The organism is Armatimonadota bacterium (genome assembly GCA_016223145.1).
Classification (GTDB): domain Bacteria; phylum Armatimonadota; class Fimbriimonadia; order Fimbriimonadales; family Fimbriimonadaceae; genus Nitrosymbiomonas.
This window is the reverse complement of sequence record JACRPN010000015.1, coordinates 1-57,671: the sequence shown is the minus strand read 5'-3', so window position 1 is coordinate 57,671 and position 57,671 is coordinate 1. Positions and strand designations below refer to the sequence as shown.

Below are 57,671 nucleotides of genomic sequence, written 5' to 3'. Positions count from 1 at the left end.
TCAACCTGCTTGTTCGCCAAGATGATTTGGTCAAAGGGGTCCACGAGCAGCACCGCATCGGGGATCGCCTCGATCACACCCAGCAACAATCGGTGGGCTGCTTCGGCAGGGGCGTCGTCGGTAGCGTGAACAAAGCCGTGGTCGGGAACTTCTTCTAGCTGGCGCTGAAGGTGAAGGAACGTGCTGCGGAGTCTCATGCTGGGTCCTGGATCGCCAGAGGGCGCGAAGCCTGCCGGTAAGGACGTTCGTACTCTGGAATTGGTGTCCAAGCTCCAGAAGTCCTTCAAGTAGGGTGGAACTCCGCCTACGACAATCCGTTAGTCCTTCCCGGACTGGGGCGAGAGCTGCCATGCCATAATCTGGGTTCGCATGACGGCCGCGCCGACTCAAGACACACGCTTTCGAGTGACCGAGGAACAAGCCAGACAATTGGCCTCTGAGTTCGGAACACCCCTCTACGTGCTTTCTGAGTCTGGGTTCGAAAAGCGCATCGAACGATTTCAGTCTTCGCTGAAGAAGCTGTGGCCCAACGGCGAAGTGTCCTTTGCAACCAAGGCGAATTCGACCTATGCGCTGCTGGCCATCGCTGCAAACCAGGGATGTCGGCTCGACGGTGCATCGGAAGGCGAGGTCAGGGCGGCGCTAGCGGCGGGGGCCGACCCCAGAAGGGTCTATCTGCACGGCAACAACAAGTCGCGCGCCGAGATCGAACTGGCCGTCACCCTGGGCCTGGGCCAGATCGTCGCGGACAACTTTCGAGAGCTGGAAGCGATCGCGGACGTCTTCGCCAAGTCGCCTTCCGGCTACCGTCCGGGTATCGCCATCCGCTTGGCGCCCGGTGTTGACCCCCAGACCCACGAAAAGATCTCGACAGGACAGGCCGACACCAAGTTTGGATTCAATATCGGCGACGGCTCGGCAGAACGCGCCACGGTCCGCGCCCTCGAACTGGGTCTTCACGTAATCGGCTACCACTGCCACGTCGGCTCGCAGCTTCTGGATGCGGACGCCCAGCGTGGCGGCGCTGAGCTCATCGCGGAGTTTGCAGCCCGAATGAAGGCCCAACACGGCGTCGAGACCACCTGGCTCAACGTCGGAGGTGGACTCGGAATCCAATATCTCGATTCCGACGAAGTCATGCCGATCGAGCAATACGTCGGTGAGATCGTCGCAGGAGTTCAGGCGGGGCTCGCCGGTTCGGGCCTCGATCCATTGCTCATCTTGGAACCGGGCCGGGCGCTCGTCGGCGAGGAAGGCCTAACGCTCTATGAGGTCGGCGTCATCAAGGACGTGCCCCTGAAGGACGGCTCGACCCGCACCTATGTTTGCGTAGACGGCGGCCTGGCCGATAACCCGCGCCCGACGATGTACGGAGCGCGCTACACGGTGCGGCGTGCGGCCAGGGGGAGCGAGACCAGGACGGCCAATCCGGGCGAGAGGCTCTACACGGTCAGCGGGCGGCATTGTGAGACCGACAAGCTTTTTGCAGACGTCTCCTTGCCCGCCGACCTTGCCGAGGGCGATCTGCTCCAGGTGCTCTGCACCGGCGCCTACAGTTCCTCGATGGCGAGCAACTACAACCGCTACCCAAGACCCGCGACGGTGCTGGTTCGGAAGGACGGATCGTTCGCGCTGGTTCAAAAGCGCGAGTCGTTCGAGGAGATGGGCGCAAGGGAAGTGATCCCCTCGGATCTTGGGGCCAAACGATGAACGTAGACCCTGTTTTCTTCTTCGTCACGATCCTCGTGCTGATTTTCGCGATAAGCATCCACGAGTTCGCCCATGCGAAAATGGCCGATGCCGCCGGCGACCCCACTCCCCGGCTGCAAGGGCGCGTGACCCTGAACCCGCTCGCGCACCTCGACCCGATGGGCACCATGATGATGGTGTTCACCACGCTCACCGGGTTTGGCATCGGGTGGGGAAGACCTGTGCAGGTGAACCCTACGAAGATGCGAAACCCCAGGTGGGACCATTTCGCATCTGTGGCTGCGGGGCCTGCGTCGAACCTGCTTCAGGCGGTGGTCTACGCGATCGCGCTCCGGCTGGTGAACCAGATGGACGGGGTACGCGAGGGTGCGGCGATGCACGCCGCAAGCGGCGGGCTGCCCGTGGTCTATTTGCTGCTGGTGATGGGCGTGCTGATCAACGTCAGCCTATGCCTGTTCAACCTGATTCCCCTTGGTCCGCTGGACGGGCACTGGCTGGTCGGGGCTTTCATGCCCGAGCCCATGCGCATCCGGTGGTACATGTGGAACCGCCAGGTTGGGGGCTTTCTGTTTATCGGCCTGGTGTTGATTGGGCAGTTCAACCGTGAACTCAACTTTTTGCGCTTGGTGCTCTTCCCGATGACGGAACGGATCTTCTCCTTCCTTGTAGGCATCCCATGAGCGAAAAACGGCGGATCCTCAGCGGCATGCAGCCCACCAACTCGCGGCTGCACCTGGGCAACTATGAGGGCGCCCTTCGCAACTGGGTGGAGCTTCAGCAGGACAACAAGCTCTATTGCTGTGTGGTGGACTGGCACTCCCTGACGACGATGTTCGAGAACCCGAGCGAGATCGCCGGCAACGCCCGCGAGGTCGCCAAAGACTATGTGGCCGCCGGGATCGACCCGGATCGCTCCTCCATCTTCATCCAGTCGCACGTCAAGGAGCACGCCGAGCTTCACCTTCTGCTCAGCATGGTCACCCCGCTGGGTTGGCTGGAGCGGGTGCCGACGTTCAAGGAGAAGCGCCAGCAGCTTCAAGCCGAGACGGAGCCCTACGGCCTCTTGGGCTATCCCGTGCTCCAGGCCGCCGACATCCTGCTCTATAAGCCCTATGGTGTGCCTGTCGGAAAGGACCAGGCGCCGCATCTTGAAATCTCCCGAGAGATCGGGCGAAGGTTCAACCACCTGTACGGCGAGGTGTTCCCGGAGTTCGTGAACATCATCCCGAAGGATGAACTTAGGGCCAAGGTGCCCGGTCTGGACGCGGACGAGAACGGGCAGCTCAGGAAGATGTCCAAGTCCTACAACAACTGCATCTATTTGAACGACACCCCGGAGGAGACCGCCAAAAAGATCCAAAGCGCCTTCACGACCCCGACGAAGATGCGAAAGACCGACCCGGGAGTGCCCGAGGGCTGCGCGGTGTGCCAGTACCTGCGGCTGTATTCCAAGGATTGGCAGGTTCAGTGGGAGGAGGATCGTGAAGGGGTCCGCGGGTGTGTGCAAAACAAGCGTGAGCTGACCGAGGCGATCAACGAGTACCTGCGGCCCATCCGCGAGCGCCGAAACTCTATCACCGACAGCGACATCGAGGCCATCCTGACGAAGGGCGCCGCCGAAGCGCGCGAATTCGCGGCGAAGACGATGGATGAAGTCAGGGCGGCCATGGGGAGCAGGTGAAGTGCACGCTCTCGAACTCCTGGGCCAGTCCCGTGGTGAACAGCTTGGGAAGGAGGGGGCTTTCACACAGAGAACGCAGAGAGAACGCAGAGACGCAAAGGGTGATAGTCCATTGACCGAGAACGAGATAACCCGCGAGATCATCGACGCGGCGATCACGGTTCATTCAGCCGTTGGGCCCGGACTTTATGAAAGCGTCTACGAAGCGCTGCTGGCGTTTGAGCTTGACAGGCGGGGTTTTGACGTTGAGACCCAGCGAGGGATTCCCGTGGTCTATGAGGACGTCAAGCTTGCAGAGGGCTTTCGGTGCGATCTGATCGTGGAAGGAAAGGTGATTGTCGAGATCAAGTCGGTCGAGGCTCTCGCCCACATCCACTTTTGCCAGCTCCTCACCTATCTTCGGCTGGCAGACAAGCGAGTAGGGCTCTTGATCAACTTCAACGTGCCAAAGCTCACGGACGGGATCAAACGCATCGTCAACAAACTGCCCGAGCCGCCAATAGCACAATCGACACCCACCGCGTCCTCTGCGAATCCTCTGCGTCCTCAGCGTGAGAGCACGGAACGGGAGGGCAGAGAAGTGAACGAGGAAAGAAGGTCACATCGGTGAGCTCGAAGATGCGAGAGATCAAAGCCGTCTTCTTCGACCTTGATGACACACTGTGCGCCTATTGGGAGGCCGCCAAACAGGCGCTGGGGATCACCTTTGAGCGCTTTGCCCCCGAGGGCCATTCCGCCGAAAGCATGATCGCCCTTTGGTCGCGCGAGTTCGACGGCTATTGCCACGGGATCAAGAAGACCCCCTGGTACGAGCCCTATTTGAAATCCGGGGAACCCACAAGAACGGAGCTCATGCGGCTCACCTACCTCGCGGCCGGCATTGACGATCCAAAGCTCGCGCGCGAAGTCGGTGACTTCTACGCTGTCCAGCGCCGATCGGCTCTCCAACTCTTCGACGATGCCCTCCCCGCTCTCGACAAGCTCGAAGGGCGCTTCTATCTCGGGATGATCACCAACGGCCCGGCCGACGTTCAGCGCGAGGAGGTCGTCGACCTTGGCCTCGAACCCAGGTTCCAGAGCATCCTGATCGAGGGTGAGCTCGGCTTCGGCAAGCCCCTTGAGGAGATTTTCCGTCTGGCCGAGCGCGAGTCGGGATGTTCCTCCCGCGAGTGCCTTTTCATCGGCAACAGCTTCGCCCACGACATCCTTCCCGCCATCAGGGCGGGGTGGAAGACCGTCTGGGTCCGTAGGGAGTCCGACGTTCCTCCCAGCCGCAACGGTGAGGGCGCACGGCTGGAAGACCTCCCGCCAGGCACACCCGAACCCGATATGATCGTCGAGTCGCTCGATCCGGTCGTTGAGGCGCTCTTAGGGCAGAAATAGCCGGCCCAACGGTCCGAAAGTCCTGTGCCAAAAGGAATCTTTGGGCCCAGATTCGAAGTAGTTAGGGCTATGCGTCTTGTCCGCGCCCCCTTAGTCGTCGGCTTCAGCCTGTGCCTCTCCGCCACGCTGCTTGCCCAGTACCCTGGCTCGCAGCCCGTTCCGGATAAGTTCAAGAAGGGGTTTGACGCCATCACTATGGACGCAGGCAAGGCGATTCTGAGCTATCTCGCGGGACCCGAGTGCCAAGGGCGCGGCTCGGGCCAGGACGGCTATCAGAAGGCTGCGAACTTCTCCGCGGCGCGCTTCAAAGAGTACGGCCTGAAGCCGATGGGCGACAACGGAACCTACTTCCAGAATGTGCCCTTTTCGAGGTCAAGGGTGGATCCGCTGCAAAGTGGCATCGACGCGGGAGCCACCAGGATCCAGGGGCTGAGGGTCACCGGTAGCGTAGCCGACTTCGATAAGTCGGCAGACGTTGTCTTCGTTCAAGTGACCGGCTCGAAGAAGACGATGGACTCGACCGACGCCCTGAAGGACAAGATCGTCGTGGTCGCGGCATCCTCCGACAACACCGGGCTCCGAAGCCAGCTTCGCATCAGCGACGCCATCGCCGTTTTCACCATCAACCCGAAAGCCGGGCCGGCTGGTGCATGGAGCAACGCCAGACCTCTTCAGGGCGGACGCACTGGAGGCTCCTCGGCCAACCGGCCGAGCAACAGCCCCTTCGCCAGCCAGCTTCGCGCCGACCTAACCCCGGCAGAAGCCAAGGCGCTGGCCCAGGCGGTCGGGGTGGACCCTCTAATGACCGTCATCGATGAGGCTGCGGCTGAGGGCGAGAAGTCGTCAAGCGGCAACAAGCAGATTCATGTCTTGGCCAAGTCTGAGACGCAAGAGTTTGGGGTGCCAAACGTGGTCGGGATGATCGAGGGCTCTGATCCGACGCTGAAGGCCGAATTCGTGGGTATCGGCGGGCATCTGGACCACATGGGGGTCAACGCCCAGGGCGTCGTCTATCCGGGCGCAGATGACGACGGGTCCGGTTCGACGGCGGTCATGCTGGTCGCCAAGGCCTATCGCGACAGCGGCATCAAGCCCAAGCGAAGCATTCTGTTCATGCTGTTTTGCGCTGAGGAAATGGGCTTGATCGGGTCGCGCTACCTGGCGAACAACCCGATGGTCCCGCTGGACAAGATGATCGCCGAGTTCCAGATGGACATGGTGGGGCGCGACTCCGAGGGCGTCCAGAATGGCGATCGCAACCGAGTGGACAAGCTTGAGGAGAACCACGACACGATTCGGCTGGTCGGCAGCAAGCGCATCTCCACCGAGCTCGATGCGATGATCCAGGATCTGAACACCAAGTACGTCAACTTCAAGTTCAAGTACGACGCCGAGGACGTCTACACCCGGAGCGACCACTACAACTTCGCGGCCAAAGGCATTCCGATCGCGTTCCTCTTCGACGGATTCCACCCGGACTACCACCGCCCGACCGACACCGTGGACAAGATCAACTTTGAGAAGCTGACCAACGCGGCCAAGCTTTTCTTTCTGGCGACTTCGTTCGCGGCAGACCGCGAGAAACCGTTCGCGAAGGATGTGGCTCAGGGTGGCGGTTTGGAGCCGGCGGGCAAACCCCTATGACCGCCCCGAACTCAAAGCCCTGAGCTCGAGCCGGGCTCGCACCTTCGCGATTTCTGGGGTGAGGTTCTTGCCTGGGCAAGTCGTTTGGGCGAAGTCCTTGTGGGCCCCAACCTTCGACGGCGGCACGTGATACTTGGCCGCGAGGTGGACCACCATCGCATCCAGGGAGCGGATTTGCGCTCCACTCGGCTCTTCCTCTTCCAGATTTCCCTCCAAACAGATCAGCAGGTGGCCTGTGGGGTCATATTCGGTGTTGGTGTCACCTGCCAGCTTGGGATCGCGGCACTCGGCGATCGTCCCATCGCGCCCGATGTACCAGTGGTAGGGGATATCCGGCCAGGGCGGCTTGTCCTTTCCGCCCGCAAGCTTATCTTGCCGCTGGCTGAACGCCTGCAAGGCTCGCAGCTTCTGCGGTAGCGTCCGGGTTAGGTCGGTGGGCACTCCGGCGTGGTGAATGGTGATGCGAGAAGGGATGTGCTCCCGCCACGGCGCGATGGGAGGCTTGGCGCCCCACTCTGCTCTCGCCAGGATAGAAGGCGCCTTTTGAGGGGGCGAACTGAGCAGAGCATCTCCCAACGCCACGGTCAGAATCAACGTCGCAAGCATGGCCAAGAGGAGCATACCGGAGGGTACGCGCTTACAGGGGCTGAGTACGGCGGCTTCGCAGCGGGTCGCAGGATTGGGATACGCCTTGGCCTTAGGAGTCGTGCGTGACCGCTGACATGGCGGCGGCAGCACCGGAATTGCCGTTTGTTACGGCCCTATCTGGCGGCCGACATCAGGCGCAACTCCCGATCGCGGCGCTCCATTTTCACTCCCGGAGCCTCCCAAGCACTCCGGGTCTGCGCAGATGGCCCATCGGGCTGCCTAACGCCAAAGTATCCCAGTACATAAGCTGGGAAACGTCCTTTGTCAGGCAATTGTCAAATGGAACAACGATATTTGCTTGTGACAAGTAATTGTTCCAGTATTGACTTGAATACAGGTACTCCTACCTGTATTGGAATTTGGCAATGGCACAAGTAGCGTCGTATCCTGTCATCGTTTCCTGCTAAGGGCGCAAGTCCAAAGCCGGGAGGGTGATTGGATATGAAATTGAAAACTCTTGCTTTTTCGATGTTGCTTGGCGCGACGGCTTTGGCCTCCGCTGACGTGTTGACCGTTGGCTTAACCATCTCGGGCGACATGCCCAGCATGGATGGCTATGGCGATTCGGACAACATGGTGTTCGGCATCGACATGAACGCCGTGTTCTCGGGCTATGGCAACTACCAGAACTTCGTGCTCACGGGCCTTGGCTGGGACGTTACCCTGACGGCGACGGCCCCTAGCTGGCTGTCGGAACTGGCTGCAGCTTTCGAGAGCTCGTCCCAAGCGGACGGTGTGTATCTCCGTCCGGGTGCCGGAAACAACTTCGGCGGAACGGGCAGCTACTCGTCTGGTGGAATCGTCGACCTCGTTGGCCCCGGCCTGACCGTAGTCCTGGATGCCGACAACATCCTGCGCCTGGAGTTCTATGAGTCGTTCAACGACTTCGCTGACGCTCAGGACGGCTTTTGGCATGACGGTAGCAGGCTGGACCTGCAGTTCAATGCCGACCTCGTGCCGGAGCCCGCTTCGATGGCTGTGCTCGGCCTCGGTGCGCTCGCTCTGATCCGACGCCGCAAGTAAGCGGATAGACGGTACTCCAAAAAGACATAAAGACTGAGCCCCCATCGGCATACTGCCGATGGGGGCTCAGTCGTTTGCATTGCCTCACAATCTGCACCGAGATGCAGGAGCGGACTTCGTTACTTCTCTTCCTTGAACTCCGCGTCGATCACGTCGCCTTCGGACGAGCCTTTTTCGGCGCCAACGCCGGCGGTAGGTGGCGTGCCTGCTGAATCGTCCGACCCGTCGGACTCATCAGACTCCGATCCAGCTGAGGCGCTAGCGTGCTCATAGAGCTTTGCGGCCAATTGGTGGCTCTCCGCCTCCAGGACCTTGAACGCCGCTTCGATGTCGTCGTCGCTGCCGCTTGCGATCGCCTTGCGTAGCTCGGCGATCTTCTCCTCGACACTCTGCCGTTCTGCCTCGGTGACCTTATCGCCAAGGTCCTTGATCGACTTCTCGGTGTTGTAGCAGAGGTGCTCGGCCTTGTTACGAAGCTCCGCCGCGTCCTGTGCCTTGCGATCCGCTTCGGCGTTCATCTCGGCTTCCTTCACCATGCGGTCGATCTCGTCGCGGTTCAGGTTGCCCGAGCCCGTGATCGTGATCCGTTGCTGGTTGCCTGTGCCCTGATCTTTGGCGCTCACGTTCAGGATGCCGTTGGCGTCGATGTCGAAGGTGACCTCAATCTGCGGCACGCGCGCCGGCGCCGGCGGAATCCCTCCCAGGTGGAACCGACCCAGGCTCTTGTTGTCGCGCGCCAAGGGCCTCTCGCCCTGAAGGATGTGGATCTCGACCTCCGGCTGGTTGTCGACCGCCGTGGTGTACGTGCGGCTCTTGCGGCAGGGGATCGTCACGTTGCGCTCGATGATCTTGTCGTAGATGCCGCCCTGGGTTTCAACGCCCAGCGAGAGCGGAGTGACGTCCAGGAGGACGATGTCCTTGCCAAACTCACCGGCGAGGATTCCGCCCTGGATGGCCGCGCCGATCGCAACCACCTCGTCCGGATTCACCGTTCGATTGGGCTCCTTGCCGGTCAGCTTCTTGACGAGCTCCTGAACCATCGGCATGCGCGTCGCGCCACCGACCAGCACGATCTCGTCGATCTCGGCGGTCTTCATCTTGGCGTCCTCGAGCGCGGCCTGGAAGGGTTTCTTGATGCGGTCCATGAGGCCGGCGCACATCTCTTCGAACTTGGCGCGCGTCAGCGTGGTGCTGATGTGCTTGGGCTCGTTGTCGATCGCCGTGATGTAGGGAATCTCGATCTGGGCCGTGACCTGGGAGCTTAGCTCGACCTTCGCCTTTTCGGCGGCCTCCCGGAGGCGCTGCAAGGCGGGGCGATCCTTCAGCAGATCGACGCCCTGGTCCTTTTTGAACTCCGAGGCAAGCCAGTCCACGACCTTCTGGTCGAAGTCGTCGCCACCCAAATGGCTGTCGCCGGCGGTGGATTTGACTTCAAAAACGCCTTCGCCAACGTCGAGGACCGAGACGTCGAAGGTGCCACCGCCCAGGTCGAAGACGAGGATGGTCTCGTTGGCCTTCTTGTCGAGCCCGTAGGCAAGGGATGCGGCCGTGGGCTCGTTGATGATGCGGAGCACCTCGAGGCCCGCGATCTCCCCGGCGTTCTTGGTGGCGGTGCGCTGGGCGTCGTTGAAATAGGCGGGTACGGTGATGACGGCCTTGGTGACGGTATCGCCGAGATAGGCTTCTGCGTCGGCTTTCAGCTTCTGCAAGATCATGGCGCTGATCTCTTCGGGCGTGAAGTCCTTGTCGAGCGCGGGGATGTTGGCGATGGCCATGCCCTTGCGGTCGGCCTTGATCCTGTAGGGGATGCGGCCCGCCTCTTCCTTCACTTCGTCGATCTTGTGCCCCATGAAGCGCTTGATCGAGAATACGGTGTTCTCGGGGTTGACCACGGCCTGGCGTTTGGCGGTGACGCCGACCAGGCGCTCGCCATTTGCTTTGAATCCGACGACGCTCGGGACGGTGCGCCCGCCCTCCGCGCTGGGGATGACGACGGGCTCTCCGCCTTCCATGACCGCGACGACGGAGTTCGTGGTTCCAAGGTCGATACCAACAGTTTTTGCCATTTTGAACCTGCTTCTTAGTCTTCTATACTAAAATATCTTGAGTCTTATAGACTCATGTACATGAACTAACGCCTATTGTACCAAATCCGTTCCGCGGATGGTCTGGAAATGGGACCATGGGATCAGCGGGAGGGGTGATGGGGGAAAGGGATGATGGGATGGAGGGATGAGGGGGTGAAGAGATGAAGGGATGGCGGGGCGAACTGAATGGAGGACGGGATAAACCCCGCCTTCTATTGGCCCCGCCCTCCTTTCTTCCCACAGCACCCACAACCCATCCTTCACAGACTTCTCCCTTGCTGCGACATCCGGCGAAGGGAGCTTTCCGCCACGGGGCCGCTCTCTACCCAAGCCCACCCTCAATCCCCGTGTGCCTCCGGATTCCGGGTCGAAGAAGCGAGTTCACAGAGACCTGAACAGGGCCTAAGGTCCCCCAAAGGTCCCGATCTCCGAACACGATGCCGATACTTGCAGTAAATTAGGTTACAGAGTCCCGAGGACGGAGAAATATCGATCCCATAATTCGTCCTTAGGGTTCGTGGAGCGTGTCCTATGTCCGGAAGCCTGAAACTTGGTGTCATGTTGATCCTCGGCGTGATCGCCGTCGGTTTGGCGATCAGCATCATCAAGAGCGTGATGGCGCTCATCACCCCGCTCGCCATCGTTCTCGGCATCGGCTTGGTGATCTACGGGTTGATCAACCGCAGCGCCCTTGGCGGTGGCCGCCGGCGATACCTCCCGTAAGGCGTTTGTGCGATTTGAACGGGCCGTGGACTAAAGTCCACGGCCCGTTTTTTGTACCCGTCCAGGGAAATGGCGCGAACATGAATCCATGCGCGCTTTAGCGATTCCGTACGATTTCGTCCGGTCACATTCCCAGGCGCCGAATCGGATTACCCAGTGGAGGCCGAACGCTGGGGCTTTCAATAACTGGTCCCTCGGCTTCCCAAAAAGGAGCTAACAATGAACACCAGGATGGCGCTGATTGGCGCAGCCGGGCTGGCAATACTCTCTTCTGGCTCGGCATCCGCCTCCATTGTCATCACCACGGGCGGGGGCAACTTCGCCGGAGACGAGAACGTGCAGTTCAACCACAGTGGGCTGCCCAACAACGACTTCTTCGTTCAGGGCGTGACCAACGACAGCGCCCTGTACGTCGACTTCTACGATCCGGTCGAGGCCCTGCATGCCGACGGCGGCCAATCGCGAATCGAGCCACTCTCGGCGCCGGCACTCACCGACGTCACGATCTCCATGGCGAGCGAAGGGCTCAACTTCCTCACGCTCATCATCAATCTGGAGGTGGATCAGGACGGCAGCGTGACCTTCACGACCCACCGAAAGGCCGGCGCGGACGACGTGCAGACCTTTGCCGTGTCTGATCACGGCAACAACAAGTTCCGTGTCGAGGCGGTGGCGGATGAAATGATCTGGGTGCGGCTGACATCCTCAGACGCAGACATTCAGGACGTCCAGCAAGTGCGAATCGGCGGATTCGTTCCTGAGCCGGCAAGCCTGGCGTGCCTTGGGATTGGTCTGCTGATGTTGCGGCGTCGCGGTCTGAAGTGAGCGAGCGGCCCTGGCCGGCCCCGAATGCCGGAGGGCCCTAATTGCTGGAGGTTGGCGAGAACCTGTTCGTGTCCCTCCGCCATCGGCAGACTGTCGGGTGGCGGGGGGCCGAACTGGTTTTCAGGATGTCCGCCGACGCAAAGCAAAGAGGACGAGCCATCCAAGCGCGAGCGCCGCTGCTCCGGAGGGTTCCGGCACGATCCCTTGGCGCCAGTCCACGCCGGACTCCGACCAAAACGAGGGGTTGACCCGGTTGCCTTGAGCGTCGAAGATGCCGCCCATGCCGTTCCAATAGGCCGTGTGCGAGAAGTCCAGGGTGCCCTCTACGGTCCCCTCCAACAGACTCGAGTTCTGCGCGTCGAAATAGGCCTCGAGGTTCATTCGCAGGAGAAACGGCTGGCCATAGATGAACTCGAGCTGCACTTCGGTCAGCGGTTGGTTTAGCTCATCGCCGGAATACCAAACGTCGCCAAACTCATCACTGTGCCAGTCGCCGAACCACCCGCCGACCAAAAAGCTGCCGCCCCCGTCCGTGCTCGTCCCGATCCAAGAATCCCAGAACCCGTACACGTACGCGTCGCTGTAGATGTCTCCCGAAGCGTAGCCGCCTGTCAGGTTGAAAGCGGCGTTCCCAAAAACGCGGAGGCTCGCGGTAAAGTGGCCGACCGTGCCATCGAGATTGGGATCCGAAATCACGACGGTGTCGGTCCAGTGCGTCCATGAATCGGCCATTAGGGTCGCGGCTGGACTTGTCGAGTTGAGCGAGTCCCAATGCGCATAGGCCGAATTGATGCCTGGGGCGATTCGTGCCCTCGCAACCGCGTTGCCCGTCGTACCGGCAACGGACGCTTCCTTGAGGTCGGGGTCGTTTTCGACGTAGATTTCGTCATACCCCTCGTCCACCATCGCGCGGACGTTGGTGACGTAGGTCAGGCCCTGGGCGCCCACAGAGCAGGCGGCAACGAGAGCAGCAAGCAAATACAAACACTTTTTCACGAATTCACTCCTCCAAAACACAGAGGCTACATGCCTCCAAACTTGATACAAAGATTATAGGGAGAACTTTCATCACTGAAAATGGACAAAGAAGTGTTCTTTGGCGTGTCCCTGCGAGAGCGCGTTGACATTCTGGAGAGGTTTCGCTATGCTTCCAACATGGACCCCAAGGATCTGCCCGATCCTGAGGACATCGAGCGCGTCAGGCGTTGGGAACAGGAAGTCCCTCAGCATCGCGAACCTGGATTTGTGGCCGACCAGATTGTCGGCGGCTTGGGGATGCTGGCGTCTTTGTGTGCCGGTGGTGTGTTGCTGACAGCCGCTGCGACGCTCTCTGAGCGACAGAAGTCCATGGACAGCTTTTGGCGTGGCTCGATGCCTGGCGTTGAAACTTCGTTCCCGCGACCGGTCGACGACGGCTCCGTTATCGCGCTTGTCGCTTTCGGGATTTTTCTCTCTGCGCTTCAGTTTGTCGCCTGCATTGGCGTCTATCGCTCAAGGTCTTGGGGCTTGTGGTTCATCTTGTTCGGCACCGTGCTAAGTCTATTGATGTCGGTAGTGTCTCCATCACCCAATCCCGTTGGTGTGGCGCTCACGGTTGCCCTGGGCTTCTATTGCTTCCTTCGAGTGACTGGGGGCGTCGGACCCAAACCGACCTGACCCTGCGGCCGAGGTTCACAGCACCACCCGCCTCGTTCCACACGTCCATAATGCGGTAGGGGCGCGGCGCTCCTTCAAGAGGGCAAGATGGCGGAAGAGCAAGAGTGGCGTGAGAAGGTCGAACAATATGCGGCGCCGGTAGCGCTTGGGGCGGCATTCCTCAGTGGCATCACGCAGTGCATCTCCGCCTCAAACACCCTTCAACCCTGGGTGCTCTATCCCGCGCTCGCGCTCTGGGCTCTGGCTGCAGGCCTCGGTTGGGCGAACACCAACATGCCGATCTTCGTCGTGGGGGCAGCGGGAGGCTATTCCGTGGCGATCCGGCTCTTTCTTCCCCTTTCGTTCTCGGCCACCTTCGGCTGGCCACGGCTGCTGATCTTGCTGCTCGGGCTTGGCGGGCTCTACTGGTTCACCCGGCAGGAGTTTATGGACCGCCTGGTCTATGCAGGAATGCTGGTGGCGGCGGCCATCCCACTGGTCTTGTAGGATCTGCAAGACACCAGTGACTGGTGAACAGGGGTAGTCGACACAATGCAACCGCTGGGGTGAGCGAAGGTGGCGTTGTGATGGTGATTACCTACTTTTTTGTTTGTCACACCGGGTGGCAGATCGATCAATTCTCTATTGAGAGTGATCACTATGCTTTGCACGAAAAGGGCATTCGTTCGACTATCAATCTCTATCGCGGCTACATCCGCCGCTGTGCCGGCGCTGGCCTCTGCGAGCTTCTTCGATGCAGCTAACGCTGCTGCCAACACCTCCGAGCGCAACGCATGGCTTACAGCGTGCGGCGTCACGTCCGGCCAATACTTCGAGGACTTCGAGGCCATTGCCGTCGGTACAAACCTCCATGGACAAACTGGTCTGCTGCCTGGCGGCCTCGTGATCTGGGACACCTCGACGGCGCATGCTGCCTTCGTCCAAAGCTCGAGCTCGTTCTTTGGCGGCAACCTTCCGCTTGATACTCGCGGGGTTGCCCACAACGAGCAAGCCTATCTGGAGCTCGACTTTACTGCCGCACCCGTGGACTACGTTGCCGGATTTGACCTTGACCACACGGGCACAGTGCTGATCGTCACCTTCATTGACGACACGACTGAACAGACGAATCTGGATTCGGCACAGCCCGCTGAGTTCTGGGGAGTCTGGCGTAACGACAAACCGAGAATCAAACGGATTCAACTGGATTCCAGCGGGGACCACGAGTGGGGCATCGACAACCTGGAATATGGGGTGGTTCCCGAGCCTGCAACACTCTGCACGCTGGGCATCGGCGCGTTTGCCATTGCGCGAAGGCGCAGGGTGTGACACAACCCGTTCAAGTCAGCGAATCGGGCCGGAGCGTTCGCCTCGGCCCGATAAGTGTTTGGGTCTTCTTCGCGTCCTTTGCGTGAGATCCGGTGGCCCCCCGCTGGTCTCGTCGTCTTCGGGCGGCTGCGCCCAAACTACCGATGAGGTAGAAGAACCACCCGAAGGAAGATGCGTCGTGTGTTTAGGGCGCCCTGCGACACAATGACGCAGCTTTGAAGGGGTGGCCTGCCCGGCAAATGTACGGGCAATTCTCTTGAGGGGCCCGGGAGCGCTCGGCACTGCCATACTGAACCCATGTTTACATTGAAGTCTATTTTGGCATTGTCCCTCATCACGGTTGCGGCGGCGGCAAACGCCAACCTTGTTTTCAACGGCAGTTTTGAAACGAACACCAACGTGGGCGGAAACGGTGGCGCGGACGACCGGCCCGACGGCTGGCTCAACTTTAACGATTTCAACACGCAGAGCTCGCCCGACGTGTGGGACAACGCCGGAGAGGACGGGCTGGCGCCGGGCTCCTTCGGCTTCTTCACCCACATCCTGGCTTACGACGGCACCAACATGGTGTCCATCGCTTCGGACGGGCCGAACTTTAGCGAAGGGCTCGAGAGCTCCGCCATGGCGCTCAGCTCCAATGCGACCTACCGCCTGACCGTGAGAATGGCGTACGACTCGCACAACGGCAGCGGCTACAACAACCCGGCCCCGCTGACCGTGCGGCTTCGTCAGGGCAACGGGGCGTCGAGCGTCCTGGACGTGTTCGCGGCGCCGACCGCGGATCACGCTTGGGAATTGCGCACGGCGGATTTCGTGGTCGGCAGTACCGACAGCTACACGCTGATCCTGGGCTCGGAGTCTACGACGATCAAAAACTACTTCGTCATCGACGACGTTAGCGTGGTGGATTTGGTGCCCGAGCCGGCGAGCGTTGCCGCCCTCGGATTGGGCACCCTGGCGCTTCTTCGCCGCCGCAGAAAGGCGTAACCTGCGCGCCTTTAGTCGGCGGCAGTGAACGAAGGTCCGGAGCCCATGCTCCGGACCTCCGTTCCATTTGTCGGGCGGCTACGCAAAGCGTGGGCACCGCCGTACTTGTGGTTCGCTCAGTCGGCCCGCCAGAGCTCTGATGGAGACTGACACCCACTATGGGCGATCGGGAGGGAAGGCTCCGTTTCAGCGTCGAATCCTTCATCCATGCGGTTTCTTCAGAAGCTCTTTGGGCACAGGGTTGCCTATGCGAAGCACATGAATGCGATCGACGAGCATTGGAAGCAACAACTGGGCGTGACTGAAGACGCCAATGTTTTTCATGAATTGGTCTCAGAGATCGTCCACCTGGATGTGTTTCGATACACTGCTCCTGAGAAACGCCCCTGGCACTTCTTGGTCACGTGCGGGATGTCTGCCAAGCCCATGCCCAAGGCGCCTTCGAAGGACATGCGCTTCGCCGAGGTAGGAATTGCATTGCCCCAAGACTGGCCGCTAAACACCGAGGAGTGGGAGGATGAATCCAACTACTGGCCAATTCGCGCCCTCAAGATATTCGGCCGGCTCCCGTTTGAGGCGAACCGTCCTCTTGTTCCTGGCATCAGCATCCCAAGCAGTCACCCCGAGCCCTTGCCATACCCAGGGACCCAGTTCTATGGAGCCATGCTTGCAGAACCTGTGATTCTGCCTGAAGAAGCCCGCGTGTTCCGTGGCGATGGGTTCACTGTGAACCTGATGATGGCCGTACCCATCACGAAGTCCGAGCTGGAGTTCAAGGTGAGCCATGGGATCCATGACCTTTGGAATCGCATGGTGGAGTCCGGCAGACCGATGGAGGACTTCTTGGTGGTGAATCCTGGCAGGGAAAGTGTGGTGTGAAACGCGGCGGGCAAACTGAAGACCACGATCTTATCCACTCGCCGCCCTAGCCGGGGTCGGGGCATGTTTCTCAATGGTCTGCGATGATCTGATCTTCGCCCGGGCGAGCCACCCGTGGGGTGGGTCTCCCCAACGGCTGTAGTCATTGGGTGGCTCCACTGCTTGCAGTGGTGTGATGGGAGCGTGGGGCCGGTGGCCCCGACAGCCTCGCATAGAACGTGCCCCGGATAGGAGGCGAGAGTCCGTGCGCCTTTTGTCCGGGGTGCTCGAGTGACCCCTTGCCGGCCCGTCCGGGGTTCAGCGGCTCGATACCCTCCACCCCGACAAACGGCGCTGCCATCGGCCCGCCGCCCCTGCCGCTCATAGCCGGGGTCGGCGACACTCGCACTAGGGTTCCGCGATTGCCCGCTGTAACTCAACAAGAAACACGCGCGTGTCAAGGTAATAGTTCGGGTAGGCCCTCTTTAGCGCTTGGAGCGAGTCCACAGAAACGAGGACGGCGTCCATGTTTGGATCCTCAATATTCTGCCGTTCGATCTCGAGATACCTCGTTGACGCAGCGACCAAATCCCGTTTTCGGTAGCCATGCACCGTGATCCTATGATCTCTCGAATCAAGGACCATTAGAAAGTAATGCGATCCCCGCAAGTTGGGCTGTGCCTTGCTCAGTGTGTGGCCAAAAGCGCTGAGTTTGCCGACCACGTCGAGCTGCTTTGCCAGGTGTCTCAACTCCTCTATAAGATCGTCCGCCCCATTGGGAGTTCCGGGCACAGTAGGCGTGCCTTCTCGGACCGCCATTTCTGAGGACATCAATTGGAAGAATCGTAGCCAATCCCGCTCGCCCTGACTCGACTTTAGGGCCTGCCGCGTAAAGGTGTCGACCGTCTCAACGGCCGTGGCCCATGCATGCTGGAGACGTGAACGAAACTGGATTTCAATCTTCAGGCCGTTGTATTTCTCTGTCTTGTCACTGTAGTAGCTATAGATCAAGTGGATTCCGCGGTAACCCGATTTTTTCGGAGAGCGGATGTAGTCGTCGCTATCTATGAGCTCGTGTTTGAGATCGCTGTCGCCATAGAGCCCTACTAGAGCATCTACGTCGTGCACTGAAGGAAGAACGGCCCTACAACCAGCAATGTCCTGCATCTCCGAGAGTTGCAGCCAACTGAATCTTCGAAGCTTACTGTCAATAGATGAAAGGCGCTTCAGGCGTTGAGCTACAAGGCACTTTGGGTCGACTTGCCTCGCCTTTCGACGCAGCGTCGTTTGAAAGGTGTTCAGTGGGAAGGCGTGTGAGGACCTCCATTCGTTGATTGTTCTGAACGCCCGATCAAGCTCACTTAGCGAGCAATGCCTTCTGAGCAGGGCTGCTCCAGCGTTGTCTACTCTGACCTTTGTCCATTCACGCTTCTTCGCTGGCTTCATCAGCACAATGGTACTACAGTATCGTTTGGCCACCGTTCTGGGGGGGGGGGGGCTGGTGGCCCCGACAACTCCCTAAAGAACGCGTCCCGGACAGGAGGCGAGGGCTCGTACGCCCTTTGTCCGGGATGCTTGGGAGACCCCTTGCCGGCAGCCCTGCAGGTGGCCCCGGCGCGCCACCTGCGGTTCATCCCCTAAGCAACTCGACGGCCGACCGCGCCAACTCCGTGTAATCGTCGTAGTCGTTGTCGTTCCAGGGGCCCTCATCGTCTGCGGACAACTTAAGTAACCTCAGCCGTCCAAACTTCTTGACCCAGTCCGCCTTGAAGAAGCACCCGTTGCCGAACTCCTCCACGACCCCGTTAGACATGAGCTCGCCCCTGAGAAAGGTGTCCTCTATCAGCGACGCCTGTGATTCGACACTGAGTTCAGCCCAGGTGGACTGCCCACCATCTACTACACTTCGCCAATCATACGTGCCTTGTCCTCGCAATGCCTGTCCGACGAGGGAGTCCGTGATGTACCCAGCCCCAACGTGCGCGTACTGCCAGACATGCACAGATTCGTGCACGAGCGTTTCGGGACTCTCCGATGTTTTGACGCCCTCGAGGTAAATCGTATAGCCAATGGTAAATGGACGCAAGCTCGGTCTCCTGAGCTCCGTACCCTCGGGTGTCTCGCTTTCTGTAGCGCCTGTCGGAGTTTCTGGCTGGCGGAACATATGCCTGATGATCATCTTGCCGACTTCCTTCGACCACTCCCAGGCAATCGCAGCCACCTCGATCAGGCATGCATGTTTTGGCACGATCCTGATCTTGTTGATATTTAGCCCGTCGCGGTACACGTTCTTTAGGAGTGCGTGTTCTCGATCGTTAAGCTTCTTTCGCCCTTGGAAGATACGGCATGGTAGGGTTAAGAGCCAGACCAAAAAGATGATGAACGAACCGAAGAGTGTCTTTATCGCGCTCCAAATTGCTTTCCCCATGCCTTTAAGCTTTTCCCAGCCTTTCTTAAGCGCATTCCATCCCCCCTTGAACGCCTTCTTGACCTTCCCCCACATGGTTCGCCTCCCCAACAGCCGACGGCGTGCGGGTCCATACGGTCAATGGGTTCAGACCTACCATCGGCCGGATGCGCCCGGATGTCCTTCGAGCCTGCATAGACCTTCTCCAAGTGGTCCCAAATATCCTTCGAGGAGCCCCCCTTCGGGGGGTACCGGAGGTTGGAGCCACACAAAGAACACTATCCTATCCGCGCGCCGGATCTCCGTCCCCAACCCCTCCCTTCCCGACTCGTCGGGACTCGGAAGGATCAATCGCTGACAAGCTTGACGAGGGAGGTGCTAACACTGCCGTTCCCCCTTCCATCCATACTCTAAACGACCCCACCCGGAGACCAAACCCCATGGGACGTGAACGAGCGCTTAAGGCTTTTCGTCGAGAACCGACCGACCGCATCCCGCACTGCGAGATCCTCTCGTGCCCGGACGCCATCGAGCACCTCACCGGCATCAGCCCGTGGGAGGCGCCCAGGTCCGCCGCGCTGAGGCTCCTCGACCGCTACGACCTCGACATCTACATGCTCCCCAAGGACGACACACCCATCCCCAAGCTCCCCGAGGGCAACGTCTTCACCGACGCCAAGGGTCGCAAGACCGCGCGATGGGGCACCGAGGAGACCTGGCACTGGGATTGGGGCGCGAAATTCCCCGACGTCGAAAGCTGCATCCGGTTCGACCCGCTGGCGGACCTCGACTTTCGGTGGATGGACCCCGTGGACCTGGACCTTCGCATGTCCGACGACGCACTGACGGCGCACCTGCAGGCCGAGCTCGACGACATGCGCGCCCGAAACGGCGAGCGGGCGCTGTACTACATGGGGTTCTACAACACGCTGTTCATGTGGCCGCTGCTGCTGTTCGGCTGGGAGAACCTGCTCGAGCTCGGCACGCTGTACCCCGCCGAGTGGGAGCGGCTGCTGCGCGATTTCGCCGTGCTCTCGCGGCGGGTCTTCACGGCGTGGTCGAGGACGGACCTGGAGGTCGTCTACAGCCACGACGACATCTGCTATCAGCGCGGCGCGGTGTTCTCGCCGGACTGGTACCGCAAGTGGCTGTATCCCTATTACGAGGAGTACTGGTCGCTGCTGAAGGCGCAGGGGAAGACCGTGTTCTTCGTCAGCGACGGCAACATCGACCAGGTCGCGGACGACGTGCTCGCCCGCGGCGCGGACGGTTGCCTGAGCGAGGTGTATACGGACTGGAAGGCTTACAAGAAGAAGCACCCGGACAAGGTGCTGATCAGCGGCGGCGACAACCGGATCGTCAAGACCGCCGACAAGGCCGCGATCGAGAAGATGGTCAAGGAGATGGTGGAGCTTGGGAAAGACATGCCGGGCTACTTCTTCTGCGTGGCGAACCACCTGCCTTGGGACATGCCGCCGCTGGGGGTGCAGTATTACCTGGACGCTTGCGAGAAGTTTGGGGGGAGGTGAGGGCAGCGTCGACGATAAGGAGTTCGTCGAGAAGCGCCCAAGGTGCCGGCCCATTGCGGTGTGGCTTGCCGTGCGATCCCATCGGGCTAGCCGGGCGTGCTTTCCAACTCGATGAGATACCGAAGCTCGCCATCCGCTTCGGCGGGATCGGGGTTCAAGAGCACGCCTCCGTTCCTTTCAATGACCTTGCGAGAGGCGGCGTTGGCCGCGCCGCATGTGGGCATGAGCCGAAAGATGTTCCGCTTCCTCGCCTCATCGAGCAGACATCGAAGGGCCTGGGTCGCGTACCCCCTCCGGCGCCTGCTCGGCCGGACGGCGTAGCCCACGTGATGCCCCACCCTCTCGGGGCTCGGGTAGTAGGAGAGACCGAGGATGATCCTGCCCGCGAAACCGTCTGAATCAACCATCCAGAACTCCTGCGAAGGAACGTAGCCCTCCGGTAGGTTCTTCCCAAGGGCGTTGTTGTGCAGCCTCTGCACGTAGGCTGGAAACTGCTCCGGGGTCAGGCCGGCGGGGATTTGAGGGTCGCCCTCCGCTTCGAATTCGGCCATCGCCTGAAAGAAGCTGTCCACGTACCTTTCAGAGGGCAGTTCAAGTCTCATCGGGGGAAGGCGAGTCTACCTTTGGCAAGATTGCCCATCCTGCGGCCCGCTCCGATCAGCCCCGACAAGACGGCAAGAACCATTCGTCGTGTCGGGGGCACGTCATCGATTAGGTTGTCGGGGCCACTTCCTCTCCCTCAGCAAGACCTCCCGACATCCTTGGTCGCCGGGATGCAATGGGTGACCACCGTTCGCAGGACGAAACGCCTTCTTGGGGTGTATAGTGTTTCCGGGGTGCTACCATCCTATGACACACGCAGAAAAGAGGGCAAAACTAGCAAGCTTGTCTGAAGACGAATTCCGAGACCGAGTGGTTAGGGAGTTGTTCCTAGCACAGGGATTCCGGTGTTACCGCGACGTCTGTGGAGTGGACGAAGAGGGCAAGGATTGCATTCTCTTCAAGGACGTTGAGTTCGGCAAGCGACACGTGTATGTAGTGCAGACCAAGACGACCAAGCTGAACATGAGTCAGAAGGCCAGCCAGAATGTCATCGAGGCGATCACGCAGTTGAAGACAGCGTCGAACACGGAAGTCGTGCTCCTACATAACAACACCAAGGTAAGGCCCGACTATGTCTTTCTTTGCACGAGCGGCTCAGCGAACACGTCGGCGCGCGCCGAGATCGCTAGGCAACTAACAGGGTCGAACGTCACGATACTTGACGCAGATGAGTTGATCGATGCGATAGATCAGCATTACAAAACATTCTGGATAAGCATTAGTAGGCTGAACCGAAAATATGTAGAAGAGCTTCGAGCCAAGCTCCTCTCAATGACCGATGCAGTGCTTCTGTACCCAGGAGACGGGCATGAGCCGGCACTTGCTCCATTCGCCGAAGAGGCATACGTGGGACAGAAGCTTTTCCGTCTCACCACGCACATGGTGGTCAAGCAAGGCGTCGTGAAGTCAGAACCCCTGATAGAGGAGATCGCTGACGAGCGACTCCTTGAGATGGCCAAGCCGGTCGCTTTTGTCGTTGGAGACGGTGGAACCGGAAAGACGACGTTGCTGCGTCGCCTTTGTCTTCTATCTTGTAACCGCTCTCTTTCGGCGACAGGACAGGACGAGTGTATTATCCCTGTTCTGCTCCGTGCAGTCGACCTTATTCAGGCGGACTCGTTGCGCGAAGCTGCAGAGGCTAAGATAGCTCAAGCACTGATGGAACCTGATTCCGGGCTGGAGGAAAACGATTTCACATCAGGCCGTGTCCAAGTGTTCATTGACGCTGTTGATGAAGCTGGGTCAAGCTTGGGGTACGCCCATGTCCTCAATCTGATCGAGTCATTTGCACACTCCTACCCCTCCTGCAAGGTAGTAGTCTCTTCGAGACCCCGGCTCACAGTGAGAAACTACGCAACTGAGAGGCGGATACCTATCTACGAGATATCTGACTTTAGCATTAAGCAGGCAAGCAGTATTGTGAACAGGGCGGTTGCCGGCAAGGATATTCAGCCCGCAGCCGTAACCGAAGTGCTTCGAAAGCTGCAGGACGTTCATGGTATGAAGCTAAACCCGTTGCTTGTTACCGTGTTTGCCGCGACGCCGAACTTCTACACTAAGGACATTCCGCCAAACATTAGCGCGATATTCCGGAAGTTCGCCGCGCTAATGCTTGGTCAATGGGACGACCGGAAGGGAATAAGTGTCCAGTACGAATGGGAGGAGAAGCACGGCGTGCTTGAGCAAATCGCTCTCGGCTGGCATAATAGGCGCCATACGGAAAAGTCGGTTTCTGAGTTCAGATCGGATGTCAAGCGGATTCTTACAAGCTGGGGTAGAGGCGAGAAGGCAGACGCGGTGGCGGATGAAATACTGAGGTCAGGTCTCCTCGTCGAAAGCGAGGAGCGGGTCGCCTTCCGTCATCATCTATTCCAAGAGTACTTTGCGGGAGCGTCGATAGAATCGGTACAGGACATTGAGAGCGTTGTTTCAGACGAGTGGTGGCGAAACGCAATCGTGTTCGCATATGGGGCGAGATCGACGCGGGGCGATGAGCTGGCCGTATTGTGCGCGAATGTTGATGTTGGTGCGGGGATCGCAGCGTATCGGGCACTAGTGACGATCGGGCTAGCGTTGCAGGCCTGCTACAAGACCAATGTGGACGTTAGGCGTGCCGTGCTGGGAGAGGTCATTCTTAAGTTGGCAAACTGCTTTGCGGGCTTCCTCAGGGCTCAAGAGAGCGGCGATTCCTATCCGCTTACTGCGTTTATATTCCACTTTCTCGAAGCCCGTGATTCGGTTTCGTCGGATCAGATACTCAACGTCGAGTTGGGTGTGCCGCCGGAGGAGTCCGCGGAACACGCTGAGTTCCTGAGATTGGCCGGAGCTATCGAGTCAGGTCACATCGACATCGTCAAGAGCGAGGTGCTTGCGTTTTCTCCGAAGGATGACCGTCTGCTGCTCGGTTTGCATCTGCTAGCGTTTTTCGTGATGCACCTCAGGGTCTCTGAGGCTCAAGAGAGAAGTGCTGCGAAGGAGATAGCTGCGGCGATTACGCCGAAGATAGTGCCCCTGGTCAAGCAGGTTCTGCAAGAGTTCAAGGGCATGGTGCTTGAGCTCCAAAAGGGAGGGATACATGTGCTTGACGCACCTTTGGTGACTCCGGAAGGGCAATTCGAAATCGATTTTGATCGGGCATGAACTGGGTTTGTTTTCGAGTTCTCTCGCGGGAAGTGGCCCGAGAGACTTCCTGAATCGTTGAAGCGCGCCCCCGGCCAGGGACGACGGGTCAGGCGCTCGGGGAGGGTCCCTGCCTGGTTTCTCGCGTTCCTTGCAGGCGTCCCGAAAAGCTCTACCAGCCCTACCCGTGCTTCCGGTATTCCTGTCCCCCGGCCCGGATCTCGACCTACAGGTCATTCGCCGCTGTGGCACTCCGTGGCTGCTACTTCGCCCCCGGCGGGCCACCCATTCGGGTGGGGGTACCCAGGATATGATCTTTGGGTGGCTCCACCATTTAGGGTGGTGTCATTGGAATCAGCACGGCTCTTTGGCACAGCAAGTTCGGCGGCCACTCCCTTGCTTGCCTCCCTGCCCAGGATTCACCAACCCCTCCGGCAACCTCAGCGTGAAGTCGCCCAATAGGCTCCAGAAGGTGCTTCGCTTGCGGCCGATGCCGTCCTGCGCCGGCCGGGCGTCCGCCGACTCCACCTGGAAATACCGCTTCCACGCCTCGCCGAACGTGCCGCCCTTGCCCATTATCTTCCAGAACTCGCGCGGCTCGTCGTAGAACACCTTGCCCCGCCCGACCAGCGCCAGCGCTTCGGCGAGCATTTGGTTGCCGTCGGCCATGGAGAGGAGCTTTGCGCGGCGCCAAGTGCCGTCGATCAATTCGGCGAGTAGGCAGGTGGTTTTGACGGCTTCTTGCCAATCGTCGGGAAGTTTCAAAGCGCCGTCAGCATTTTCATTCACCGTGTGCATCCAATCGCGGAAGCACTTTTTGATTCGGAGGAAAACACATCGTGAAACTTTCAAAACTCGCTGCTGCCGCTGCAACCTTGGCGGCTATTCCGCTCGCCGGCGCCGCCAATTTCCAAATCATCTGGGAAAACCACGGCCCCCAGCCGCTCAGCCCCCTTTTCTGGTCGGTCAGCGACGCGTCGTTCGACATCTTCGCCTTCGGGAGCCCTGCCTCTGCGGGCATCAAGAGGATCGCCGAAACCGGCAACGCCACAACCATGCTTGGCATCGCTGCCGCCGCGGGATCCTCGGTGCAAGCCTTTGGCACGCTGAGCGGCGGGCCGCTGCTGCCAGGCCAGACGCGCACGGCGAACATCAGCGCCGACGTCTCTCACGGCTACTTTCAGTTCGCTTCGATGCTTGGCAAGACCAACGACGGATTCATCGGTGAAAGCTTGAGTTCGATGGGCCTCAACTTGTTTGAGGGCTCCACTCCAACGGGCTTCAGCGTCAACATCTATGGGGCTCGCGCTTGGGATGCGGGCACCGAGGAGAACACGCAGAATATGGCCGATCTTGCAGCGTTGGGCGGCTCGGGGAACACACCGGACTCCAACTCAGCTATCCGCGTGCACGAGACCATCGTCTCGGGTTACGGCGACAGTTGGCAGGCCCTGCCCGATTGGTCGAACGACACGCACCTGGCGACCGTGACCGTCCTGCCCGTTCCTGAGCCCTCGAGCATCGCCGCTCTGGCCCTTGGAGCCGGGCTCATCCTTAGGAGGAAGGCGAAAGCCTCCTGATGCCCACTCGAACCTACGCTCCCGCTGCCGCCGACTCCCTTGAGTCGGCGGTTCGGCGGGAACTGCCCATCCTCTACCGCTTTGCGACGCGCCTGACAGGGCCGCGCGGGAATCCTGAGGACCTCGTCGGCCGGGCGCTGCTTCAATGTGCCAAGGGGTGGGACCGGTTCGACGGCCAAAACGCGCGGGCGTGGATGCTCAAGGTGTTGCGGAACGAGCACTTGCAAGAGGTTCGGCGCAAGTCCCTGGTCCTGGAGCCCCCGGAGGCTATGGCAAATGCGGTCTGCCACCACATGCCGGTCTCGGCCCAGGCCATGCGGCGGATTGCGCTGGAACAGATCAACGAAGAGATCGGGAATCTGCCGCTGGAATTCCGGGAGGCGCTGGTCCTATGCGACGTGGAAGAGGTCCCCTACAAGGAAGCCGCCACCATCCTCGACATCCCACTTGGAACCTTGAGTTCAAGACTCCATCGCGCGCGACACATGCTCAGAAACGCGCTCGCTGAGACGATCCCCATCGACACGGAGGCGCCATGAAAAGGCTTTTTCACAAACACGACCACGACCAGCCATGCACGTTCATGGTGAACATGCTCCACGGGCAGGCCGAAGGAAGGCTGAAGGGATTCAAGCGCCTATATGCGATGGCGCACGTCCTGCGTTGCGGTCCATGCCGGCGCTTCCTTGAGAGCCTGGAGGCCATGCTCAAAAGGGTGAAGGAGACGCGCCCCGCCGATCCTCCTCCGGAGGTCATCGAAAAGCTGCTCGAAGGCGATTGGAAGGAGGAGAGCCGGCCGTAGCGCAGACGATCTCCGCTCCCCGACCTCCTTCAGTTCGCTGACCGGCGACGCTTCAAAACCTGGTAATTCGTACTCGTATCCTTGCTGCGTTCTGTCGTAAGATGCCAGATACTCGGCTTCATCAGCCGGAGCAGGGGAGCCATCCCAGTTTTGAGGGGAGGTTCTTAGGGGGTTTTATTGAAATCTTTGCGAAACCTTGCCATTTTGGCCGCGCTTGCCGTGTTTTCTTCGGCAATAGCGACACAGCAGTCCTTCGTTCGAGTGACGACCAACGCCTATTATCAGGGTCTGAACGGAGGCGTGAACACAGGCTATGAAGCCTCGCCGTTCTCAAGCAACCCAGCACACACGATGGCTCAGAGCAGCGCGATCGTCGGGGGCGACACGGGGATCGGCCGAAGCGACAGGACCACCTGCTACGACGAGTCCAACGCGTGGGGCGAGGTCTTTCACCCGGGCCAGGAGCACCTTTTTGCAAGGGCGGGCGGCTGGAGCCCAGGGAACGACCCGCCCGAGGACTGCTTTGCCGAGACGACCGTCGAGGTCCAATCCTGGTGGATGGCGACTTCGGCCAGTTCGGACCCGATTCCGATCGACATTCACTACTTCTTGGAAGGCTGGCTCTTCACCGCGTATTACACCGACGAGGCCTTTGCAAGCATCGACATCAAAGTGGACATCGCCGATTTCGCGTTCAACGTGTTGGATATCGGCGCAACCCTCGGCGGAGGTTCGGGTCTGTCCACGTCGTTCAGCGTCGGCGGCGGCAGCTTTTCGGATGCCGGCTGGGTAGGCGCCTGGTCCGACACCACGAACACGCTGGAATCGACGGTGCGCGGGGATCAGGACAAGATGTTCGACCTGAACTATTTGGAGGGCTTCAACGACGTATTCGACGCTCCCGCCAACACCCCGTTCCAGGTGAACTACCGGATTCGCGCGACGGCGAAGGTCCCTGGACCCTTCGAGATATTCTCGAACGCCGACTTCTCGAACACGGCGAGTTTAAGCCTGCGCTGCGATACCGCAGGGGTCGAGCTGCACGAGCTGAACTTGGTGCCCGAGCCGGGAACTATGGCTGCACTTGTACTTGGCTGCGCAGCTATGCTGAGGAGGCGCTACAAAGCCGGGTGACGGGCAGGGACAGAGTCCATCGGGACTATGAGTTGGATGTCTGGTAGCCAGCGCCTGGGAACCAGCCGGCTGCAATCAGGGTCCTGTAAATGACTGCATCCGTGCAGGAGGCGCCTGGAAATGCACAAGATTGCCGTCCGTTTCTCAAAAGCACATCTGTCCGTGGTGCTGATGGCGCTGTTCATGGCTTGGGCCAGCGGTCCGAGCCTTGCCGGCGGCTTTGAAACCTGCAGGCGGTACTTCACATGTTCCGGCTGCCATAGACTTCTCCGGTGCATCCTGCCGAGCCAGCACCCAGGCTTCCAACGCAGAGACTCCCACTCGGCCGCCGAGCATCCGTGCAGCCGCGAGGCCAAGTGCGAGGTATGTGGTGCAAAGCGAAGGTGCTTGCTCAAGTGCGGGCATGGAGGTGGGCACACGTACCCCAAGAAACACCTTTGTCAGATCGCGCCTGCTTGCCCGGTGTGCGGGACGAAAGTGCTCTGCATTGCCGGCGCTTGTGGCCATGAAGGTGCGCACCAACCCGGCCCCCACAAGTGCCAGGGCAATAGGGAGCAACCAGGAATTCGCTGAAAATGGAGTGAGCCGTGTGGGGCCTGGCAGTGGATCTGGCAATATAGATTGTTGCCACTTCCCAAAGGTCGGGCCGCGGCGCACCCCCTTAACGTCCAATTTGGCAAGCGCGCACCCATAATTAGATCATGCTGGTCGCTGCGGTGCTGGCCCTTAACCTTCTGGCCCAAGACGTGGGCCAGGCGCGGGGCGTCGAGGTCTCACAGGAGATCGCCGCTGCGGGCTACAAGCGGGCGCACGCCGTCCTGATCGGCGTAGACAACTACACGAAGGGAAGTGGGGCCTCGCTCGAAGTGATCACCGCCAATCGCGACGAGCCTCCATCGCTCAACAACCTGAACTTCGCAGAGAGCGATGCCAAGGCGATACGGGAGTTCCTGCTCTCAAGCGGCTATCCCGCAGGCGACATCCAGATGCTCCTCGGAAAGGACGTCTCGAAGTCGTCGCTTTTCAAGGCGATCGCGGGGCTCTATTCGCTACCCGCCGAGACGTGTCTCGTGTTTTATGTAGGCGGGCATGGCGTGCTGACGACAGGCTCCTCGGAGGGTCTTTTTCCGTCCGGCAGCGAGGCTTCGTTCATTTATCCCTCGGTGGATAGGGACGGGGTCTCGGGCGAGCCGCAGGTCACCATCGAAAAGGTGCCGCTTGAGGGGCTGATCGAGGCCGTACAGAAGTCGCCGCCGAAGCACAAGCTGATCGTCTTCGACTGCTGCCATGCCGGAGGCGGGATCATCAAGGTCTCCACCTGGCCGGAAGAGGCGCTCAAGAAGTTTCTGGCTGCGCCTGGGACGGTGATTCTGCTCTCCAGCATGAGCTTCGAAAGCTCCTACGAGGTGCCCAAGATCGGCGGCGGGGCGTTGACGCAGACGATGCTGAAGCACTGCAAGAAGGAAGCGGCAGGCGGAAGGCCCTATCTGGTGAGCGACCTTCTGCCGAACATCCGCCGCGACGTCGCAGAACTCATGAAAATGCGCCAGATCCCGGTCTGGAAGACCCTGGGAGAGGGGCAATTCATGTTCTTTCCGAAGAAGTAGGCGCCCTATACACCCCGCTCAAGCGGGGTGGCACCCACTTGCAGCCGGCATACCGCACCCGGTACCCGGGCTAAGGGTGAATGGGCGCCTACCTCGTCCTCGAAATCCTCCAAATCTCCCTTCACTTCTGGAAAATGAGTACATTGGGAATGGATGTTGAACACGCAGCAGAGGCTGTAAAGAGGTTCACGCCCCTAAGTGCTTTGGAGGAGAAGATGTCAACTTGCGGTGCTCCTCGGACACACGCGGGCTGCCCCAGGGCTCCCGGTGACGGCGTTGCGCATCGCCCGGGATCGGCCGTTGCTCCATAGCCGGATTCGCGCGACGCGCGTCACTTGATCGCGCCCAAAGCAGGGACTTGGGGTCAGCGCGACTTGGGCTGCACCAGACATTTACTGTCCATGGAATAGCGGACAGCCAAAGAACCGACTTGTATGGGAGCCGCATCATGGGGCATGGTGATCTATATGGAGCACTCCATTGCAGCCAATAAGGACGGGACAATGGACCAAAAGCTGGTTGAGGACCTACTCATCCTGCTGAACACACCGAACCCTGATGCCGTCTTGAACGGACTTAAGGAGCGCGTTGATGCGGGCGAGTATAGTTCGGATAGCGACGACCTCGCGGATGGGATCATCCGGCACGCGATGGTTTCCGCAGTCTTAAAGCGTCTCAACGTGACACAAGAGCATTGACGGCACAACCCTAGGTACAGAAGGTACCTCTGAGAGCGGTCAGACTGATTTTTCGGCCAGTTGCGCTTGCGCCAACAATTAGGATAAACAAACAGAGGAAGGGGCTCGATTCCTGATGAGCAACATCCAACTCTCACCGAGAGAATCCGAAATCGTTGAACTGGCAACTAAGGGATACACCAACGAGGGGATTGCCCACACGTTGGGCGTTAGTATAGGCACTGTCAACACCTACTGGCTGCGCATCCGGCTCAAGGCCGGGGGCGTGGGCCGGACCGACTCCGTCGCCAAGGTCATCAGTGATCGCGCCGAGCTGGCGCTGCGAGCGGCAAACGTGGATCGAGAAGGCCTGGCTGAACACATCGCGAAACGCGAGCACGACCTCTTGGAGCTGCGCGCTTCGCTGGGCCTCTTGGAGCTTGCGATGGAGCAGATCCAGTCGACCGTTTGGGCGACCGATCTGAAGCTGCGGATCTCCATGATCGCCAACGGAGTCATGCCCAAAGAGCATTTCGGCGTGCTGTGGGAGGTTGGCAAGACGGTTTATGAGATCTTTAAGAGCGAAGACCCCAACCACCCTCCGATCGCCATGCACTTGAGTGCATTGAAGGGGAAGGAATCGACCGTTCGCCTTGAGGGCGAGTTTAGCAAGATGATCCTAAAGGCCCTCCCATTGCGAGATGAGAGCCACGAAATCATGGGCTGTATCGGGATCATGAACTACGTGGGCGAGTAGGGAATCCTGCCGCAGGTGATCGCAAACCAACAAGGACGTCTTCCGGCAACAGCGACGCGCACAGAGCCAAGCCATTCAGGCAGGACTCTTAGCGCGTCGCTGCAAAGGACCGCATCGAGGTAGAACCACTGGACCAGAGAGTTCGGGCTCGCTCAGGCCAAAGTGATTGGGCGCTTGTGGTGGCCATCGGCTGTTGGGGCTTCAAACATGAGCCCCATGTCCTGGGCCACCCTTAGGGCGTGAACCCTATTGGAAGCGTGGAGCTTCAGGAAGATGCTCGACAGATGGAAGTCGATCGTGCGCTTCGATAGGAACAGGGCGTCGCCTGCCTCCTTGCTGCTGGACCCCTTGGCGATCTCAGCCAGCACCTCGAGCTCGCGTGTCGTGAGCTTGAAGGACTTCGGAGCTTCGTCTCCTTGAAGCGATGAAAGAGTACTTTGATCGATTGAATATGCCATTCTGGTCCCCTTATTGGGTTAGTGCTGCAGTCCGTGCCGACAGAGCACAGCCGCAGAGCTCAAGGTCAAATATCGAAAGAATCAAGAAGGTGGCGCCCAATCGCCTGGATCGGGCGCCCATGAAGGTCAATGAACTCAGCCTGCATCGCCATCGGTATGGAATCGGGGCAGATTCAGCTTCAAGAGTATCCTCTCCTCTCCCGCAAGGCCCGGTACACGTGTCATGTTTGTACAAAGGCATTGTGCCCCTATCAGGGGTGCGGCACAAGTCTTTGAGATGATGTCTATGGAACGATGGACATGGAGTCTTGGACAGGGGACCGGCGGGACAGCGGTGGGCGGGGCCTGGCTGCTGGACTCTACATCCCTCCTGCTGACCCGCCCGACGGGAGCCTGCCCGTCACCCGAGGCTGCTTGGATGAGGCGGTTTCGTATGGACAATCGATGACATAAAGCGACGGACGACAAAGCCATGACTTGTCCGTGCATCACCTGGATGGGACACTCGTAAGCGAGAACGAACGGCACGGGCCAATCGGGCGCGTCGGTGCCTCGAAGTTGACCTGCACCCGGACCCGCAATTCCGGTTTTCAAGGAGCATTCAAAATGTCAAAAGTCGCCACCATGCATGAGCTCTACACCATGAGCCTGCGAGATCTTTATAGTGCTGAAACACAGCTCGTCAAGGCCCTTCCAAAGGTCGCATCCGCAGCGAAATGCCCAGAGCTCAAGACCGCGTTACAAGAGCATCTGAAGCAAACGGAAGTGCACGTCAGCCGACTGGAAGGGATCTTCAAGATGCTGGGTGAGAGCCCGAACGGGCATCCCTGTGCCGCCATGAAGGGGCTGATCCTGGAAACCGAAGAGCTCCTTGCAGACATCGAGAATCCGGAGCTTCTCGACGTCGCGCTGATCGCCGCCGCTCAAAAGGTCGAGCACTACGAAATCGCCGGCTATGGAACCTGTCGAACCTTCGCGCGGCTGGTTGGACACGATGACCAGGCGAGGCTCTTGCAGGAGACCCTGGACGAAGAGGCCCGCGCGGACCAGGCGCTGACCGTGCTCGCGGAGTTCATGATCAATGCGAGGGTCGCCCAACAGCCTGTGGGAGCCGCGGTGTAGGCCGTTTGGGCGGCTCACGTTAGGCGACGCTTTGAAGCTGCGGCTTTGGGCACCGATGGCCTCCGGCCTCATCCGGGGTGAGATGACCAGGCGGCCCTTTCCAGTCTCCGAGCTTTGTCTGCCTCAGCATCTTCGGGTGCTGGGGCTTTGGGGAGTTTGTGGAATTGTCGGGCGCTGCCCTCGGACACCCCGCTAAAGCGGGGTGGCACCCGAGACCTGAAACAGATGGCCTGCGAACGGCGGCACGAGCTCTCGGGCGCTCCCCCAATCCCAACGCACTGAAGTGCGTAGCCACCCGAAGAAGGGGAACGAGGGGAACCCACGCGAAGCGTGGCTCGCCGGATGGGTAACAGGTTCATTGCGCTTTGGGTACGAAGTCTAGGTGACCACGTCGAACCAATTCGTCTCTCGCCTCACGTGCCTTGGTCCTCGCTGCGTCGACACTGGAATTCTCAAGATTGGACAATAGTTCTGCGATTTCGTCGCTTGCTATGCTGAGCGACCAGTCTCTCACCGGCCTTGACACTACAAAGGTAAGGGACGTGGCCACTCCAGTTGGTTGTTCCGATGCATACGACGAGAGAACCTTAATGACTTCAGGAATGTCAGATACGGCTTTCATTTTCTGTAGCGCATCTTCAAATTGCTCTAGCTTCCAGGAGCGATCAAAAATGTTGCAAGTAAACCAGGTGGTGAAGGCTTCAAAAATCCATGTCTGATCTTCGAGCGAGTGTAGTGGGACAATCCTTTCCTTAATGTATTGCCACAACTCAACAAGCCTTGCAATGACATTCGGCATGATTTCTTTGCGGTCTCGATAGCCTCTTCCAAGGTTCGTTAGTAGATCTGCAATGAACTTTGAGCTTGCCTTTGCGAGCAAGCCTGACATGAGGCTCTCTTCCGACAAGTCCTCAAGCCCCCGCTGGAAGGCAATAAGAATATGGCTAGCTGTACCAAGCGCTGGCCTGTCCTCGTGTGAATCACCCTCAAAGTCTTGCAGGGCAATTGCTGTTCGGTACTTTTCGCGAAGCAACATAAAACTGTCATCGAAATAGGAGGAATAACAGACGTAGCCTTCCCAACAGGCGTCAAAATATGTTCCGCGTTCCGAATCTTCCGGTAGTAGTTCTCCTAGTACAGAGAGCAGCCATCTTTCATCCATTTTTGCGAGCCAAGGTAGAAACTCCCCGAATGGAGCTCGGACTGCATGGGACGAATCTGACGCAGCAGCAGTTAGGAGCTCTCTAACTTCATCCGGCAAATGAATGTGATTGGGATCCATGGGATCGTCAATTAAGTGACCGTTTATCCATAAAGCGTACCGAATTGCGACATATATCGCTCGAGGTCGCGTGGTGTTAAGAGCCAACATAGTCCAATTCATATTTGGAGGGCCGTAATCTTCCTCGTACACTTGGTTGGGAGATGGAATCTGAGCTACACGATTAATAATCTGCCACACCCTGTCCCGTTGTGCGTTGCCTGCCACGGCAACACCCTTTTGCATAATGGACTCGATAAAGTTCAGTGCTCGGTGATTCACGTCGCTTTTATCGTTAGGTTCGGAGTGAACGGTTTCGACGACGAAGTCCAATGCTGGATCCACAGGGAACAGTTTCCCTTGCCTTACCAGCTGCTCGAACGCGTCGATAGCAGCACTTCTCGCGTCTAGCGGGAGCAATGGCAACCTTTCGCCAAGTTCCAGTATTCGAACTGGCGAAGAAGATACAACGTCTTTCCACTCAGCAAGAAGTGCATGACGGTCATACCAGTACTTCTGATCGTCACTGCTCCATTCAGACATGTATTGGATAAGATCGTTGTCAGACATTGCAGAGAGCTCCTGGCTATTCTTTGGACTAGTGGGATGAAAGACCCCTTTCGGCTCTTCAGCGACATTGGCTCTGAATGTGTCGATGGAGTCGATCGCCCGCTGTACGATCGCACGCTCGTCGTCATTGACAGCACTCGAGATCCACTGGGTTCTCTCGCATTGCCATCTCAAAGCGTATGCATCTCTTACGGAGTCCGGAAGATCATGGCCATTATGTTCCTTATATCGTTCGGGCCAGTCACCGATTTCGGGGCCTTCGCTGATGGCCCTGAGTAGCTGAGTGCGGAATGGAGATGGCAGGCGCTTCCAGTGACTTGACACCATCTCCCAGGTCTCAGGAGACATTGAATTATCACGGAGCAATTGATTGATGTCAATGTGCGGCTCGACTAACTCTAGCGGAGCCTCGGGAAACTGCGACAAGACATGCCTAAGAATTCGCGCAAATATCTCCCAGCGATTGGCCCGAAGCAGTTCAACGACAGGCTGAAGTTCGACATGCCCAAGATGAAACGCGGCATCGCGGATCTTTGAAACCAACTCTTCCTTCGGCTGATGTCTGGGCGGAGTTTCGTCTTCGGAGATCCTGCAACGCCATGTTCCAGAGAAGTCCAAGCCCTCCTCCTTAGATGCGGCCGAGTAATCGAAATCGAGAATTCTGCCGAGAGCCGCACACAGGGCTCTAAGGCAGCTAATGCCTTCTGCCTTGAGCATTTCGGGAAACACCTTCGAAAGGGCGCGCGAATAGCTGAATCCGTCTACTCTGAAGCGAGTGCGGTTGTTGAAAACGCGCTCTCCAGGTGCACTTCGAGGGGGCAGGGAATGAAGAACGGACCAGATTAGGTTATGGGCCTCAGTTGCTGCTCCTTCTTGATAAAGCTTTAACGAGAGATCGACGAATGCATCTTCGATGTGCATCGGGATTGAGTCAAGCGACCTGATCCACTTCGAGATCTCAACCGAAATGCGGGCTGCCAATTCTGGGGGAAGTCTCTGCGCAATCACGGCCCGATCATGCTGCAAAAAGAGATGACCGTCCAAGTCCATCTCACAGAGTATCTCGGCAAGCGTCGTTTGTACTTCTAAGTCTTCGTATTGAGATACCGATTGCAGGTACGCCATTGGGTGCCAAGCAGGAAAGTACGTGCTCTCGTCAGAATCGCCCTTTGCTGGCCTGCTTGGATTGGAGAACACATGCTCATCTCGCAACGGAACCAGCCAATTGGGATTGGTGAGACCATTAAAGAATCGTCTATGCTCCTGCTCTAGAATGAGGGAGTCGAGAGCCGATCTGACCTGACTATTGGTTGGCTTCGAGTAAGAGCGCATCTACGTTTTGGATCCTTTGCGTAGCGGATGGCATCGACAGTTGTAAGAGTATTTGCTCGAGTTGGGCAAGGAGTTCACAAACGAATGTGAGATTTGCCGCCGAACGATCATGGTCAAAGTGGGTCAGCCTTACGAATTCAGTGTGAAGGGAGAGGAGTTGAGATGCGGCACGTGGCTTTCCCAGGGCACCAAATTTCCTGGAGAACATTTCGTCTATTCGTCTTGCGTGTGTATCAGCGGTGGCTTTTGCATTCAAGAAAGCTAGAACGGACTGCTCTTGTTCAGCCGTAACTTCTACGGTCCCGTCTACAGGGGACAATGCGGTAGGATCAGATTCTGGATTGTATTGATCAAGGCGAGGGAGCCAAGCATTTTCAATTCTCTTCAGTGCCTTAGTTGAGTCATTTGGAGAAGGGCCCACATGTAGCCGCACGATTGTGTTGATGATCTCCCGGCCACAATGACACGAAAGCTCGGCTGCGCATGGAAATCCGTCCATGTGAGACAACTCAACTAGGGCCCGGTATGGGTAAGCCAGACTATGCGGGCTCAGGCTTAGTAGCCATTCCGAAATCTTGTTTCTGTCGTCAGTCCACACGGTTCACTTATCAAAGAGTTGCTAACTACACCCGCTCGTTGCCCCGCACGTGTTGCACTTGAGGCAGAAGCCGTTCCTTACCAGGGTGAAGCTGCCGCACTCGGTGCAGGGGTCGCCCTCGTAGCCCTTCAAGCGGGCTTCGCGGATCTTCTCTGAGAGGTCCGAGGTCTGAGGTCTGAGGTCCGAGGTAATGGACGATGGACGATTGACGATTGACGAATCCGGAGCCGCAACCGCCATGCCTGCGGCTTGCGGCCCGCGACCTGCGACCTCTCCGGACCCCGGGCCTCGGACCTCAGACCTCTGACCTGCTCCCTCCGGGCCTCGGACCTCGGGCCTCGGACCCAAGACCGTCTCCGCTCCCGGAGGCGTGTTCGGGCCGGCGACGACCTGTTCCCGGGTCTTGCCATAGCCGTTGCTGTCGTGATCCTCCCAGGCCAGGCCCGGGATGACCGGCGTGGCGATCTCGCCCGCATCCTCTTCTTCCTCATAGTCCGGAAGCTGCTCAGGGCGGCCAAGCGTATCGTGCCGGATGTCCTCGGGTTTCACCTGCACCAGGTCGGTGCGGCCGAGGTACGAAAGCGCCAGCTCGCGGAAGATGTAGTCGATGACCGAGGTCGACATCTTGATGTTGTCGTGGAGCTGGACCATGCCGTTCGGCTCGAAGCGCGTGAACACGAACGCCTCGACGAACTCCTCGAGCGGCACGCCGTATTGCAGGCCCAGCGAGATCGCGATGGCGAAGCAGTTCATCAGGGAGCGGAACGCGGCGCCCTCGCGGTGCATATCGATAAAGATCTCGCCAAGCGAGCCATCCTGGAATTCGCCGGTGCGCAGGTAGACCTTGTGGCCTCCGACGCGCGCCTTCTGGGTGTAGCCCCTGCGCCGCGCGGGCATGGCCCGCCGCTTGGCGATATAGCGGTAGACGAGCTTTTGGGCGGCTTGGTAGACCGGGTCCTGGGTGTTCAGGTGCTCAGGTGTTGTGTGTTCGGGGTCCTGAAGACCTGATAACCCGACAACCTGGTCCCCTTCCTCCAGGCTCGCCTCCAGAATCGCAGCGGCGGCATCGTCGGTGCCGGCGTTGAGCGGCTGGCTGAGCTTGCTGCCGTCGCGATAAAGCGCGTTGGCCTTCAGCCCAAGCTGCCAGGAGAGCCAGTAAGCCGCGCCGACCTCCTCGATCGTGGCATGCGAGGGAAGGTTGATGGTTTTGCTTATGGCACCGGACAGGAACGGCTGCGCCGCGGCCATGCCGCGGATGTGGCCATCGGCGGTGATGTAGCGCTGGCCCTTCTTGCCGCACTTGTTGGCGCAATCGAACACGGGGTAATGCTCGAGCTTCAGATGCGGCGCGCCCTCGATGGTCATGGTGCCGCAGACGAATTCGTTCGCTTCCTCGATCTGCTGCTTGCTAAAGCCTAGGTGTTCTAGCAGACTGAAGCTCCAGTCGTTGAGAAGCTCTTCAGGGATGCCGAGATAGTCCTTATAGAAGTCCTCGCCGAGCGTGTACTTGTTGAACGCGAATTGGATCTCGAAGGCGTTGGCGAGCGTCTTCTCCACCTTGTCGATCGCTTCTTTAGTGAAGCCCTTGGCCTTCAGAGTCTCGTGGTTGATGTGCGGCGCTCCGGCCAGCGTCGCCCGCCCGACGCAGTAGGCCACCACGTCCTCGATCTGCTCCTGCGTGTAGCCCAGGCGCCTGAGCGCGATCGGCACCGACTGGTTGACGATCTTGAAATAGCCGCCGCCGGCAAGCTTCTTGAACTTGACCAGCGCGAAATCGGGCTCGATGCCCGTGGTGTCGCAGTCCATGATCAGGCCGATGGTGCCTGTCGGGGCGAGCACGGTGACCTGCGCATTTCGGTAGCCATGCGCCTCGCCAAGCTGCAAGGCGCGGTCCCAGGCTTCGCGGGCCGCTTTCAGAAGGTCCGTGGGGCACTCGTCCGGATCGATGCCGACTGGCGTGATGCTGAGCCCCTCGTACTGGTCCTTCGTGGCATTGTAGGCCGCCTGGCGGTGGTTGCGAATGACCCGCAGCATGCTGTCTCTATTGCTAGCAAACCTAGGGAATGTTCCGATCTCCCTTGCCATTTCGGCGCTCGCGGCATAGCTCTCGCCGCCGAGGATGGCGGTCAGCGCGCCGGTGATTGCGCGGCCCTGAGCGCTATCGTACGGGATTCCTAGCTGCATGAGTAGGGCGCCTAGGTTTGCGTAGCCGAGGCCCAGCGTTCGAAAGTCGTAGCTGAGCTGCGCGATCTCCTTACTGGGGAACTGCGCCATGAGCACGCTGATTTCCAGCACCACCGTCCAAAGCTTGATGGCGTGCCTATAGCCCTCGATATCGAAGGCGCCGGTCTCAGCGTTGTAGAACGTGATCAGGTTCAACGATGCCAGGTTGCAGGCGGTGTCGTCGAGGAACATGTATTCGCTGCAGGGGTTGCTGGCGTTGATGCGGCCGTCGGCGGGACAGGTATGCCACTCGTTGATGGTGGTGTCGTATTGGATGCCGGGGTCGGCGCAGTTCCAGGCGGAATAGCAGATGTCGTCCCAAAGCTCTCGGGCCTTCAGGGTATTGGACACTTTGCCGTCTGTCCGGCGGATCAGCTTCCAGTCGCTATCACCCTCGACAGCCTCAAAAAACGCGTTAGGAATCCTAACGGAGTTGTTGGAGTTCTGGCCGCTGACGGTGACGTAGGCCTCCGATTCGTAGCCGGTATCGTAGGTGGGGAATTCGATGCTCGTGAAGCCTTGCTCGGCGAGTTGGATGGCGCGCTGAATGTAGTTCAGCGGCACACCGGCGAGCTTGGCCTCCGCGATGGATTTGCGGAGGGCGGGGTTGGAACGAGGATCGAGTCGATTTTGGATCTCGGATTTTGGATTTTGGATTGGGGAATCGGAGTCACCCAGATGGCACGCCTTCATCACGGCGTTTAGGTGCCGCTGGTTGATCTGGGAGCCGGCGACAAGCGCAGCGACCTTCTGCTCCTCGATCACCTTCCACCGGACGAAGGTCTCGATGTCCGGGTGGTCGACGTCCAGGCAGACCATCTTCGCCGCGCGGCGGGTTGTGCCGCCGGATTTGATGGCGCCGGCCGAGCGGTCGCCGACCTTGAGGAAGCTCATGAGGCCGCTGGATTTGCCCCCGCCGGAGAGGGACTCATTCTCGCCGCGCACCTTGGAGAAGTTCGTGCCGACGCCGGAGCCGTACTTGAAGATGCGCGCCTCGCGGGTCCAGAGGTCCATCAGGCCGCCAGGGTTGACCAGGTCGTCGCTGACGCTCAGGATAAAGCAGGCATGGGGTTGAGGGCGCTCATAGGCGTTCGTGCTGGCGGTCTGCTTGCCGGTTTTGGGGTTGATGTACCAGTGTCCTTGCGCCGGGCCGTCGATGCCGTAGGCAAAGTAGAGCCCGGTGTTGAACCACTGGGGGCTGTTCGGCGCGGAAATCTGCTTGGCGAGCATGTGGATCAGCTCGTCATAGAAGGCCTTCGCGTCTTCGGGCGAGTCGAAGTAGCCGAATTCCTCGCCCCAGGCGCGCCAGCATCCGGCAAGACGGTGAAATACCTGGCGGGAGTCCACTTCGCCGGATTGCGGATTTCGGATTGCGGATTTCGGATTCGTCCCGGATTTCGGATTGCGGTCCGTGAGGCGCGGACTCTGGGAGATTTCGGATTGAGGATTGGCTCCGGACTTTGGATTGGTTTCGGCGACGTCCAAGAGAGTTGCTTCGGCTTCGGACGCGGCGCCCGGGTGTTCCTTCTTCCAAGCGTCGGCACGATCGGCGGGGACACCGGCCTTTCGGAAATACTTCTGCGCCAGGATGTCGGTGGCCACCTGCGACCAATGCTCCGGCACCATGACGTTCTCCATCAGGAACACGGTGCTTCCGTCCGGGTTGCGGATCTCGCTCCTCCGCGGTTCGAAAGTGATGCCGTCGTAGGCGCTCTGGCCAGCCGTCGTGTAATAACGCTTGATCTTCATTCCATATCCTCCGTGATGGTGATTGCCCTCAACATTTCAGGTCCGAGGTCCGAGGTCCGAGGTCTGAGGTCTGAGGGCCGACGTTTGGATTGGATCCAGAAGGCTCGAAGTCCGGATCGACTTCGATATCCCCATAGCGCATTCGGTCCTCCCTGACTCTGTTTCCCGATGTGAATTCCTGCCTGTAGCTGATCAGCTTGCTGATGACCCTCGAGGTTTGGCTCAACTGGTCAACCCATGCGTCCCGGGTGCAGATCTCAATAAGCTTTCGCCGGTGAGCGCGCTTGATCCATCGAACTGCTTCCTGAAGCGACGCTCTGGCGATGCGAAAGAACCTGACCGCGTCTGCTTCGCCGAATCGCCCGTCACCTTCCACCAGATTTGCTGCGATGCTGTCGGCCGCGCTCATCATCTGAACTCCCACGACACGTTTGGCGAACCAGTCCCAAGTCACGACTTGATCCCACATCTCGTCCAATATGGCTTCGAGCCTAACGAAGAAGTCCAATTCCTCCATCGGCGTGTGTCTCTTGCCGCTCGGTTCATCCACCGTTTGGCACCTCAGCTTCCGCTCCTCGGACCTCGGACCTCGGACCTCGGACCTCGATCCCCACGCTTTCAACAAGCTCCCGAAACTCCTCAATCGACTGAAACTCTCGGTACACGCTCGCGAACCGTACGTAGGCCACCTGGTCGATGAAACGCAGGTGCTCCATAACGCGCTCGCCGATGACCTTGGTCTCGACCTCCTCCTCGAACTCGGAGAAGAGGTCGCGCTCGATCCACTCGCTGGCGGCGCGCAGGCGGTCCATGGTGACGGGCCGTTTGCGGCAGGCGATGATCATGCTGTTCAGGACCTTCTCGCGCTGAAAATCCTCGTAGGTGCCGTCGCGCTTGATGACGAAAAGACGCGGCCTTTCCGGCGCCTCGAACGTCGTGAATCTTCGGGCGCACTTCAGACATTCACGCCTTCTTCGAATCGCTTCGCCGTCGCGGGCCGGACGAGAGTCCAGAACCTTTTGATCGTCGAAACCGCAGTACGGACACTTCATCTCTCAGATCCCATATTTTGGGGTGCATGTCATTATACGACACAAGCGGTGGGGTAGCACCAACTTTTTTCGGCAATTTCCGTCGACCGGTTTTCCAACGGTTTTTCACCGGATTTCCACAGGGGGAATCTGAGAACGGTGAGATTGGTGAGAGTTGTGAGAATGGTAGGGACCGAACCGTGAATTGGCTGTGTGTTGACCCCTGCGGGGCCGTCGCGCTCTGATAGAATCCGGTTGTGACAGAGGAGGGGCAAGTGCAAGGGGAGTTGATCCGGGAGTTTGAGAGGTTCCTCACCCCGGAGCGGGTTCTCCACAGCAAGGGCGCCATGCGCGCGTACGATTGCGACGCGTACACGGTGGATCGGTCGCGGCCCTCGGTGGTCGTGCTGCCGGAGAGCACGGACGAGGTGGCCGCGGTCGTGCGGCTTTGTGTGGAAAGGGGCGTTGCCTTCACGCCAAGGGGCGCCGGCACCGGCCTCAGCGGGGGATCGATGGCGGCCACCGGCGGGGTGATCGTGTCCACCAAGCGCTTAACCAAGATTCTCGAAGTCGACGTAGAGAACCGGTGTCTTCTTGCCCAGGCGGGCGTGCCGAACAAGAAGCTCTCGGATGCGGTCGCGGCGCACGGCCTGCACTTCGCCCCCGACCCCAGCAGCCAGACCGTTGCCACGCTTGGCGGAAACATCGCCGAGAACTCCGGCGGGCCGCACACCCTGAAGTACGGCGTCACGGTGCAGCACGTCTTGGGAGTGAAGATGGTCGACCCGCATGGGGAGGTTCTGGAGTTCGGAAGCAAGGTTCACGGCGCGCCGGGTTATGACTTTCTGGGGCTGATCGTCGGCGGGGAAGGCACGCTGGGGATCGTCACGGAGGCGTGGGTCAAGCTGACGCCGCTGCCAAAAGCGGTCAAGACGGCGTTGGTGGCGTTCCCCGAAGTCAACGGCGCGGCGCAGACGGTCAGCGACCTGATCGCGCTGGGGGTGATCCCGGCGGCGATGGAATTCATGGACCGGGGGATTCTCAAGGCGCTCAAGGCTGCATTCGGACTGGAATATCCGGAAGGGTCGGACGCGCTGCTGCTGATCGAGTGCGACGGCGAGCCGGATGCGGTAGCTGAGGAGATGGCGGCGGTCGAGCGGGTGAGCGCGGCGAACGGGGCGATCGATGTGCGCATCGCCAAGGACGAAGCCGAGCGGCTGAAGCTGTGGACCGCGCGCAAGAAGGGCATCGGGGCGATGGGGCGGCTCGCGCCAAGCATCGTCACCCACGACGGCGTGATCCCGCGTTCCAAGCTGCCCGAGATGCTGGAGTTCTGCTACCGGGTGGCACAGGACCACAACCTGGGCATCGCCAACCTGTTCCATGCGGGCGACGGCAACCTGCACCCGTGCTTCTATTTCGACGACCGCGACCCGGATCAGGTGAAGCGCGTGATCGAAGCGGGCGAGATCGTGCTGAGGAAATGCATTGAATTGGGCGGGAGCATCTCCGGCGAGCACGGGGTTGGCGTGGAGAAGGTCGAGCTGCTTGCGGAGATGCTCGGACCGGGCGGCCTGCACGCGCAGACGCTGGCGAAGCGCATTTTCAACGAGGGCGAGCTGTGCAACCCGTGCAAGGTCTTGCCGAACCAGAAGGGGTGTGTGGAGCACAAGAAAAGGTGGAGGGGCGCGGCGTGGTGATTCGATTTACGATTTACGATTTACGATTTACGATTGGCGGGGGACTCCCCCTCCCCCTGGAGCGAAGCGAGAGGTGGCTCCGCCGCAAAGCGGTGGAAAGTGGGTCGGGGGGTGGAGGTTCCGGGCGACCTCGGAGGATTGTCTGTAGCTGCAGGTCTTTAGTCTGCGTGCCCACCGATTTCTCGCAGAGGACGCAGAGAACTCGCAAAGGGCGCGAAGGGGATTTATCGGAGAGTAGCCGCAGGTCTTTGGCTTGCGTCCCTAGGGATCTCCCGCAAAGGCGCCAGGGCGCAAAGGAACGCCAAGGTGAAGAAGAGCGTAGCCGCCGGTTCCGTGCCGGCGTCGGAGCCCTGGATATCGCACAAAGTCACAAAGGGGAAAATAACGCCACCAAGGGGAGAGCGGGCGGTTGAAGAAGATCGGGGCGCGGTTTGTGCCCGAGACGGTGGAGGAGCTGAGCGAGCTGGTCCGGGAGACCGGTGGGCCTGTTGTGTTCGGAGTGGGCGATAGTGTGGGCGAAGGTTGGCCTACGAGCCTTCGCACCCTAGTGCGAGAGGCGGGACGTCAAGCCATACGCTATCAGCTTGGCGAATTCGATCCCTGGAATCCTGGCAACGAACAGCTGATCGAGCCCTACATCGACTTCACTTGCATTGATTTGAGGGAACTCGATGGGGTTTTCGAGTTGGATCCGGCCGACCAAGTGGCGCGCGTCGGAACGGCGACCCATATCTACCCCCTTGCGAGATCCAAAGAGGGCGAGGCCGATCGCTACCTTCAGCCGATCCTAGCGAAACATGGACAGTGTCTGCCGTTTCCAAAGACCTTTGCCTCGGATCTGACCGACTTCGCATTGAACGGAGGAAACACGCTCGTCGGCCGTGGCCTTGCCCTCAACTTCCCCCACTCCCTCCAGACCCAATGCGGATCGTGGCGGGATTGGGTGCTCGGGATGACGGTCGTCCTGGCCGACGGCACCATCGTCAAGACGGGCAGCAAGGCGGTCAAGAGCGTGGCGGGTTACGACGTGCACAAGCTGATGATCGGCGCTTACGACACGCTCGGGATCGTCGTCGACGTGAACCTGCGCACGTTCCCGTTGAAGGCGCTTCCCGAGCCCGACCTGACCTGGGGCAACGCGCAAGAGAAGTTCAAGGGAGAATTGGTGCCGGGGAAGTACGTCTGGCGGCAGCGCGTTCTCCGCAGCCACTACCAAGCCGCCCTCGCCGGCGCCGGCGACAACCTCCTCTACGCTGACAACGCCGGCTGCACGCTCTGGTGCTGGCTGGATTCGCCGGATCAGGACCTGCCGCGGTATCCCGGCGATTGGGTCGTCCGCACCGGCTGCGGCGAGAAGAATGTCCAGATCGCCGACCCGACGCAGATCCGGTTCATGAAGCGGGCGAAAGCGATCTTTGACCCGGAAGGGAAGCTCAACCCCGGGGAGTTCGGGTTCCTATGAGCGAGCACCCCTCACCCGGTTCGCTGCGCTCACCGGCCTCTCCCCAAGGGGGCGAGGCGGCAATCCCTACCCCCTCCTCATTTTCGCCGGAGCAAAAGCGAGGAGGGGGAGCCGCGCTTTCGGACCTCACCACCAAGTGCATCCGGTGTGGGTTCTGCCTGGAGAGTTGCCCGACTTTTACCGAAACGGGTTTGGAGACCGCCTCGCCCAGAGGCCGGATCTATCTGATCCGAAGCGCCGACGAAGGGCACCTCGCGTGGGACCAGGAGCATGTCGGGCAATATCTGGATGCCTGCCTGGGCTGCCGGGCCTGCGAGCCCGCATGCCCGAGCGGCGTGCAGTACGGGGCGATTCTGGAGCTGGCCCGGGAAAGGCTGGAGCGGGACAGGCCCAGATTGGGTGTGGCGTGGGTACTGGGGATGCTCACGAGCCCGCGCATTCTGCGGCTGCAACTCGTCTTGGGGCGGTTCTTGCCGGGCAAGAGGGTACCTGGCTTCTTCAGTCGGCTCCTCACCAAGGAGAAACCCGAGGCCGAGAGGCCACGAGCTCAAAAGGCTGGCTCCTGGCCGCCCCTCACCCGGTCCCGTAAGGCGCGGGATCTGCGATTCGATGCGCTCCCCGATGGAACCGGGGCAAGCTCCGACCTCTCCTCAAGGGGGCGAGGTGGTGAGCACTCAATCGGGAGGCGAGGCGGGGAGCCGGAGGCCGAACTCCCGCCTGTTAGGGGAAAAGTCTACCTATTGGAGGGATGCGCCATGCGTGTGCTGTTCCCTGGGGTCCACGAGGCGACGCGGCGCCTGCTGCGGCGGGTGGGCTATGAGGTCGAGGAGACCAACGCCGGATGTTGTGGGGCGCTTCACGCTCACCAGGGCCTTCGATCGGAATCGGGCCAGAAGGTGACGGAGCTTGGAAGGGCGATGCCCGGCGACCTTCCGATCATCGTCGATTCGGCCGGCTGCGGCTGCCACTTGAAAGAGCACCTCGGCGATCGAGTGCAAGATGTGAGCGAGTTCTTGTTGAAAGAGGGGTTGGCTGAGCTGCTTTCGGCCCTGGGGGGGCGCGCGTCGTCAAGCCGGCTGGAGATAAGCGGTGACAAGTCACCGCAGGACGCAGCGTTGCCGTCCTGCAAGATCGCCTATCACGATGCCTGCCATCTGGTGCACGGACAACGGGTCTTTGACCAGCCGCGCGCGTTGCTGGAGGCCATCCCTTGGGTGCGATTGGACCCGCTCAAGGAATCGGACACCTGCTGTGGCAGCGCGGGCATCTACAACCTGACGCAGCCCAAGATGGCGCGGGCCCTTCTCGAGCGAAAATGGGCCCATATCGAGGCTTCAGGGGCCGAAACGGTCGCCCTGGGGAACCCCGGATGCCATGCCTGGATCGCGCAGGCCGCCCGGGAGAAGGGAAGCCCCATACAGGTCCTTCATACCGTCGAGGTTTTGGAAGCGGCACTCTCAGGTTGCTGGGGAGGGCCTGCCAACGCTGGGGCAGACCGGTAAACTCGCACTTCGATGAGCCCTCAGACCTTTGAATCCGCCGACATTGGGAAAATCGGCGCTCTATTGGTCCTGGAGGCGCTCCTTTCGGCTGATAACGCGCTCATCCTGGCGATCATCGTTCGCCATCTGCCCAGAGACCTGCAGAAGAAAGCGCTGTTCTACGGACTTGCGGGCGCATTCGCGCTCAGGTTCCTCGCGATCCTCGCGGCGGCCTCGATCCTAAACTTCTGGTGGCTTCAACTTGTCGGCGCGCTGTACCTGATCTACCTCCCGACGAAGCACTTTCTAAAGCATAGCGGTGGGAAGCAAGTGAAGACCCGCGAGGGCGCGGGGTTCTGGATGACGGTTGTCTATGCCGATCTGGCCGACCTCGCGTTTGCCATCGACTCGGTGCTGGTGGCGGTGGCGATCGTGAACCGGCAGGACAAGATCTGGGTGATCTACGCCGGAGCGTTCCTAGGGATCATTCTGCTGAGGTTTGCGGCGGGATGGTGTCTGAGGCTGCTGGAGAAGTACCCCGTATTGGACCACGTAGCCTATGCGCTGGTGGGGTGGGCCGGCATCAAGCTCCTGTTTGTGGGCGGGCACACCTACGTCCGTTGGTGGGAGGGCAAACACCCTGGCAAGGCGCTTGGGTGGAACGTGCCGGAGATGCACCCGGGGGTCTTCTGGACCGGAATGGGGCTGATCGTGGTGGTCGGTGTGATGCTGGCGGTGAGTCGGGCGGCGCAGGAGGGGGCCTTGTCTGATGAGGAGCCATCTCAGCCGATAACTGCCCCTCACACTCCAGATGAGTAGGGCCACCTGCCATCTCCAGGCTCCTTTGAGTAACATCTCCATGATAGGAACCTCCCATGTCCAAGAAGCTCAAAGTCGGCATTATCGGCAGCGGCGGAATCGCCCAGGGCTGCCACATTCCGGGTTATCTTTCCATGCCCGATCTCTGCGAAGTGGTTTGGTGTTGCGACATCAACCCCGACGTCGCCAAGGAGGCCGCCGAGAAGGCCGGCGGCTCGAAAACCACCACCGAATACAAAGACGTCATCAATGATCCTGAAGTGGATGCGGTGTCCATCGCGACTCCCAACGCTTTCCACGTCGGCCCAACGGTAGACGCCCTGAAAGCCGGCAAGCACGTGCTTTGCGAAAAGCCACTCGCCATGAACGCCAGCGAGGGCAAGCTCATGTGCAAGGCCGCGCGCGACAGCGGCAAGATCCTGCAGGTTGCCCTTCAGTCCCGCTTCGGAGGTCCCGGACGGTTCATGAAGGACTTCATCGACAAGGGCCACATGGGCAAGATCTACTATGCGCGGGCTCAAGCCCTGCGCCGACGCGGCGTCCCGGGATGGGGCGTGTTTATCGACAAGGAAAAGCAGGGCGGCGGACCGCTCATCGACATCGGCGTGCACATCCTCGACCTGACACTGTTCTTCATGGGCTATCCAAAGCCTGTCGTGGCAAGCGGCAAGACCTGGGACATGCTGGGCAAGGACCCCAGCATCAGCAACCCTTGGGGCGAATACGACCGCAGCAAGTTTACGGTCGAAGACTTCGCGGTTGGCATGATCAAGTTCGCCGACGACTCGGTGGTGGTGCTGGAAAGCTCGTTCATGGGCAACATGGACGGCGATCCGTTCATGACGCAGCTTTTCGGTACCAAAGCCGGCGCCACCGTTCGGGCCTGGGGCGACGATCCGATCGAGATCTTCACGGAGCGCGACAAGCAGATCTTCAACATGAAGCCGAAGTACCTGCCCGATGTGAAAAGCTCCCACGTCGCCGAGGTTCAGGCGTTCGTAGATGCCATCCAGAACGGCAAGCCGTCGCCGGTCCCCGGTGAGAACGGGCTGATCCTCAACGCCATCTTCGACGCAATGTACAAGAGTTCGGAGACCGGCAGGGAAGAGCCTGTGGACGTGAGCTTCTAGGAAGAGGGTTTGGGGTCCGGGGTCTATGGTATTAGGGTCAGATGCACAGGGTCTGAAGATCAGGTGCAGCCCTCCGCCCGGGTGGAGGGATGCACCGAGGACCATGTGACCCTTCACCACGTTCTAGTGACCGTCTTGCTTAGGGGTCTCAGTGGTCGAAGAACGGGTTGTGTCCCGACCAGAGGACGTTGTGGACATTCTGCAGGAGCGCCCAGGTCGAAAATACTGTTGCTACTATGGCCCCTATGCGTTGGGCCAACCGCGGCTCTTGGAGGCTAGTGAAACCAAGCCAGGAGATTACGGCTCCCGGCAAAGTCCCAAACATTGCTTCAACTGGCAAAAGTCCGCACATGCATCCCATCAGTGCATGCGTCAACAGAGACACCAGGAACCCGACTGTGAGCAATGCACCGGCATGTTTCCTAAGCATCTTCTCCTGGGTCGGCCGGTCGTCTTTGTGCAGCGGCCCACTCATCCCTACCACTCCGGCACTTCGGGCTTTGGCCTGAGATAGACCACCCAATAGATCGCGGCGACGAACACCGTACCGCCGATCACATTGCCCAGCGTAACAGGCAGAAGGTTCTTCAGGAAGAAATCGGCCCAGGTCAGGCTGGAGAGGTCAAGTTTGCCTGCTGCGGCCGCCTTGTTGGCGGTTTCCGGGTCGAGCTCTTTGATGAACAGCGCCATGGGGACGAAGTACATGTTGGCGATGCAGTGCTCGAATCCGGCCGCGACGAATGCGGCCACTGGAAGGAAGGTGGCCGACACTTTGTCAACGACCGTTCGGGCGCTGTAGGAGAGCCAGACCGCCATGCAGACCAGAGCGTTGCACAGCACGCCGAGAGCGAGGGCTTGAACGAAGCCGAGGTGTACTTTTGAGTTCGCTGTGGTGAGGGCCGCTTGGGCAATGGCGCCGTTTCCCATCGCGTACTGCTTGCCCAGGAACACCACGAGCGCCGTCACAATGGAACCCAGGAAGTTCCCGAAATAGACGATCAGCCAGTTGCGTAGCAGGTGGGCAGTGGACACCTTCTTGCTGGCCCAGGCCATCACGATCAGCGAGTTGCCGGTGAAAAGCTCCGCGCCGCCGACGACGACGAGGATCAGGCCCAGGCTGAAGCTGAGGCCGACAATCAGGCGGCCGATGCCGAACGGCACGCCTCCGGCCAGGCCTCCTGCGACGGTCGTCGAAAACACCGCGCCAAGGGAGATGAACGCGCCCGCCATGATGGAAAGGGCGAAGGTGTTCAGCGCGGGCGCTTCGGCCTTGCGAACGCCGATGCTCTCGGCCTTGCGGGCCATTTCGGGAGGCAGTAGGGCGTCGAAACTGATTCCGTTATCCATGGTTTTGCGTGCTCCTGAAAAGGGAGAGCTTTACCGTAAGGACGAGGCACAAATGGAACAGATGCTGGAGGTTTGCGGCGGTTTGGCCACCGCTCAAGCCGTCTCTCCGAGCGCACAAAGGCGCGGACTGTTCGGTGCGCAGAACGCGATGGGTGCCAAGGGCTCTCCGGACTCCCCGCGCGGAAAGTGATTGCGGGAAGGTCAAGATGAGAGTACCAAAGACGCTATGCGTTCGGTGACCCCCCTCGGGACTCACCCTCTCTACCGATGGAACGTGATCGGCGAAGATGTAGGTGCGAAGTGCGAAGAGCTGCCCCCTCCTTGGTTTTGCGCAGCGAAACTGAGGAGGGGGTTGGGGGTGGAGACACGCGCTGCCCCCCTCCCTCCAAACTTCCATCCGTACACACTTCCGTACGCCCTTAGCCCAATCACCCGGTTCACTTCGTTCACTTCCTTCCCCTGCGGGGTGGAGCCGGACCTCTCCCTACCGACACGTCGGGACTCGGAAGCAAGGGGAGAGGTGGTTCTGACATTGGAGACGCCCGCAACGGCAACGCTGCGGGCGCTCTGTGGTTGAGTTTGCGTTTAGTTCGCCGGGGCTGGGTTCGGCGTGATCGTGAAGCCCTGCGCAGAAAGCTCCTGGCCGATGTGGCGAAGCTTCTTCATCGCGCGGAGCTCGATCTGGCGCACTCGTTCGCGAGTGACGTTCAGTTCGGCGCCAACCTCTTCGAGGGTGCGCGACCGCCCATCATCCAGACCAAACCGAAGACGAACCACGTCGCGCTCGCGGCTGGTCAGGCGGCCAAGGATGCCGTCAATCTCCTCGCGGCGGATGAGGCCCCAGGTCACGTCCGTGGGCGTCGGCATGTTCGTGCTCTGCACGAAGTCGCCGATCGAGGAGTTGTCCTTTTCACCAACCGGCGTCTCGAGCGAAATCGGCTCGACGGCCACGCGCATCATTTCGCGCACGCGGTCGACGCTGAGGCCCACCTCGCGGCTGATCTCCTCTTCGGTCGCCTCGCGCTGAAGCTCCTGCAGCAGCCGACTGGCGGTCTTGACGACCTTGTTGATCAGTTCGGCAACGTACACGGGAATGCGGATCGTGCGGCCCTGGTTGATGATGGCGCGCGCGATCGCGCGGCGAATCCACCACGTCGCGTAGGTGCTGAAGCGGAAACCCTTTCGCCAGTCGAACTTCTCGACCGCGCGGATGAGACCGAGGTTGCCTTCCTGAATCAGGTCGGCGAGCGGGATGCCGCGCGCGTTGTACTTCTTGGCGATCGAGACAACGAGCCTCAGGTTCGACTCGATGAGGATCTTCTTGGCTACCATGTCGCCGGCCTGAACGCGGCGGGCCAGGTCGACTTCCTGCTCGGGGGTCAGAAGCTGGGCACGGCGAGTCTGCCGCATCCACATTTCGAGCTCTTCCGAATCGTCGTGATGCGGGACCTCGCCAACTTCTTCTTCTTCGTCGGCCGACTCAAGATCCAACAGGTCTTCATCGCCAGGCTCGGCATTGAACTCGTCAGTCATCGGGCGAGCACCGACATCCATAAAGGAGTGTCGGCCCGGGGTCCTAACCGTAATTGCCCTTCCTCGCCTGGGCTGCGTCACAAGGCCTGGTTCCGTCGGCATTCGCTTGTTCTTGTCCTCCAAATCTCGTTTCAACTTCCTTCGTCAGGAGCGCAACTCACCAAAAAGACCGCAATGAGAGATAATTGTCTTCGGAGTCGCCCGATTCCTGCTCTGTCCTTTTCCTGGAACTCCAGACATAACGTAACACAGGTTGTGCTTTCTGTCAAGCCGAGATTTCCAATTTCGGGCTCGGCGCGCCGTTGCGCCATTCATTGCCCTGGCAAACACTTTCGCGCGGACTATTGTATTGACGTCAAATCCGCCGAAAAGCGTTGCAAGAGTGTCTACAGCCTTAAGTTCAAAAGAGTTCCCACGCAGGCTCTCAGCGTCCGTGCAAGCCCGGCGGCGGAATCCGCCGTATTGGTGCGGCCGAAGCTGATTCGGACGGTTCCGCGTGCCCATTCCGGCGTCAAACCCAGTGCGATGAGCACATGGCTGGGTTCAACTTTGGTGGAACTGCACGCTGCGCCGGCGCTGATCGCGTAGCCCGCACGATCCAGTTCAAGTACCAGCGATTCTCCTTCCAAGCCTAAGAAGCTCAGGCTCAGGATGAAAGGAGACTGGTCTGAGCCTTCGTTGATTCGCCAGTCCGAAAGTCCTGAAAGCTCTTCGATCACCACGCTCCTGAGGTGCTCGGCATGGTGAAAGTCGTCGTCTTGGCGCTCCATGGCGACCCTGGCCGCCTCGCCAAAACCGACGATTCCCGGCACGTTGAGGGTCCCCGCGCGGAACCCTTGCTCTTGGCCCCCGCCGCGCATGAGGGGCTCCGGGAATTCGCCGCCCCTGGCATAGAGGGCCCCGACGCCTTTGGGACCATAAAGCTTGTGGGCGCTGAAGCTGGCAAGGCCGATGGCGCTTGAGCCGAGAGAGACGGGGATCTTGCCGACAGCCTGGGTCAGGTCGGAATGGAGCCGGTCGCAACGGGGTGCGAGCCGGTCCAGGTTCAACGTGTGGCCCGTTTCGTTGTTGACGCGGATCGCGGAGATCAGCGCTCTGTGGCCCGCCGGCGGGGCCGGTTGGCCGTCCGTGAGGTCCAGCTCATGAAATCCGGCGAAAAGGGCGGGCTCTCGCACCGAGCTGTGCTCGATGGAGCTGATGGCGGCTTCCATCGAGGACTGAAGCACCAGGTTGTTGCTCTCGGTGGCTCCGCTTGTGAAGAGGATCTCGCTGGGGTCTTCAGAGCCGACCAAGAGAGCGATCTGCTCGCGCGCCCGCTCGACCGCATCTCGAGCTTGCGTCCCATACGAGTGGATGGAGTGGGCGTTGCCGCAAGCTTCCTTGAGGAAGGGAAGCATCGCCTCAAGCACTTGCGGATCGACGGGCGTCGTCGCGGCGTTGTCGAAGTAGTGCGCGAGGTCCATCGATCCGCATCTTACGCCATTCCTGCGTAAACTCCACTCATGCCCCACTGCGAGCTTCGCTTCTTCAGTCCCGCTCTCCAGAAGCAGACCTCGGCGATCATTTTGCTTCCCGACCCGCTCACGCCCAAGCCCTGGTCCACGCTGTATCTGCTTCATGGCCTTAGCGACGACCACACGATTTGGACCCGCCGAACAAGCATCGAGCGCTACGTCGAGGGCCTGCCGCTCGTGGTTGTGATGCCGGATGGCGGCCGCAGCTTCTATTGCGACGCAGAACAGGGGTTCGCCTATGGGACGGCTATCGGCAGTGAACTGCCCCAGATCGTCGAATCCTACTTCCCTGTGCGCAAGGAGCGTGGGGGAAGATCGGTGGCGGGGCTGAGCATGGGGGGCTACGGCGCGTTCCGATTGGCGCTGGGACATCCCGATCGGTTCTGCGCCGCGTCCAGCCACAGCGGGGCGCTAGGGTTTGGCCACGAGCCCTATCGTGACGACGCGTTTGCGGAGGAGTTTCGACGGGTGCTCGGGGCGGCTCCGCAGGGTGGTCCGAATGACCTCTACGGTCTTGCCGATTCGCTCGCGGCATCTGGGGAGCGCCCGCGACTGCGGTTTGATTGCGGGGTGGAGGACTTTCTGCTGGACTCAAACCGGGCGTTCCACGGGCACCTGGACCAAGTCGACTACCCGCACACCTATGAGGAGCATCCAGGTGCGCATACCTGGGAGTATTGGGATGAGCATGTCCGGAGCACGATCACGTTCGTTTGTGAGGCGATGGGGGTCGGACAACTGGGCGTGTCGGGCTAGATTGCTCTGGGGGGCTGGCGCTGCGCTCAACCCTTTCCTTTCTCATTCGAACCGGTGTAGATGTACGACGTGGGTGCTTTGATGCCGTTCGGTGTGAAGTGGCCGGGCGCCAGTACGATCGCATCGATAGCGAACTCGACACCGTCGCCCCCGTCGATGTGCACGATGAGCTTGGATTCGCCCCTGGCCAGCCTCGTGGAGCCCACTCGGTACCAGCCAAAGCCCGGACCATAGAGGCTCAGGGGACCTTCCTCGATCCGCAAGGTCTGGCCTGCGACCCGAATCTGCACGGCGCCACGCGCCTCCGCTGGAATCCGTGCGGCAATCCAGACCTCCGTCTCAGCCTCCGACCTCGGCAGGAACCGGTACTCCGCGTCGAAACCGCTCGAACCCGCCGAAAGCGCGGTGCGCAAACCCAGCACCGAACCGTTGCTGACCCCGGGAGCTTTCAGGATTTCGCTGAAATTGGTCTCACCGACGTTCTCGGCCTCCAGCCACACGAAGGGCGCCAGCCTCTGGCTCAGCTTGTCCACGATCTGACGCATCTGAACGAAGTTCCCCCCCGGGCTGCGTTCCAGCCCATCGAGCGATGTGATGTAGAGGAAGCGCATGTCGTTTGTGTCGATGCGTAACCCTTCGGCCTCCTTCAGGAGCTGGTCGAACTGCCAACTGACCTCCTTGACGCAAGTCTCCGGGATCGGGATCTCCTCGGTGTTGGTGATGATCAGAGGCAGCGTCGAGAGGTCTACCTCCACCCCGCCCTTGACCAGTTTGGGCTTCGGGTCGGAGCCATCGAGGCTTGAGAAGAGGGGCTTCTTGGGATCGGTGAAAAGCAGCTTCACGCGCATCGGCTGGGCCTTTGACCAGAGCACAAACGTCGAAGCCCCACCCTGCCCGATCCGGTAGCAGGAGATCCGTTCGCCCAATTCCACTCGGTTTCCGTCGTCCGGGCTCGGCAGCCACCACTTGAAACCCGGCAAGGCCATCGTGTTCGCGGGGTTCAGCGCGCTCTCCGGGAAGAAAACCGGCTGAACGGTCCAGTTGGCCGCCGTGACGTCCGCACCCCGCTTCGGGGCCTCCTGACCAACTGCCATCAGCAGCTTCGCATCGTCCGCCTTGACAAACCATCCCCGGTAGCCCATGGCCGTCAAGTCTTCGAGCACCGGGTTCAGCTTGGCGTCCAGGCCCTCGCCCAAGCCAAGATCGATTGATCCGGCGATGAGCCATCCCGAGTCCTTCCAGCGGAACACGGAGCTGGCGCAGCGGGCCGCAGAATTCGAAACTTCGGAGGGCGTCGTGCCAGACGTCGCCGCAGCAAGGCCGTCGAGGGCCGCCGTGCCGTTCTCATAGGGCGCATTCCACCCCATCCACTCTTGTACGATCGGGACATCGCAAACCTGCTTGAGGCTTCCCGCCAGCCGCCGGAACCGCCGCGCCTCGGCTTGGGTGATCACGGTCTCGATGTCGGACCAGATCTTGGAGGTCGGCATGTCCACCTGGTAGGTCATCCCGGTCGAAGGATCGAAGACCATGGGGACCCCTCGTGTGCCTGCCCACAGGGGCACCAGTCGGGCTGCTTGCTCGAACGAATTCAGGTTCGCGGCCTTTAGGCCCCAGGTTCGCTGCAGCGTTTCGAGCGCGCCGGAATAGCGGCTTGCCAAATAGCTCTGGAACTCGTTGCGGAAGACCGGGTCGGTGGGGACGAAGCTCTGCGGCGTGCGCAGTCTTGGCGATGCGCCGACGGGGTTGAGAATGCCGCGCAGTCCGGGCCCCAGCTTGTGGCGTTTGAGCGTGAGCAAAAGGGTGTCGCGGTGCGCGTCGAGGCCCGCCCAACAGTCGAGCTGCGCCAGGCTGGCCATTTCGGGATAGACCAGCACCACGTGTTCCAGGCTGCTGATGGGGTCCACGTCAAGGGAAAGCTTGCCGTTCTCGATTTGGACCCGTTTGGTCTGCCGGATCGTGCCGTCGACCCGGGTCACAAAGAGCACGAGTGCGCTCGTTGCCCCTGGGATGGACCTTTCGAGATGAGTCTTCTTGGTGATGCCTGTGATGCGGTAGGCCTGTGGCTCGACGGCGATTCCGGTGGCAGGTGCGGCCAGCGAGTTGATCGCGATCAGGTACCGCATGCCTTCGGCTTCGAGCTTGTCGAGAACCGGCTGCCAGCCCATTCCGCTTGCGGGAAGCTCCACGATTACGTCGGCGACCCCGGCGGCCTTGGCCCGAGCCACGGCCTCGACAGAGCCGGGAATCCGGACGCCACAGGGAAGGTAGGGCTTGCCGTCCCAGATCAGGGCGTGGTTTGGGTTGATGCTCCAAGAGACCGGCGCCGCGCCGGCGGGTGTGTAGCTGCCCGACCGCGCCTGGGCTGCGACTTGGCCCGGCAGCAGCAGAGCGAACAAGGATGCCAGTGCGGGTAATGCCAGTTTGGCTGCGCGGAACACGCCCGAGAGGGTACCTGAGGTGGTTCGAGTCATCGTCTTTGCTCACTGAGGTGGGGGGACGGATATGGGATATGGGATAGGGGATAGGGGAATCCCGTCCGGTTGTCCTTTGTCCTCTATCCTCCTGCTCGGACGGAGCCTCGCCCTTCATAGCGTCATCACGAATCACGTGCCTATGTGTGGGACGATGACACAAAGGGCTGAAGGGCGAGAGGCGAGAGGCGAAGGAAACTCTGAGACGCATCCAGCATCCCACATCCCACATTCGCTGTATCTACCTCAATCACCAGTCGGACGCGGTGTGCGTGGGCGTTCGTTCTCATGTCTGGAGGCGTCTCCTTCCGGTACCATCCCGAATCGTGGAGCCCCTCTCGCCTGAACTCGTCAACCTCTGCCTGAACACCATCCGGGGGCTCAGCATGGACGGCGTGCAGCAGGCCAATTCGGGCCATCCTGGGCTCCCCATGGGCGCCGCAGCGATGGGCTACGCGGTCTGGGCAAGGCACCTCAAACACAACCCCAAGAACCCAGATTGGTTTGATCGCGACCGCTTCGTGCTCTCCGCCGGGCACGGGTCGATGCTCCTCTATTCGCTGCTCCACCTGACCGGCTACGACGTCAGCCTCGACGATCTGAAAGCGTTTCGCCAGTGGGGAAGCCGCACGCCGGGCCACCCTGAGAACACCCTCACCCCCGGAGTTGAAATGGCCACCGGACCGCTCGGCCAAGGGCTCTCCACGGCGGTCGGCATGGCCATCGCCGAGCGTCACCTCGCTGCCAGCTACAACAAGCCCGGTTTCGACTTGATCGGCCACTTCACCTATGTGATCTGCTCGGACGGCGACCTGATGGAGGGCGTAACCAACGAGGCCTGCTCGCTGGCCGGGCATCTGAGGCTCGGCAAGCTGATCGCCCTATACGACGATAACGGCATCACCATCGACGGCTCGACCAAGATCGCGTTCACCGAGGATGTTCCCGCCCGGTTCGCCGCGCTGGGATGGCATACGCAGACCGTGGACGGGATGGACGTGGACGCCGTGGATCGGGCCATTCAGGCGGCCCGGGCCCACACCGATGCCCCGAGCCTCATCGCGTGCAAGACCACCATCGGCTTCGGCAGCCCGAACAAAGCTGGGACCTCGAAGGTTCACGGAGCACCCTTGGGGGCGGAAGAAGTGGACCTGGCCAAGCAGAGGCTGGGGATTCCGCTGGAGCCGAAGTTCCTTGTGCCCGATGCGGTGCGGGAGGCTATGGGCAAAGCCGTGGCGTGTGGGGCGGCTGCCGAAGCGGCTTGGAAGGAGCGGCTCAGCGCGTACCGAAGCGCCTATCCCGAGGAGGCGATGCGGCTGGATCGAGCCCTAGCAGGAGAACTCCCCGCAGACCTCGCCGAGCGACTTCCCAAGTTCGAAAAGCCCACCTCGACCCGGGTCGCGGGGTCAGAGACCCTTCAGGTCCTGGCGCAAGAGGTCCCCTACCTGGTGGGAGGCAGCGCGGACCTGGCCGAGAGCAACCTCACCCATCTTAAGGGAATTCCCGAATTCCAGCCGGAGACCCCCGAGGGGCGCAATATCGCGTTCGGCATTCGGGAGCATGCGATGGGTTGCATCGTGAACGGCATCAACCGGCACGGCGGCCTCCGGGCCTATGGCGCCAGCTTCCTGGTCTTTAGCGATTACTGCCGCCCGGCGATCCGGCTCGCAGCCCTCATGCACTGCCCCTCGATCTTCGTGTTCACGCACGATTCCATCGGCCTTGGCGAAGACGGCCCCACGCACCAGCCGGTCGAGCACCTGATGAGCCTGAGGGCGATCCCGAACCTGAACGTGATGCGCCCCGCCGACGCCGCCGAGACAGCGGCCTGTTGGCAACTCGCATTGGAACGAAAAGACGGGCCCTCTCTGCTGGCGCTGACGCGGCAGAATCTGCCGGTGATCACGGAGAGGGGTGATCAGGTTCTCGGGTTGTCGGGTCCTCAGGAATCCGGGCACGAACACCAGACAACCCGAAAACCTGAAAACCTCCTCTCCCCACCTGAGCACCCCTCCTCCTCTCACCCTGCCCGGTTGGGGGGCTACATCCTGAATGAGGCGTCTTCGGGGTCCCCAAAGGTCATCCTGGTGGCGACCGGGAGTGAGACGTCGGTGGCGCTGCAGGCGCGCGACATCCTGGAGGCGGAGGGAATCGCCACGCGGGTCGTGAACCTGCCCAGTGCGTTTCTGTTCGAAAGGCAGTCGGCGGGGTATCGAGCCTCAGTGCTGCCAGACCGGGGGCGCACCGTGTCGGTCGAGGCGGGAGTGACGCTGGGTTGGGAAAGGTATGCCACTGCCCACGTCGGGCTGGACCATTTTGGGGCGTCTGCGCCGGGTCCGAAGCTAATGGAGGAGTTTGGGTTCACGGCCCAGCACGTGGCGGAAGTTGGACGGCGGGTGGCAGTTGACGGTTGACGGATGACGGTTGACGGTCCGGGCCTCATTCCTCATTCAACAGCCCACCTACGCTCTTAGTGTCATCCCGGATCACGTGCCTAGGGGTGGGACGATGACGGTAGGCGAAGGGCGAAGGGCGAAGGGCGAATGGGGGCTCAGAACCCTGAACCCCAGACCCCGAACCCCGAACCCTCAACCCTGAACCCCTCCCTTAGCGTCATCACAAATCACGTGCCTGGGGGTGGGACGATGACGAAGGGTTTGGTCCCCTCTCCTTCGCGGGGTCTGAGCTTGGGCGTTTTCTGGTATGGAGTAGCGAGGGGGAGGGACAGGGTGGGGGAGGTCTTCCTCGGCCTTCGCCAGTTACCCTGAACCCCAGACCCTACACCCTGCACCCCATCGCACCCCCACCCGGCCTAAAGGCCACCCTCCCCCGCGTCGAGAAGGTCTGGGGTGGTTTGGGGGTT

At 60.3% G+C, this 57,671-nt stretch carries 48 protein-coding genes (1 of these 48 running past the window's edge); 31 read left to right on the top strand and 17 right to left on the bottom strand.

All coding sequences use genetic code 11. The features are described 5' to 3' along the window. A protein-coding gene (locus HZC36_14380) for a PAS domain S-box protein (protein ID MBI5708165.1) crosses the window boundary here: on the bottom strand, positions 1–197 show its 5' portion. Its footprint begins 667 nt before the window's first position; only the first 197 of its 864 coding nucleotides appear in the window; the start codon lies at positions 195–197; the stop codon falls past the left edge of the window. Positions 198–369: 172 nt separating this feature from the next. On the opposite strand from HZC36_14380, the gene lysA reads away from it, so the two are divergent. The 6 genes from lysA (at position 370) to HZC36_14350 (ending at position 6,418) form a co-directional block, all read left to right on the top strand. Beyond that, complete coding sequence (lysA, locus tag HZC36_14375) at positions 370–1,710, top strand: diaminopimelate decarboxylase (GenBank protein MBI5708164.1); 1,341 nt, start codon at positions 370–372, stop codon at positions 1,708–1,710. Beyond that, entirely contained in the window at positions 1,707–2,390 is a 684-nt protein-coding gene (locus tag HZC36_14370; protein ID MBI5708163.1) for a site-2 protease family protein, read from the top strand. Before lysA ends, HZC36_14370 begins: the two co-directional genes overlap by 4 nt. Next, positions 2,387–3,391, top strand: coding sequence for a tryptophan--tRNA ligase (trpS, locus tag HZC36_14365; GenBank protein MBI5708162.1), 1,005 nt, complete (start codon positions 2,387–2,389; stop codon positions 3,389–3,391). Before HZC36_14370 ends, trpS begins: the two co-directional genes overlap by 4 nt. Before the next feature lie 112 nt (positions 3,392–3,503). Beyond that, complete coding sequence (locus HZC36_14360; GenBank protein MBI5708161.1) at positions 3,504–4,001, top strand: GxxExxY protein; 498 nt, start codon at positions 3,504–3,506, stop codon at positions 3,999–4,001. After that, positions 3,998–4,774, top strand: coding sequence for an HAD family hydrolase (locus HZC36_14355; GenBank protein ID MBI5708160.1), 777 nt, complete (start codon positions 3,998–4,000; stop codon positions 4,772–4,774). The genes HZC36_14360 and HZC36_14355 overlap by 4 nt, the downstream gene beginning before the upstream one ends. 69 nt (positions 4,775–4,843) lie before the next feature. Further along, entirely contained in the window at positions 4,844–6,418 is a 1,575-nt protein-coding gene (locus HZC36_14350) for a M20/M25/M40 family metallo-hydrolase (GenBank protein MBI5708159.1), read from the top strand. Here HZC36_14350 and HZC36_14345 read toward each other — a convergent pair. After that, complete coding sequence (locus tag HZC36_14345; protein ID MBI5708158.1) at positions 6,413–7,024, bottom strand: N-acetylmuramoyl-L-alanine amidase; 612 nt, start codon at positions 7,022–7,024, stop codon at positions 6,413–6,415. The genes HZC36_14350 and HZC36_14345 overlap by 6 nt on opposite strands. A gap of 483 nt (positions 7,025–7,507) precedes the next feature. Here HZC36_14345 and HZC36_14340 point away from each other — a divergent pair, with 483 nt between their 5' ends. Further along, positions 7,508–8,089: a PEP-CTERM sorting domain-containing protein gene (locus HZC36_14340; GenBank protein ID MBI5708157.1), complete on the top strand. Its 582-nt coding sequence runs from the start codon at positions 7,508–7,510 to the stop codon at positions 8,087–8,089. Positions 8,090–8,208: 119 nt separating this feature from the next. On the opposite strand, the gene dnaK is transcribed toward HZC36_14340, so the two are convergent. Next, the gene (gene dnaK, locus HZC36_14335; GenBank protein ID MBI5708156.1) at positions 8,209–10,155 is read right to left on the bottom strand and encodes a molecular chaperone DnaK; all 1,947 of its coding nucleotides are present in this window, start codon (positions 10,153–10,155) and stop codon (positions 8,209–8,211) included. A 579-nt stretch (positions 10,156–10,734) separates the two neighbouring features. Here dnaK and HZC36_14330 point away from each other — a divergent pair. Next, positions 10,735–10,899: a hypothetical protein gene (locus HZC36_14330; GenBank protein MBI5708155.1), complete on the top strand. Its 165-nt coding sequence runs from the start codon at positions 10,735–10,737 to the stop codon at positions 10,897–10,899. Positions 10,900–11,118: 219 nt separating this feature from the next. After that, positions 11,119–11,724 (top strand): PEP-CTERM sorting domain-containing protein, encoded by a 606-nt coding sequence (locus HZC36_14325; protein ID MBI5708154.1) that lies wholly within the window; start codon positions 11,119–11,121, stop codon positions 11,722–11,724. A gap of 120 nt (positions 11,725–11,844) precedes the next feature. Here HZC36_14325 and HZC36_14320 read toward each other — a convergent pair whose 3' ends face one another. Then, positions 11,845–12,720, bottom strand: coding sequence for a hypothetical protein (locus HZC36_14320; GenBank protein ID MBI5708153.1), 876 nt, complete (start codon positions 12,718–12,720; stop codon positions 11,845–11,847). A gap of 81 nt (positions 12,721–12,801) precedes the next feature. On the opposite strand from HZC36_14320, the gene HZC36_14315 reads away from it, so the two are divergent. The 5 genes from HZC36_14315 to HZC36_14295 all read left to right on the top strand — a co-directional run bounded on the left by HZC36_14315 (position 12,802) and on the right by HZC36_14295 (position 16,554). Next, a complete protein-coding gene (locus tag HZC36_14315; GenBank protein MBI5708152.1) occupies positions 12,802–13,380 on the top strand; it encodes a hypothetical protein in 579 nt (192 codons plus the stop codon). A gap of 87 nt (positions 13,381–13,467) precedes the next feature. Beyond that, on the top strand, positions 13,468–13,866 hold the full coding sequence (locus HZC36_14310) for a hypothetical protein (protein ID MBI5708151.1): 399 nt from the start codon (positions 13,468–13,470) through the stop codon (positions 13,864–13,866). A gap of 153 nt (positions 13,867–14,019) precedes the next feature. Further along, the gene (locus HZC36_14305) at positions 14,020–14,688 is read left to right on the top strand and encodes a PEP-CTERM sorting domain-containing protein (GenBank protein MBI5708150.1); all 669 of its coding nucleotides are present in this window, start codon (positions 14,020–14,022) and stop codon (positions 14,686–14,688) included. 297 nt (positions 14,689–14,985) lie between these two features. Next, the gene (locus HZC36_14300) at positions 14,986–15,675 is read left to right on the top strand and encodes a PEP-CTERM sorting domain-containing protein (protein MBI5708149.1); all 690 of its coding nucleotides are present in this window, start codon (positions 14,986–14,988) and stop codon (positions 15,673–15,675) included. Between the two features lie 207 nt (positions 15,676–15,882). After that, positions 15,883–16,554: a suppressor of fused domain protein gene (locus HZC36_14295; protein MBI5708148.1), complete on the top strand. Its 672-nt coding sequence runs from the start codon at positions 15,883–15,885 to the stop codon at positions 16,552–16,554. A gap of 387 nt (positions 16,555–16,941) precedes the next feature. Here the strand turns inward: HZC36_14295 and HZC36_14290 are convergent, their stop codons facing one another. Together HZC36_14290 and HZC36_14285 are read right to left on the bottom strand one after the other, a co-directional pair. Continuing rightward, on the bottom strand, positions 16,942–17,979 hold the full coding sequence (locus tag HZC36_14290) for a RelA/SpoT domain-containing protein (GenBank protein ID MBI5708147.1): 1,038 nt from the start codon (positions 17,977–17,979) through the stop codon (positions 16,942–16,944). A 184-nt stretch (positions 17,980–18,163) separates the two neighbouring features. Further along, positions 18,164–19,036 (bottom strand): hypothetical protein, encoded by an 873-nt coding sequence (locus HZC36_14285; GenBank protein ID MBI5708146.1) that lies wholly within the window; start codon positions 19,034–19,036, stop codon positions 18,164–18,166. Between the two features lie 344 nt (positions 19,037–19,380). Between HZC36_14285 and HZC36_14280 the strand changes: the two genes are divergently transcribed. Then, positions 19,381–20,469 carry a hypothetical protein gene (locus HZC36_14280; protein MBI5708145.1) on the top strand — a complete coding sequence of 363 codons (1,089 nt, stop codon included), beginning with the start codon at positions 19,381–19,383 and terminating at the stop codon, positions 20,467–20,469. An 86-nt stretch (positions 20,470–20,555) separates the two neighbouring features. Here HZC36_14280 and HZC36_14275 read toward each other — a convergent pair whose 3' ends face one another. Further along, positions 20,556–21,071, bottom strand: coding sequence for a GNAT family N-acetyltransferase (locus HZC36_14275; protein ID MBI5708144.1), 516 nt, complete (start codon positions 21,069–21,071; stop codon positions 20,556–20,558). Between the two features lie 247 nt (positions 21,072–21,318). Here HZC36_14275 and HZC36_14270 point away from each other — a divergent pair, with 247 nt between their 5' ends. Further along, positions 21,319–23,712, top strand: a complete 2,394-nt coding sequence (locus HZC36_14270) for an NACHT domain-containing protein (GenBank protein MBI5708143.1) — start codon at positions 21,319–21,321, stop codon at positions 23,710–23,712. A gap of 333 nt (positions 23,713–24,045) precedes the next feature. Here HZC36_14270 and HZC36_14265 read toward each other — a convergent pair whose 3' ends face one another. After that, complete coding sequence (locus tag HZC36_14265) at positions 24,046–24,480, bottom strand: hypothetical protein (GenBank protein ID MBI5708142.1); 435 nt, start codon at positions 24,478–24,480, stop codon at positions 24,046–24,048. A 50-nt stretch (positions 24,481–24,530) separates the two neighbouring features. Here HZC36_14265 and HZC36_14260 point away from each other — a divergent pair, with 50 nt between their 5' ends. From HZC36_14260 to HZC36_14230, 7 genes are all read left to right on the top strand, one after another. Further along, complete coding sequence (locus tag HZC36_14260; protein ID MBI5708141.1) at positions 24,531–25,271, top strand: spondin domain-containing protein; 741 nt, start codon at positions 24,531–24,533, stop codon at positions 25,269–25,271. Continuing rightward, on the top strand, positions 25,271–25,810 hold the full coding sequence (locus HZC36_14255; protein ID MBI5708140.1) for a sigma-70 family RNA polymerase sigma factor: 540 nt from the start codon (positions 25,271–25,273) through the stop codon (positions 25,808–25,810). Before HZC36_14260 ends, HZC36_14255 begins: the two co-directional genes overlap by 1 nt. Further along, positions 25,807–26,073, top strand: coding sequence for a hypothetical protein (locus HZC36_14250; GenBank protein MBI5708139.1), 267 nt, complete (start codon positions 25,807–25,809; stop codon positions 26,071–26,073). Before HZC36_14255 ends, HZC36_14250 begins: the two co-directional genes overlap by 4 nt. 177 nt (positions 26,074–26,250) lie before the next feature. Next, positions 26,251–27,207, top strand: coding sequence for a PEP-CTERM sorting domain-containing protein (locus HZC36_14245; protein ID MBI5708138.1), 957 nt, complete (start codon positions 26,251–26,253; stop codon positions 27,205–27,207). Positions 27,208–27,908: 701 nt separating this feature from the next. Next, positions 27,909–28,814, top strand: coding sequence for a caspase family protein (locus HZC36_14240; GenBank protein MBI5708137.1), 906 nt, complete (start codon positions 27,909–27,911; stop codon positions 28,812–28,814). Positions 28,815–29,248: 434 nt separating this feature from the next. Continuing rightward, positions 29,249–29,512 (top strand): hypothetical protein, encoded by a 264-nt coding sequence (locus tag HZC36_14235; protein ID MBI5708136.1) that lies wholly within the window; start codon positions 29,249–29,251, stop codon positions 29,510–29,512. 115 nt (positions 29,513–29,627) lie between these two features. Then, on the top strand, positions 29,628–30,248 hold the full coding sequence (locus HZC36_14230; protein ID MBI5708135.1) for a response regulator transcription factor: 621 nt from the start codon (positions 29,628–29,630) through the stop codon (positions 30,246–30,248). A 152-nt stretch (positions 30,249–30,400) separates the two neighbouring features. On the opposite strand, the gene HZC36_14225 is transcribed toward HZC36_14230, so the two are convergent. Further along, positions 30,401–30,706 (bottom strand): response regulator transcription factor, encoded by a 306-nt coding sequence (locus tag HZC36_14225; protein ID MBI5708134.1) that lies wholly within the window; start codon positions 30,704–30,706, stop codon positions 30,401–30,403. A 606-nt stretch (positions 30,707–31,312) separates the two neighbouring features. Between HZC36_14225 and HZC36_14220 the strand changes: the two genes are divergently transcribed. Further along, on the top strand, positions 31,313–31,828 hold the full coding sequence (locus tag HZC36_14220) for a ferritin-like domain-containing protein (protein ID MBI5708133.1): 516 nt from the start codon (positions 31,313–31,315) through the stop codon (positions 31,826–31,828). Positions 31,829–32,183: 355 nt separating this feature from the next. Here HZC36_14220 and HZC36_14215 read toward each other — a convergent pair whose 3' ends face one another. The 4 genes from HZC36_14215 to nrdR all read right to left on the bottom strand — a co-directional run bounded on the left by HZC36_14215 (position 32,184) and on the right by nrdR (position 40,613). Then, positions 32,184–34,784, bottom strand: coding sequence for a hypothetical protein (locus HZC36_14215; protein ID MBI5708132.1), 2,601 nt, complete (start codon positions 34,782–34,784; stop codon positions 32,184–32,186). Positions 34,785–35,610: 826 nt separating this feature from the next. After that, positions 35,611–39,561 (bottom strand): vitamin B12-dependent ribonucleotide reductase, encoded by a 3,951-nt coding sequence (locus HZC36_14210; GenBank protein MBI5708131.1) that lies wholly within the window; start codon positions 39,559–39,561, stop codon positions 35,611–35,613. 28 nt (positions 39,562–39,589) lie between these two features. After that, on the bottom strand, positions 39,590–40,111 hold the full coding sequence (locus tag HZC36_14205) for a four helix bundle protein (protein ID MBI5708130.1): 522 nt from the start codon (positions 40,109–40,111) through the stop codon (positions 39,590–39,592). After that, positions 40,104–40,613 carry a transcriptional repressor NrdR gene (gene nrdR / locus HZC36_14200; GenBank protein ID MBI5708129.1) on the bottom strand — a complete coding sequence of 170 codons (510 nt, stop codon included), beginning with the start codon at positions 40,611–40,613 and terminating at the stop codon, positions 40,104–40,106. Before nrdR ends, HZC36_14205 begins: the two co-directional genes overlap by 8 nt. A 254-nt stretch (positions 40,614–40,867) precedes the next feature. Between nrdR and HZC36_14195 the strand changes: the two genes are divergently transcribed. From HZC36_14195 to HZC36_14175, 5 genes are all read left to right on the top strand, one after another. Beyond that, positions 40,868–42,292, top strand: coding sequence for an FAD-binding protein (locus tag HZC36_14195; GenBank protein MBI5708128.1), 1,425 nt, complete (start codon positions 40,868–40,870; stop codon positions 42,290–42,292). 409 nt (positions 42,293–42,701) lie between these two features. Then, positions 42,702–43,754, top strand: a complete 1,053-nt coding sequence (locus HZC36_14190; GenBank protein ID MBI5708127.1) for an FAD-binding oxidoreductase — start codon at positions 42,702–42,704, stop codon at positions 43,752–43,754. Next, entirely contained in the window at positions 43,751–45,256 is a 1,506-nt protein-coding gene (locus HZC36_14185) for a (Fe-S)-binding protein (protein ID MBI5708126.1), read from the top strand. Before HZC36_14190 ends, HZC36_14185 begins: the two co-directional genes overlap by 4 nt. Before the next feature lie 12 nt (positions 45,257–45,268). Continuing rightward, positions 45,269–46,054 carry a tellurium resistance protein TerC gene (locus HZC36_14180; protein ID MBI5708125.1) on the top strand — a complete coding sequence of 262 codons (786 nt, stop codon included), beginning with the start codon at positions 45,269–45,271 and terminating at the stop codon, positions 46,052–46,054. A gap of 56 nt (positions 46,055–46,110) precedes the next feature. Continuing rightward, entirely contained in the window at positions 46,111–47,184 is a 1,074-nt protein-coding gene (locus tag HZC36_14175) for a Gfo/Idh/MocA family oxidoreductase (protein ID MBI5708124.1), read from the top strand. 477 nt (positions 47,185–47,661) lie between these two features. On the opposite strand, the gene HZC36_14170 is transcribed toward HZC36_14175, so the two are convergent. The 3 genes from HZC36_14170 to HZC36_14160 all read right to left on the bottom strand — a co-directional run bounded on the left by HZC36_14170 (position 47,662) and on the right by HZC36_14160 (position 51,527). Further along, positions 47,662–48,531, bottom strand: coding sequence for a formate/nitrite transporter family protein (locus HZC36_14170; GenBank protein MBI5708123.1), 870 nt, complete (start codon positions 48,529–48,531; stop codon positions 47,662–47,664). A gap of 585 nt (positions 48,532–49,116) precedes the next feature. Next, entirely contained in the window at positions 49,117–50,166 is a 1,050-nt protein-coding gene (locus HZC36_14165) for a sigma-70 family RNA polymerase sigma factor (protein ID MBI5708122.1), read from the bottom strand. A 284-nt stretch (positions 50,167–50,450) separates the two neighbouring features. Beyond that, on the bottom strand, positions 50,451–51,527 hold the full coding sequence (locus HZC36_14160; protein ID MBI5708121.1) for a cysteine desulfurase: 1,077 nt from the start codon (positions 51,525–51,527) through the stop codon (positions 50,451–50,453). A 39-nt stretch (positions 51,528–51,566) separates the two neighbouring features. Between HZC36_14160 and HZC36_14155 the strand changes: the two genes are divergently transcribed. Continuing rightward, positions 51,567–52,334: an esterase family protein gene (locus HZC36_14155; GenBank protein MBI5708120.1), complete on the top strand. Its 768-nt coding sequence runs from the start codon at positions 51,567–51,569 to the stop codon at positions 52,332–52,334. Positions 52,335–52,360: 26 nt separating this feature from the next. Here HZC36_14155 and HZC36_14150 read toward each other — a convergent pair whose 3' ends face one another. Beyond that, positions 52,361–54,808 carry a hypothetical protein gene (locus HZC36_14150; protein ID MBI5708119.1) on the bottom strand — a complete coding sequence of 816 codons (2,448 nt, stop codon included), beginning with the start codon at positions 54,806–54,808 and terminating at the stop codon, positions 52,361–52,363. 386 nt (positions 54,809–55,194) lie between these two features. Between HZC36_14150 and tkt the strand changes: the two genes are divergently transcribed. Next, positions 55,195–57,222, top strand: a complete 2,028-nt coding sequence (gene tkt / locus HZC36_14145) for a transketolase (GenBank protein ID MBI5708118.1) — start codon at positions 55,195–55,197, stop codon at positions 57,220–57,222. The last annotated feature ends 449 nt before the right edge of the window (positions 57,223–57,671 follow it).

Bases quoted from the DNA above. Each gene is read 5' to 3' on its own strand.
- HZC36_14250 (MBI5708139.1), top strand. From the start codon at position 25,807: ATGAAAAGGCTTTTTCACAAACACGACCACGACCAGCCATGCACGTTC.
- HZC36_14170 (MBI5708123.1), bottom strand. From the start codon at position 48,531: ATGGATAACGGAATCAGTTTCGACGCCCTACTGCCTCCCGAAATGGCC.
- HZC36_14305 (MBI5708150.1), top strand. From the start codon at position 14,020: ATGCTTTGCACGAAAAGGGCATTCGTTCGACTATCAATCTCTATCGCG.
- HZC36_14160 (MBI5708121.1), bottom strand. From the start codon at position 51,527: ATGGACCTCGCGCACTACTTCGACAACGCCGCGACGACGCCCGTCGAT.
- trpS (MBI5708162.1), top strand. From the start codon at position 2,387: ATGAGCGAAAAACGGCGGATCCTCAGCGGCATGCAGCCCACCAACTCG.
- HZC36_14310 (MBI5708151.1), top strand. From the start codon at position 13,468: ATGGCGGAAGAGCAAGAGTGGCGTGAGAAGGTCGAACAATATGCGGCG.
- HZC36_14330 (MBI5708155.1), top strand. From the start codon at position 10,735: ATGTTGATCCTCGGCGTGATCGCCGTCGGTTTGGCGATCAGCATCATC.
- HZC36_14185 (MBI5708126.1), top strand. From the start codon at position 43,751: ATGAGCGAGCACCCCTCACCCGGTTCGCTGCGCTCACCGGCCTCTCCC.
- HZC36_14240 (MBI5708137.1), top strand. From the start codon at position 27,909: ATGCTGGTCGCTGCGGTGCTGGCCCTTAACCTTCTGGCCCAAGACGTG.
- HZC36_14295 (MBI5708148.1), top strand. From the start codon at position 15,883: ATGCGGTTTCTTCAGAAGCTCTTTGGGCACAGGGTTGCCTATGCGAAG.
- HZC36_14175 (MBI5708124.1), top strand. From the start codon at position 46,111: ATGTCCAAGAAGCTCAAAGTCGGCATTATCGGCAGCGGCGGAATCGCC.
- HZC36_14225 (MBI5708134.1), bottom strand. From the start codon at position 30,706: ATGGCATATTCAATCGATCAAAGTACTCTTTCATCGCTTCAAGGAGAC.
- HZC36_14270 (MBI5708143.1), top strand. From the start codon at position 21,319: ATGACACACGCAGAAAAGAGGGCAAAACTAGCAAGCTTGTCTGAAGAC.
- HZC36_14370 (MBI5708163.1), top strand. From the start codon at position 1,707: ATGAACGTAGACCCTGTTTTCTTCTTCGTCACGATCCTCGTGCTGATT.
- HZC36_14180 (MBI5708125.1), top strand. From the start codon at position 45,269: ATGAGCCCTCAGACCTTTGAATCCGCCGACATTGGGAAAATCGGCGCT.
- HZC36_14215 (MBI5708132.1), bottom strand. From the start codon at position 34,784: ATGGCGTACCTGCAATCGGTATCTCAATACGAAGACTTAGAAGTACAA.
- HZC36_14150 (MBI5708119.1), bottom strand. From the start codon at position 54,808: ATGACTCGAACCACCTCAGGTACCCTCTCGGGCGTGTTCCGCGCAGCC.
- HZC36_14220 (MBI5708133.1), top strand. From the start codon at position 31,313: ATGTCAAAAGTCGCCACCATGCATGAGCTCTACACCATGAGCCTGCGA.
- HZC36_14290 (MBI5708147.1), bottom strand. From the start codon at position 17,979: ATGAAGCCAGCGAAGAAGCGTGAATGGACAAAGGTCAGAGTAGACAAC.
- nrdR (MBI5708129.1), bottom strand. From the start codon at position 40,613: ATGAAGTGTCCGTACTGCGGTTTCGACGATCAAAAGGTTCTGGACTCT.
- HZC36_14255 (MBI5708140.1), top strand. From the start codon at position 25,271: ATGCCCACTCGAACCTACGCTCCCGCTGCCGCCGACTCCCTTGAGTCG.
- HZC36_14345 (MBI5708158.1), bottom strand. From the start codon at position 7,024: ATGCTTGCGACGTTGATTCTGACCGTGGCGTTGGGAGATGCTCTGCTC.
- HZC36_14350 (MBI5708159.1), top strand. From the start codon at position 4,844: ATGCGTCTTGTCCGCGCCCCCTTAGTCGTCGGCTTCAGCCTGTGCCTC.
- HZC36_14285 (MBI5708146.1), bottom strand. From the start codon at position 19,036: ATGTGGGGGAAGGTCAAGAAGGCGTTCAAGGGGGGATGGAATGCGCTT.
- HZC36_14275 (MBI5708144.1), bottom strand. From the start codon at position 21,071: ATGAGACTTGAACTGCCCTCTGAAAGGTACGTGGACAGCTTCTTTCAG.
- HZC36_14230 (MBI5708135.1), top strand. From the start codon at position 29,628: ATGAGCAACATCCAACTCTCACCGAGAGAATCCGAAATCGTTGAACTG.
- HZC36_14315 (MBI5708152.1), top strand. From the start codon at position 12,802: ATGGACAAAGAAGTGTTCTTTGGCGTGTCCCTGCGAGAGCGCGTTGAC.
- HZC36_14325 (MBI5708154.1), top strand. From the start codon at position 11,119: ATGAACACCAGGATGGCGCTGATTGGCGCAGCCGGGCTGGCAATACTC.
- HZC36_14210 (MBI5708131.1), bottom strand. From the start codon at position 39,561: ATGAAGATCAAGCGTTATTACACGACGGCTGGCCAGAGCGCCTACGAC.
- HZC36_14300 (MBI5708149.1), top strand. From the start codon at position 14,986: ATGTTTACATTGAAGTCTATTTTGGCATTGTCCCTCATCACGGTTGCG.
- lysA (MBI5708164.1), top strand. From the start codon at position 370: ATGACGGCCGCGCCGACTCAAGACACACGCTTTCGAGTGACCGAGGAA.
- HZC36_14340 (MBI5708157.1), top strand. From the start codon at position 7,508: ATGAAATTGAAAACTCTTGCTTTTTCGATGTTGCTTGGCGCGACGGCT.
- HZC36_14280 (MBI5708145.1), top strand. From the start codon at position 19,381: ATGGGACGTGAACGAGCGCTTAAGGCTTTTCGTCGAGAACCGACCGAC.
- HZC36_14165 (MBI5708122.1), bottom strand. From the start codon at position 50,166: ATGCCGACGGAACCAGGCCTTGTGACGCAGCCCAGGCGAGGAAGGGCA.
- HZC36_14155 (MBI5708120.1), top strand. From the start codon at position 51,567: ATGCCCCACTGCGAGCTTCGCTTCTTCAGTCCCGCTCTCCAGAAGCAG.
- tkt (MBI5708118.1), top strand. From the start codon at position 55,195: ATGGACGGCGTGCAGCAGGCCAATTCGGGCCATCCTGGGCTCCCCATG.
- HZC36_14235 (MBI5708136.1), top strand. From the start codon at position 29,249: ATGGGAGCCGCATCATGGGGCATGGTGATCTATATGGAGCACTCCATT.
- dnaK (MBI5708156.1), bottom strand. From the start codon at position 10,155: ATGGCAAAAACTGTTGGTATCGACCTTGGAACCACGAACTCCGTCGTC.